Raw genomic sequence first — 55500 nt, 5'->3', positions numbered from 1 at the left:
GGTGCGTGTCCGCCTCGAAATGGAACTGGGTGCCGTAGGCGGCACGGCCGATGCGGAAGGCCTGATGTCGGGTAACGGCGTTTTCGGCGAGATGGACCGCCCCTTCGGGCAGCGTGAAAGTGTCGCCATGCCACTGGAAGATCGGGAAGCGCTCCCCGACGCTGGAAAGGACCGGGTCCTCGCCACCTTCACCGCGCACCTGCACCTCGCACCAGCCGAACTCCTTGGCCTCGCCCAGCAGGTTCCGCCCCCCATAGGCGCGGGCGAGAAGCTGGCTGCCGAGGCAGATCCCGAGCACGGAACGGCCGCTGTCACCGAAGCGGCGCATCAGCGCGGCAAGCTCAGGCAGATAGGGATAGGCGGCATCGTCGAGCGCGCTCTGCTCGCCGCCGAGCACCACAAGCGCGTCGTAGCCTTCCGGTGTTTCGGGAACGGCCTCGCCAAGATAGGCGCGGCGGATCTCGATCTCGGCCTTTGCCTCGCGAAGCGCCGTGCCGACCTGGCCAAGCTCGGTCTTCGCCATGTTTTCAACCACCAGCACACGCATCATCGCATTCCCTTTGCATCGACCGTGGAGATTGACCACGACCGCGGCCACTGTTCAAGAGGCCACATGGCGATGCGATGATGCCGACGGGTCCATGCGGGCCTTGACTTCGGGAGCGAACTTTCCGACCCTTGGGCCATGATTATGCCGATGATTTCTTCTCATTGCTGCTTCCGGGTGTGCCCGATCGCAGGAACCTGACCCCAGCCCGGACGCTTGCGCTCTCCGGGTCAGGGGAGCCTTTCGCGTCGGCAGAAGAAATTTCCGAGCGCGGCTGAACGAGCGCCAATCTCCAGAAAACCTATTCGATTGCGCCCTGTCGTGCGCTTCGATTGAACGTGTCAGGTCCCATCATGGCGGCAACCCGCAAGAAACTTCCCCCGATCATCATCAATGCCGAAGACCACAAGCGGCTGACGGCGCTCGCCTCCTCCGCGCTCGAACGCGTGCCTGATGTGGCCGAAGCGCTGCTCTCCGAACTCGACCGCGCCCGCGTCGGCGCGCCCGGCGCGCTGCCCGCCGATAGCGTGCAGATGGGCTCCACCGTCGCCTTCGAGGCTGACAACGGCTTTGCCAAGCAGGTGACGCTCGTCTATCCCGGCGAGGCCGATATCGAGGCCGGCCGCATCTCCGTGCTGACGCCTGTCGGCGCGGCGCTGATCGGGCTCTCCGTCGGCCAGTCGATCGACTGGCAGGACCGGTCCGGCAAGGTACACCGGATGACCATTCGCAGCGTCACGGCCAAGGAAAGCGCCTGAGCGATCAGCGACGGCAGAAGCCTCGCTGGCAGCCCGACGAAAACGGGGAGGCCGGTTTTCACCGCCTCCCCGTTTGTCCGACCATCGTTCGTTCGATCAGAACTGCTTGCCGAGCTTGGCGTCGACAGACTGGCTGTTGGCGCCGCGGATGGCGAAGAAGAACAGGATCGCTGCCCAGAGGATCGACTTCTCCGCGCCGAAGAGCCCCTCACCCTGGACGATGCCGTGGAAGTAGACGGTGACGAGCAGAACGATCATGCCGGCAAAGGCGGCCGGGCGCGTCAACAGACCGATCGCGATCAGAATGCCGCCGAAGAATTCGGTCGCGGCGAGAAGCGGCGACCAGAAGACGCCCGGATAGAACCCGAGGCCCTCGACCATGCCGATCGCGCCGAAGGGATTGGTGATCTTGCCAAAACCGTGAACCGCGAGCAGAGCGCCGGCGAGCACACGCAACAGCGTCTCGGCGGATGTGTTGAGCGGCAGATAGATCTTTTCCAGCGCCGGCAGGATGGCGCGCGGGCGGGAACTGGAAACGGTGACGTCGGTCATTAAGAGGCCTCTCCGGCGGTTGGGTGCGACAATTTGTGCAATGCCGCATTGTCTCGCCGCGACGCCCGCGCAAAGCAAGCTATCCGCCGATAAAAACATGACTAAATTGGTTGACAATCATGTGAGCGCAGCGTGAGCACGAGCTCCCGGAACGCAGTTGTTTCCAACTGAGGCGACCGCTATGGTCGCCGCCCGAAGCACATCCGAGACACCCGATGGACCAGAAGCCGCGCATCACCATCCTCTACTGCACCCAGTGCAACTGGCTGCTGCGCGCCGGCTGGATGGCGCAGGAACTGCTGCAGACCTTCGGGCAGTCGCTCGGCGAAGTGGCGCTCATTCCCGGCACCGGCGGCAACTTCGAGATCCGCGTCGATGACGCGCTCATCTGGGAGCGCAAGCGGGACGGCGGTTTCCCGGGGCCCAAGGAACTGAAGCAGCGCATCCGCGACATCATCGAGCCGGAGCGCGATCTCGGCCATACGGACAGGAGCTGATCCTGGATTCCGGAATTCTTGCCGGGGTTTTTTCCGCGGCCTTCCTGTCGGCGACGTTGCTCTTCGGGATGTCGGAAGCTGCGATCGTGGCCGCCGCCCTGCATGGCGAAACGAGCCGCCCTGCCCTCTTCATCGCCGCGACATCAGGCAACGTGCTCGGCGCCGTCGTCAATTTTGCGCTCGGGCGTTTCCTGATCCGCTTCGAGGGGCGCCGGTGGTTTCCGGTTTCGCCGGCCAATCGGCAAAAGGCAGAGGCGCTCTTTGCCCGCTACGGCCAGCCGGTGCTGCTTCTTTCCTGGCTGCCGGTCATCGGCGACCCACTGACGCTGGTCGCCGGATTGCTGCGCATGAAGCTGCCGCTGTTCCTGCTGTTCGTCACCATCGGCAAGGCGGCGCGCTATGCGGTCGTGCTCTACCTGACGCCGTAGCCGCCCAACGCAGCTCAGCTGTGAGCGAAGATATCCGTCTCGTCCCAGCCGAGCAGGTCGAGCTTGGAGCGCGTCGGCAGGAACGCGAAGCAGGCATCGGCATGCTCCATGCGACCATCGCGGATGAGGCGCGCCGTCAGCTTGTCGCGCAGCGCATGCAGGTGCAGCACGTCGGAGGCGGCATATTCGAGCTGCGCCTGCGACAGGGTCTCTGCTGCCCAGTCGGACGACTGCTGCTGCTTGGAAATGTCGACGTCGAGCATTTCCTTGAGGTTGTCCTTGAGGCCGTGGCGATCTGTGTAGGTGCGGGCCAGCCGCGAGGCGATCTTGGTGCAGAAGACCGGCGTCGTCGTCACCCCGAAGGTATGGAAGAGGACGGCAATGTCGAAGCGGCCGAAATGGAAGATCTTCTGGCGGGCCGGATCGGCAAGCATGGCGACGAGGTTCGGCGCCTCCTTCTGGCCGGAGGCGATGCGGATAACGTCGGCCGTTCCGTCGCCCGATGACAGCTGCACCACGCAAAGACGATCACGACGGGGGATGAGGCCGAGCGTTTCCGTGTCGATCGCGATCGCGCCTCGATAGCGGTCGGCGTCGGCTGCGGAGATATCGCCTTCATGGAACCGTATTGCATTCGCCATCGAAAATCCCCAGATCAAACGCAGTGACGTGGCCTATAGCGCAAGTTTGGCGTCGGCGATACCGTTGTCACGTTCCGCCCGCCGGCTGCCCTTCGAAAGTCCTGACGATGACGTCTTTTCAACCCGCCCTCGCTCTTTCCACGCTCGCGCTGGCGATCGGGCTGACGGCCGTGCCGGCGCCGGCGCAGACCTATCGGGACCTGCCGGGCGTGCGACAGATGGACCCGTTGAACGGCGGTGGCGACCAAACCGTCTGCGAGCAGACCTTTGTCGACCGCAACTATCCGTTCGAATCGTCAGCCCGCGGCGGCCCCGTCTACGACACGATCTACAATTGCCGCCGTGGCGACGGGCCGGTGTTCCAGGGCAGCGACCTGCCGCCGTCGCTCTATCGGCAGAAGCGTGGCCTCGGTTACTGAGCAAGAGCCCCGCGAGCAGCCGCTCGACCGCAGACAAAGCATCAGGAGAGCCACGCCGCGTGGCGAGTGCCGGATCTGTTCCTGGCCTGACGGCGAAGGCGCGGGCCACCCTCTGACCGCAGCCCCGCGCGTCCGCGCATAGGTCGCTGTAGCGCTTTGAAGTGCCGCGTGTTTTTATCCTTCGACCAACACGATCAAGGGAAACATGCAGTGGGAAGAACCATGCCTGACAACCGGCCGCTTGCGATCAGTGCACCCGCACCACGCACGCTCGATCTCATCTTCACACCGGAAGCCCTCAAGGACCTGCATCGCCGCTACCGCATCGTCGAAGCGGACCCGGAGGATATCGCAAGCCTTGACGACGAGGCACTCGGCAACGCCCGCTACATCATCGGCCAGCCGCCGCTCGACCACGCCACCCTGCAGCGCATGGGCCAGCTGAAAGCCATCCTCAACGTCGAAAGCAACCTGATCAACAACATGCCCTATGAGGTGCTGTTCGAACGCGGCATCCATGTGGTGACCACCGGCCAGGTCTTTGCCGAGCCGGTGGCAGAGCTGGGCCTCGCCATGGCGCTCAACATCGCGCGTGGCGTCGTCGACGCCGACCTTGCTTTCCGCGAGGGGCGCGAACTTTGGGGCGGTGACGGCAACAGCTCGGCACGCCTTCTCTCCGGCGCCGAGATCGGCATCATCGGCTTCGGCGATCTCGGCAAGGCCTTGAACCGCGTACTCTCCGGTTTCCGGGCGAAGATCCGCGTCTTCGACCCCTGGATGCCGGCTTCGATCCTGCGGGAGAACGGCGTCGAACCGGCATCGCTCGACACCGTGCTTGCCAAGAGCGACTTCGTCTTCGTCGTTGCCTCCGTCACCAGCGAGAATGAAGGCTTCCTTGGCGAGAAGGCGTTTGCTCGCATGCGTCCGGGTGCTGCCTTCATTCTGCTCAGTCGTGCCGGCGTCGTCGATTTCGATGCGCTGATCGCCGCCGTCGCGCGCGGCCATATCGTGGCGGCGAGCGACGTCTTTCCGCAGGAGCCCCTGCCGCTCGACCATCCCGTTCGCCGCCTGCCGGGCTTCCTGCGTTCGGCCCATCGCGCCGGCGCACTCGACAGCGCCTTCAAGAAGATGGGCGACATGGTGCTCGAAGACATGGACCTGATGGATCGCGGCCTGCCGCCGATGCGCTGCAAGCGCGCCGAACGCGAAACCGTCGCGCGCATGCGCTCGAAGCCCGTAACGGTGAACTGAGACATCGATTTTTCGCTGCGGATCTCGGCGGGATCGTGCATCCCGCCGGTTAACGTGTTTTATGGGATTCGCATTTAACTTTTCTTGCACATGCGACCGACCTTGCACGTTAAGGTCGTCGCCGAGGCATCGTTACGGAATCAGAGAAACGCGATGGTAGATACGGCGCCCGGCGCTCGACAAGGCAAGACACGCGATGGCTGGAACAGTTCGCTGCGATCGCTGTTCAGCCTCGTCATGGTCGCCATGCTGATCGTCGTTTCCGCGACGCTTGTCGGGCTCGACTACCATCGCTCGCGCAACGCCGCGATCGCCGACGCCGAGGCCAACATGCGCGGCTTCATGGGCCGGCTGGTCGATCGGCTGGGTGTGCTGTCGGGCGATACCTCAGCCCTCGTCAGCCTCGTCTCCTCGGTCGCCAACTCCTTCCTTGTGCCGCCGCCAGAACGCATGGCCGACAAGGTGGCGGTGCTGCGCGAAGGCATCAGCCGGTCGCCGCATATCGATGGGGTCTATGTCGGCTATCCCAACGGCGCCTTCTTCCACATGGTGGACCTCAAGCAGGTTGCATGGCGCATGGCACTCGAGGCGCCGCGGGGTGCCGCCATCGCGGTGCGCTCGATCGAAGTTGATGAAAGCGGCAAGCCGCTGCAGCGCGTCCTCTTCCTCGACAAGGACGGCATGCAATTCTCCGACCGGATCGTGCCTCCTTCGGGCTTCGACCCGCGCACCCGGCCCTGGTATCGCGCGGCCGTCAACGGGAAGGCCGCGGTATCAACAGGCCCTTACGAAAGTGCCACGACCGAAACGCTGGGCATGACGATCTCCCAGGCGCATCGCGGCAATCCTCAGATCGTCATCGGCGCCGACGTCGTCCTCGATACGATTACCGATTTCCTTGCCCGCGAACGGCTGACGACCGGTTCGGTGTCGTTCATCCTCGATGCCGTCGGCCGGCCGATCATCCACTCCGACAGGGTGATGATGCGGCGTATCATGGCGGCCAAGGACAAGGACGCTCCGATCGTGCAGGCCGACAGCGACCCGCTGATCCAGAGCATCCGCCAACATCCACCAGCGCCCGGGAAGGCCGACTTCGTCCAGGTCGGGGACCGCACCTATCTCGTCATGGTGACACCGCTCGAATCCGCGCTGCTTCTCTCCGGCAACCGCGCCGTGGTGGCCGCACCGCTCGACGAATTGATGGCGGACGCCAACAAGACGCTCGTTCAGGGGCTGGCGATTTCCGGGGCCGTGGTAGCCTTGGCGGTACTCGCCTCGCTGGTGCTGGCGCATCTGATTACCAAGGGGCTCAACCAGCTGACCGCCAGCGCCAACCGGCTGCAGGACCTCGACTTCACCACCCCGATCGATGTTTCCTCGCATGTCAGCGAAATCTCGACCCTCGGCGGCGCCATGAATCGGGCCCGCGACGCGATCTTCACCTTTGCGCTCTATGTGCCGAAAGAGCTGGTGCGCAAGGGCATCGAATCCGGACACTTCAGCGGCCGCGCCGCCTGGCGCCAGGAAGTCACCGCGCTCTTCACCGACATCTACGATTTCACGACGCTCAGCGAACGGCATTCGCCCGAGGAGGTGGTGGCGATGCTGTCGGAATATTTCGACATCTTCAGCGAGACGGTCGGCGAGCACGACGGCACGATCATCCAGTTCCTCGGCGATTCGGTCTTTGCCATGTGGAACGCGCCTGCACCGGACGATAAACACGCGGAGAATGCCTGTCGGTGCGCGCTCGCGGTCCAGCAGCGCCTCAGCGTCTTCAACGAAGCACAGCGCAAGAAGGGACTGCCGGAGTTCCGCACGCGCTTCGGCATCCACACCGGCACCGCCGTCGTCGGCAATGTCGGCGCCAAGGAGCGGCTGCAATATACCGCCATGGGCGACACGGTGAACGTCGCCTCGCGCCTCGAGGGCATGAACAAGAACTACGGCACGACGATCATGGCGAGCGGCGCGGTCGTCGCCCATACGGGTGGCGCGATCCACTTCCGGCCGCTTGGCACAGCACAAGCCAAGGGCCGCGCTTCGGCCCTGGAGATCTACGAAGTACTGGGCGCCGAACCGAAAGAGCCGGAAGCTCTCGATGACGAGTCGACGACACGCGACAGTTCGCCGGCCGGCTCCGAGAGCCGCGGATAGGCGTCAGGAACCGAGGCTGCGGCCCTGCCGCGTGACCCAGCGGATGCCTCCGACCACGGCAAAGGCGAGCAGTGGCCAGACGGCCCAGAAGACGCCGCGCCAGGTCAAGAGATTGATGGTGAGAAGCACCAATCCCGAGAGCACCAGCATGCCGATGCTGCGATCCACCCACGAGTTGGCCTTGATCCAGGCAAGGCCGGCCAGGATGGCGAGGCCAAGCAGCGGCCAGACGGACCAAAAGGTTCCGTTCCAGGTCAAAAGGTTGAGAGCGACCAATCCCGCAGCAACGATGCAGAGGACCGGGAGCGATCCGCTCCTGATCGCCGCAATCACGCCCACGGGTTCCGGCTCAGGGCGCGGTTGGGCCGCTTCCGGAGCGGCGGCTTCAACGCGACGGCCGAAGGTTTCGGCGGCAAGGGCCGGACGGGGATCGTCCGTGCCGATCCGCACGGCATAGCTCGGCACGCCGCCATCGATGTTCTTTACCTCAAGAGGTCCCAGAAAATCGAAACCGACAGCGACCTTGTTGCGTACCTGGTCGTACACGGTGTTGGAGATGACGATGCCGCCAGCCGGCGCGGACGCCTGCAGCCTGGCTGCCACGTTGACGCCATCGCCATAGAGATCGTCGCCCTCGGCGATCACGTCGCCGAGATTGATGCCGATGCGAAACAGCATCTGCTCGTCGGCCGCGCATTTCTCGTTGCAGCCCGCAAGTTCGTTCTGCACGTCGATCGCGGTGCGCAGCGCCTCCACGACGCTCGGAAACTCGGCGATCAGCCCATCGCCCCAGGTGTTGACGACACGGCCCTCGTGCGCCTCGATGAGCCGTCCCATGGCATCGCGGTGGCGCTTCAACGTGGCGAGCGTGCCTTCCTCGTCGGCGCGCATCAGCCGCGTGTAGTCCTGGACGTCCGCGGAGAATATGGTCGTCAGCTTGCGACGTGTCTCAGTCATCGCTTCGTCCTCCTCAAAGCCGCCGCCCCGGCGGACGATAACATGGGCGCCGCCCCCCGCTCGGAAAGCCTGCCCTTTCATTGCCGATAGAATATCAATGCTGCCGACCCAAGCTTCAAGGCGCACCGCGCGAAAATATCCCGAGCATGCAACCATACTGGTCGAAAAGTGCGGACTGGAAGGCAGGAAATCGTCGCGGAATCCGGCCACAGGCCAGAAACGAAAAAACCCCGGCGAACCGGGGTTTTTCAAAACCAAATCAAAGATTTGGTTTGGGAATTTGGTGCCCAGAAGAGGACTCGAACCTCCACACCCTTTCGAGTACCAGCACCTGAAGCTGGCGCGTCTACCAATTCCGCCATCTGGGCGACGAGCGGGTGTGTAAAAGGCTCGAGTCGAAGTGTCAACAGGCTTTTTGAAGTTTTCGTGTCGAAGGACAAAAAACTCAGTTCGAGGCGGTTTTTGCCCAATGTCGGATTGTGGATAGACCGCTCGAAAGCAGCCGCTCGGCCGCCTCCACCGTATCCGCCTCGACATAGCAGCGCATCTCTGGCGCATTTCCGGAGGGGCGGAAGTGAATGATCCGACCGTCGTCGAGCGTCACCCGCAGCCCGTCAATATCGCTGACGCTCGCCGGCTTGCCGATCGGCGCCAGAAATGCGGAGAGGTTTTCGTCACCGCCGCGCAAATAGGCCATCAGTCGGGCGCTGGTTTCGACCGGAAAGTTTTCGAGCCGGTCGCTGACCGCCACGGGAAGGCGATAGGATGCGGCCATCGCCGACAGCGAGAGCTTGGCCTCTGCCGCCGCGGCCAGTGCAGCGACGATCGGCAGGACACAGTCGCGGGTGGGTAGCGGCTGGAGGGTTGCGCCGTTGACGACGAACGGGCTGGCCGTCAGCGTGCCGCCATTGGCCTCAAAGCCGGCGACCTTGGTCGAACCTTCGTCCAGCGCCTGCTGCATTCCAGCGATCACGAAGGGCGACCCGACACGGGTGCGCAGCACAGAGAGCCCTTCCCTGCGCTCCAGGCCGGAATTCGACGTGACCGGCGTAACGGCCCGCGTCGCACCGAGGAAGCCGCAGGCAATCAACCCGAGGAGATCGCCGCGCAACGGCGCGCCGTTCTCGTCCGCGACCAGCGGTCGGTCGCCGTCACCGTCCGCCGATACGATCGCGTCGAGCCGGTGTTCGCGGGCCCACTCCTGAAGCCGTTCGATCGTTTCAGCAGACACAGCTTCGGTGTCGACCGGGATAAAGTGTTCCGAGCGTCCAAGGGCGACGACCTCGGCGCCAAAGAAGGCGATCAGCTCGGCGAGAAGGTCCCGGGCGACGGTGCTGTGCTGGTAGACGCCGACCTTGAGGCCGACAAGCGCTCCGGCGGGCAACAACTGCCGGTTCCGCTCCATGAAAAGCGTGGCTGCGCGGGACTCATGATCCTCACCGATCCCCTGATCCGCGACGGGTGCGACCTGCCCGGCGATTTCATCGGCAATCCGGCTGATGGCGACTTCATCTTCCTTGTCGATCTCGCCGTCCGGCCGATAAAACTTGATGCCGTTGCGATCGGCCGGGATATGGGAGCCGGTGATCATCAGGCCGGCCGCTCCGCATTCGCGGCCGTAGAGCGCAAGCGCCGGCGTCGGCACCGTGCCGCAATCAAAGACGCGCAGCCCTTCGCGCGCAAGCGCCGAGGCGCAGACCGCGGCGATCTCCGGGCTCGAATCGCGAAAATCGCGGGCGATCACGATGGGATCACCCGGCTGGCTGCGTCCGGACGTCAGAAGATAGCGCGCAAACGCGGTCGCGTAGCGAGCCGAAGGCTCACCCTTCAGCTCCTCTGAAAGGCCACGCAGGCCGCTGGTACCAAACTTCAACTGCATCGCATTCTCCGTTGCCCAGCTCCGGAGAAGACAGGGCAAATATTACAGTGACGCGCGGCACGGACCGGCGCATTCTGGACCAGACGATGCACGGACGGAAATCCGGTGGCTCTCCGCTACGCGCTCCTTGCCCGTTGCCATGAATAAACCAAGAAAAGAAAACGTAATACAGACAGGGACACAACCGGAAGGCAGTGCTTTCCGAAAGCGAGGACAAAATGACGGGATTTCGCAATTTCGTTATCGGCTGCAGCTTGGCCGCCGCCTCCCTGATCACCCCCGTCGGACCTGTGCAGGCGATGCCGCTTCAGGCGCCCGACCTTCAGATCAAGGCACAAGGCGACGTCCAGAATGTGCAGTATTACCACCGCCGTTACGGCGGATATGGCGGATACGGCTGGCGCGGCGGTTGGGGAGGCCCCTACTACAGACGCGGATGGGGTAGCCCTTATTATGGCGGCTCCGGCCTGACCTTGTATTTCGGCTCCGGCGGCTACTACGGTAGCGGTTACTATGGCGGAGGTTACTATCCCCGCTACGGCTACTATCCCCGTTACGGCTACTATCGCGACTATCCCCGCCGTTACTACGGCGGCAACTCCTACTATCGCGATCGCTATGTCGGTGGCGGCAATGCCCATGTCAGCTGGTGCCTGTCGCGCTACCGTTCCTACAATCCGGCAACCAACCGGTTCTTAAGCTACGGTGGCGCCTACAAGGTCTGCTATTCGCCTTACCGCTAGAGGCGGTGCGTCCAGTGAACGCGCAAGAGACGCTCTAGCGCCCTGATCGAGGCCCGGCCTGGCCGTGCCGCCTGCGCCCCTTTGGCCCCGCGTCAGCGGGAGGTGGAAGCTTTGCGCGCCATTGCCGGCTCTTGCGTGCTCCAACATCTCGGCAGCGCGAGTTAAACCGGCATTAACCGCGAAGGCCTACCGTTTCGAAACGATCCATCGTGCTGCCAGGATGAAACATGCTGCTTCCGACCCAGCAATCTGCCGCCACCGCGACGACCAATCTGGTCGGCTCGATCCTCAGGGACATCGAGAAGCGGCAGGCGGAGGAAGAGGAAAAGGCCAAGGGCACAAAGGACGACCGGCTCTTAAGGGCGCAGGTCGAGCCCGATGGCGCTCAAAAGGCCGCCAACGAGAAGATTAACGGCTACTTCTTCGATCATGCTCGCAACGACGCCAACAACAACCGCGCCGTGCTCATCCGTGAGGTCGGAAAATTTTTCGGCATCGAGCGCGAAACGTTCAAGTCCGATTCCGCCTTTGCAAGGGAAATCGAGAACCAGCTGAAGCAGCTGGAATCGCCCGCCATTGCGAAAATCGAGGAAGAACTGGGGCTCGACAAGCTCGGACTATCGCTTACGGAGCTGGTCGAGGCGCTCAAGAACCCCCGCGGCCCGGAAAACGACGCACTGAAGGTTGCGCTCGGCGAAACGAGCGACAAGGGGCCTCACAGCGCTGCACAAGCCGCAAATGCCGTCGACCGCCTGAAGAGCGCGACGGAGCCTGCGTCGCCCGAGGAAGCCCAGCTCAACAGCCTGCGCAGCGACCCTACCCGCAGAACCGACAAGCTATCGCTCGACGAAGAGGAACAACAGTTGCGGGCGCTCCAGCTCAAGGACGAGATGGAAGACGTCGCCGACCAGCGCACAGCAGGCGGACCATCCTTGCTGCGCTTCGATGACAACGGCCTCTACAGGCTCGCTGCGCTAGGCCTCTGACGACTTTCGGCGCACGATGCCGAGCCGCGCCATAACCTCCTTGGGTACGCCGTAGCGGCGCACCACATCGCGGCTGTCGCGCAGGCCGCAGATCTCCCGCTGAATGAGAAAGGCCCAGACGGCGTCGGCCGCCTCGTCGAGCACCCGCTCGCGCAGCTCCGCCGCCGCATCTCCCTTTAATGCCGCAAGTGCAGCGAGCGCCTTTTCGACCTTGAGGCCATGCCGGCCGAGCGCATCGGCGCGCTCGGACATCAATTCGTATTCGAGCACGTTGAAGGCGCCAGCCGTCGAGAAGCTCGGGCTTAGGGCTTTTGGGGGACGGACTGTCATCCGAAACTCCTGGCACAGACAGCGTGCGAGCCTGCAGAGCAGGCCCCCTTAAAAGATAGGCTTTGCCGACCCGTCCGCAAGCCGGACCGCGACAGGCGGGGGCGTCGAAACATGGTTAAGAATTCATAAACCTCTTTCTCCTAATCTCAAACCATCATGCCGATTCTCCTACCCGCGGCCGAGCCGCGGCTGTCTGGCCATTCGCCACGACGCGCATGAGGCGCCAACCCGCAAGTGATGAACAGAAAGTCGCGCGCAAGCCGAAAAGTCGGACCGCGCCCAAGCGCGTTTCGTCGCTCGACGACGATTGGTCAAACCGAGGTCATGCGAGATGGAGACCAGAATGCTGATACCCATCCAGGCGGCCCGAACCGCGACCAGCACAGATGAGACGACCGCAAGGACGCTGCAGCCTGCAGCACCGTTGACCGCCAGCCAGCGTGGCGAAGCCATACAGAAAATCCTCGATGCGTTGACACGGCATCTGTCCGGTCGCGAGATCCTTTCGAAGGACGCGCTGGTGCGACTGATGGAGGATCTGGCGCGCATCCTCAAATTCCCGCCACTGCCGCAGGAAGGTGGGCGCGATTTTGTCCGGCGGCTGGTCGCCTTCCTCGAATCCATGCCGACGTCCGACCGGGTGCTTTTGGAGCGGCAGCTCGGCGGGCGCAATCTTTCAATCCGCGTCGGCCTGCTGGCGGAGCTGCCGGCCATCCGCAACGGCACGAACACGCCGGGCGGCACTGCGACACCCATGCCGGCGCAGGCGCGTGACGTCATTCTGCGCAACCCCTCGCTCCAGCCAGCGCTGCCTTTGAGCCAGCCTGCCGCACGCACACCGCTCGGCGGTGAAGTCGCCCTTCTACAGGCGGTGCTGCGCAAGACCTTTGGCGTTGGCAACGATGTGACCGAGCCGCGGGGCGAGGAACTGGAAACGGTCGGAACCGAAGCGTCGTCGAAGGGCCGGAGCGAAAAGCCCGCGGAGCGAGGCGACGCGCGCGCAAACGGCGCGAAGAGCGCTTCGTCGGGCGATACGCCGATCGGGAGCGCTGCCGCCCTGCTTGCCGGCGAAGGCGAGATTGCGGAAGCCGCATCGCTGGCCGGCCCCACGGCCGAGGCCGAGGAAGCCCTGCAATCCGGGGAGACCGGGCATGGAGAGATAGAAGCCCCGGCCGAAGACAGTGCCGCAGCGCCGCTCGACGCGCACGGCGCCGACGGGACGGAGACCGCCGAAACGATCGAAGGCGAGGATCCCGACGGCACCTACGGACCGCTGCCCGATGCCGACGAGGAAGACGGCCACAGGACCACTGCGGCCGGTCGCAACGATCCGGAGGTGCGCCCGGCACGCGTGCTTTCCGAGGCGATCAAGACGCTCATCCGTGACAGCGTGGCCTTGGCTGCCGGCGCGGCCGATGGCGATCCCGGATCGGCGGCGCAGCAACCGATTGAGGAACCGGCCACCCAATCCCAGACGCCCGCCAGGGACGCCGGCACGCGCATCGCCGATGCCGCCGCCCGCCAGCACACCGCAACGGCTGCAGACACGAGCTTGCCGTCGCTCTTGGATGATCGCCCCGAGGAGACGGCCCAGCCGCGCGCAACCACAGACATTCGCCCACAGCGCGCTACGGACGAACAGACGGTGCAGCAGATGATCGCCAGGCTAGTGGAAAACGGCCTGCCGCGTGAGGCCATCCCCTTCGCCATGATCCCCTATCCGACGGACGCGGGCGAGGTGGAAGGCGAAGACCATTCGCGCGGCATGCCTGGAGGCTCCGGCGAAGAGGCAACGGGCGAGGAAGAAACGGCACAAGAGGGCAGCGACGGAAATCCGGAAGACGGAGAGCCGACCGGCGAAGCCATGCCGGAGGACGAGGCACCGGAAACGCCCGACGCCTATGATCTTTACCGCAGGCTCGGGGGTCTCGGTTAGGACACCGGCTCAGACTTGGACTTGGACTTGGACTTGGACTTGGGCTCGGGCTCGGGCCTGGACGCGCCCAAAGCTGCGCGCCGATTTCACACTTCGGGCCTACAAAGAAAAACCCGCGGAGATCGCTCTCCGCGGGTTTTTCAATTCAAACGTCAGGCAACGATTACTCGTTGTTCTGGCGGTTCTTCAGAGCCGCGCCGAGGATGTCGCCGAGCGAAGCGCCCGAGTCGGACGAACCGAACTGAGCAACGGCTTCCTTCTCTTCAGCGATTTCCAGAGCCTTGATCGACAGCTGGATCTTGCGGTCCTTCTTGGAGAAGTTGGTGACGCGAGCGTCGACAACCTGACCAACCGAGAAACGCTCCGGACGCTGTTCGTCACGATCACGCGACAGGTCAGCGCGGCGGATGAACGAGGTGATGTCTTCGTGGTTGACGAGCTTCACTTCGATGCCGCCATCGTTGATCGCGATGATTTCGGCCGAAACAACGGCGTTCTTGCGCAGTTCGCCCGAAGCAGCGGCGTCGCCGACTGCATCCTTGCCGAGCTGCTTGATGCCGAGCGAGATGCGTTCCTTCTCGACGTCGACGTCGAGAACAACAGCGCGAACGACGTCGCCCTTGTTGAACTCTTCGATGACCTGCTCGCCCGGACGGTTCCAGTCGAGGTCGGAAAGGTGAACCATGCCGTCAACGTCGCCGTCGAGGCCGATGAACAGGCCGAATTCGGTCTTGTTCTTGACTTCGCCTTCGACTTCGGTGCCAGCCGGATGGCTATGCGCGAATGCCTGCCACGGGTTCTCGAGCGTCTGCTTGAGGCCGAGCGAGATACGACGCTTGGTCGGATCGACTTCGAGAACGACAACGTCGACTTCCTGGCTCGTGGACAGGATCTTGCCGGGGTGTACGTTCTTCTTGGTCCAGGACATTTCGGAGATGTGGATCAGGCCTTCGATGCCCGGCTCCAGCTCGACGAACGCACCGTAGTCGGTGATGTTCGTGACGGTACCGGAGATCTTCTTGCCGACCGGGTACTTCGCACCGATGCCATCCCACGGATCCGACTCGAGCTGCTTCATGCCGAGCGAGATGCGGTGGGTTTCCTGGTTGATGCGGATGATCTGAACCTTGACCTGCTGGCCGATGTTCAGGATCTCCGACGGATGGTTCACGCGACGCCATGCCATGTCGGTGACATGGAGCAGACCGTCGATGCCGCCGAGGTCGACGAACGCACCGTAATCGGTGATGTTCTTGACGACGCCTTCGACAACCTGGCCTTCTTCAAGGTTCTGAACGATTTCAGAACGCTGTTCGGCACGGGATTCTTCGAGAACGGTACGACGCGATACGACGATGTTGCCGCGGCGCTTGTCCATCTTGAGGATTTCGAAGGGCTGCGGGTTGTGCATCAGCGGGGTCACGTCGCGGATCGGACGGATGTCGACCTGCGAGCGCGGAAGGAAGGCAACGGCGCCGTCGAGATCGACGGTGAAGCCACCCTTGACCTGGTTGAAGATGATGCCTTCGACGCGTTCGCCGGCTTCGAACTTCACTTCCAGGCGCATCCAGCTTTCTTCGCGGCGAGCCTTTTCGCGCGACAGAACAGCTTCGCCGAGCGCGTTTTCGATGCGCTCAACGTAGACTTCGACTTCGTCGCCGACCTTGAGCGAGCCGTCCTTCGCCTTCGCGCCGAATTCCTTCAGAGCGATGCGGCCTTCGACCTTCAGACCGACGTCGACAACGGCGACGTCCTTTTCGATGGCCGTAACGATGCCCTTGGCGACATAGCCTTCGGCGAGATCGGTCTTCGCGAAGGATTCTTCGAGAAGCGCTGCGAAATCGTCACGGGTAGGGTTGGTAGCAGACATGGAATCTCCTGCATGCATCTCATTCGAGACGCACATGCGCCGGGGGCTGGTGTTGAACAGGCCTGAACCCAGTCCGCTCCATTTGAAGGAGCAATCCGGCGCGTGGACGGAATTTCAGGCTTATGCAAGAAGGGCGATCCTGACAGTGTCTGGGATGGGCTCTTCTTCAGATCTTCTTGATCAGGGCCGCCTCGATCAAAGTCTTCGCGGCCTGAAACGCCGCCTCTATACTCATTTCGGACGTATCAAGCAAGTGCGCATCCTCGGCCGGACGCAAAGGACTGTCGGCACGCCCCATGTCGCGCTCGTCGCGCTTCTTCACATCCTCGAAAATCGCCTGGTAGTCGGCCGGTTGGCCATTGCCGATGATCTCGTCGTAGCGACGCCTGGCCCGCACTTCCGGCGAGGCGGTGACATAGAGTTTTACCGGCGCATCCGGGCAGACGACCGTGCCGATGTCGCGGCCGTCGAGTACCGTGCCGGGCTCGCGCAGCGAAAAAGCCTGCTGCGCCTCGACCAGCGCCCGGCGCACGGCCGGCATGACCGCGATCTTCGAGGCCGCCTCGCCGATCGCGTGGGCGGAAAGCACCGAGCGATCGAGGCCTGCCAGTTCGACCTCGCGCGCCACCTTCTCGGCGACCGCCTCGTCGTCGAGCGGCAGGCCGGCATCGAGCAGTGCTTTGGCGGTGGCGCGATAGGTCAGCCCCGTATCGAGATGATGGAAGCCGTATTCCTCGGCGATGCGGCGCGAGAGCGTGCCCTTGCCGGCTGCGGCCGGTCCGTCGATGGCGATGGTGAACGTCATTTTCCAACCTGCATATGTATATGGTCGTCGTGCCTGGCGGCCCGGCAACCCTGAAACCGAATGGACTCCGCTTCGACGCCAACTCGCTGCGCCAGATGCGGCTCCACGAAAATCTTCTCGATGCCGAAACCGCTCCCCTCGCCCGAGAGCCAGCGGAGCGCCTCTGCGGTTCGGCCTTCCTCCAGCGGCAAGGGCTGCCACAGCGACTGCAAGAAGTCCAAGTCCCAGCGCAAGGTCAAGAGGTCTTCGCGATCCCGGCACGGGAGAATGCTCTCCGCTCTCGGCTGCTCGAAGGCGAAATAGCCGATCGGCGAGCGGGTCGCCCTATCCTTATAGCTGCCCTTGGCGTCCTGATAGAAGAATGCGACATCGAGCTTCCGTCCGTCCGAATGGGAGAGATGCGGGAAAAGCGGAAAACCGTCAAAGAACGGAAAGTTGGCGTCGAGCGCCAAGGTGGTCGTTCCGGGGAACGCCTGATCCATGTGGCGCGACAGAGCAGCGGCCGCTTCCTTCAGTTCCGGAACGACATATTGGCGGTTCAGGACGCAGAAGAGCGGCGACTGCATCTTCAGCCGCAACGTGCCGTCGTCGAAACAGGGCAGAGGAACGCGGCCGAAGATCGGCGCAACGGCATAGCTAAGCGCGGTCCCTGCCGCATAGAGGCCGAGAAAGAGCGCGAGGAACACGGCAACGCCCGCCCTCCTTCGGCACAAGAGCACACGCGTGACGAGCCAGACGGCGCCGCCGATCTGCGTCAGCAGGGTCAGAAGCACAACGGCCGCAAGCGTCAGCAGCCACCTTATTGTCACTGCCAGCGTCGTGGACCTCACGCGATGCTCGCGCCGAGACCGGCCATCAGGTCCATGAAGCCAGGAAAGCTTGTCGCGATCATCGACACGTCATCGACGGTGACCGGATGTTCGGATGCAAGTCCAAGAACCAGGAAGCTCATGGCGATGCGGTGATCGAGATGGGTCTTGACCGATGCACCAGCTGCGTTTCCGAGCCCCTTGCCGTCGCGACGGCCGCGCACCATCAGCGAAGAAGCCCCCTCCTCGCATTCGACGCCATTGAGCGTCAGGCCTGCAGTGATGGCGGCGAGACGATCGGACTCCTTTACCCGCAGTTCGTCGAGGCCGGTCATGACGGTCTTACCCTCGGCAAAGGCGGCGGCGATGGCGAGAGCCGGGTACTCGTCGATCATCGAGGCGGCGCGCTCTTCAGGAACCGTGACGCCGCTCAGTTCGGAATGCCGTACGCGCAGATCCGCCACGTCTTCCCCGCCAACCTGGCTGCTGTCGATCACCTCGATATCCCCGCCCATCTCCTGAAGCGTCAGGATCAGGCCCGTGCGCGTCGGGTTCATCAGCACGCTGGTGATCGTGATGTCGGAGCCCGGAACGATCAGGGCTGCGACCAGTGGGAAAGCCGCCGACGAAGGATCGCCGGGCACGTCGATCTCCTGGCCGATAAGCTTGCCTCGACCTTCGAGGCGGATCGTACGGACGCCGCTGATCTCGGTCTCGACAGAGAGTGCAGCGCCAAAAGCCTGCAGCATCCGTTCCGTGTGATCGCGCGTCATGACCGGTTCGACGACGGTGGTGATGCCGGGCGCGTTGAGACCGGCGAGCAGCACCGCCGACTTCGCCTGGGCGGAGGCGACCGGCACCCGGTAGGCGATCGGCGTCGGCGTCTTCGGTCCGCGAAGGGTCACCGGCAGGCGATCGCCTGCGGCCGCCCTCACCTGCACGCCCATTTCGCGCAAGGGGTCGAGAACCCGCGCCATCGGCCGGCGGCTGAGCGAGGCATCGCCAACGAATGTCGTATCGAAGTCATAGACGCCCGCCAGCCCCATCACCAGACGGCAGCCCGTGCCGGCATTGCCGAAATCGAGCGGCGCCTCCGGCGCGAGCAGCGCGCCGTTGCCGACGCCATCGACGACAAAGGTGTTGCCCTCCTTGCGGATGCGGGCCCCCATGGCCTGCATCGCGCGGCCGGTGGCCAGCACGTCCGCGCCTTCTAAAAGGCCCGTAATGCGCGTTTCGCCGCCAGCAAGCCCACCCAGCATCAGCGCCCGGTGCGAGATCGACTTGTCGCCGGGAATGCGGATCGACCCGCGCAGGTCGGCGGACTTTCGGGCGGTGGCGGGTCTCGGGCCCGATCCATGAGACATGCGGCATCCTCTGGCCCGAAAAAGGGCGCTCTTGGCGAAAGGCGCAACCGCGCCCGTTCCGCAGCACTCCTATCACAACCCCTGCTGCGTGTTCCATAAATCGCGGCCGCAGGGAGATCGCCACAGGAGGCGGCAAGGGCCGGAAAGCCGGCAACGCCGGGGCTTTGGCGATTTGTCTTTGACAGATGCGGTCAAGACGATTATGGGGACCGGCTAATCATCATAAGCTTGATACCCTTTCCACCCGCCGGCTTTCCGGCAAGCGCCGGCTCGGCCGGCCATTCAAGAGGCTTTGACTGTGGCAAAACCGGAACTTGGAACAAAGCGCATCGACCCGGAAACGGGGCGCAAATTCTACGATCTGAACAGTGATCCGATCGTTTCGCCCTACACCGGCAAGTCCTATCCGCTGTCCTTCTTCGAAGAAACCTCGGTCGCCAAGGTGCTCGAGAAGGAAGAAGAAGAAGACGTAACGGAAGTCGATGCAGAGAACACCGAAGTCGAACTCGTTTCGCTCGAGGATGCCGATGATGAGGCAGCCGGCGGCGACGACCTGCCGGATCTCGGCGACGACGACGTCGAAATCGACGGCGACGACGATGACGACACCTTCCTGCAGACCGACGACGAAGACGACGACGACGACATGAGCGACCTCATCGGCGTGTCGGACGACGAAGAAGACGTCTAAGCGCTTCAAATGACAAAGAAATGCTCCCGTCCTCGGCCAAAGTGGCCCGGACGGGAGAAAAATGGCCCGGACAAAAAATAAATCCACAGGCCACGCATTTTTCGGCTTGCCATCCTCAAAAAGGGGAAGTAATAAGCCGCCACTCGCCGAGCACAACAGCCCGACGAGCTTCCCGGACCGGCCTAGCCGGAACCCGATATGGGGCTATAGCTCAGCTGGGAGAGCGCTTGCATGGCATGCAAGAGGTCAGCGGTTCGATCCCGCTTAGCTCCACCAAATCCTTCCTCCGATTGATCAGTACCGGTCCTCACGGACCTTCGTCCGCTGCCATTTCGTCCAGCGAATCCAGGATCATCGTCAAGAGGCGGATGATGTCGGCCGACTCAAGCAGGGCGTTGCGGATTTCGCGTTCGGACCGGCTGGGGATGGAACCGGCGATATCCAGAAGGATGTTGGTTACGTCCGGCGCTTCGGTGTTCGGCTCCATGCCTGTCTGCTCGCGCATGCAGCGGATCAGCGCCACTGCGCCTTCAAGCAAGCGCTGTGCCTGCAGCGGGGTGAGGTCATGAACCTCGTTGGCGGCACGAAACAGCTGCGATCGGAAGCCGGCTATCGTGGTCATCTCGGGGATGATACTCCTTTCGGCTTCAAATGAAAGTGGTGGCCGGAGCCGCCCGCGCAACGTTCGGATGAACAGGATGCATGCGCTAGCTTGCGCGAACGCGAACAGCCGTTTCGCGCGCGCCATCTGCCCGCGCCGCCATGCATTCATGATTTGTTAAGCAGCGGAACGCAGAAGCTGGTGCCATGTTTCTGATCTCGAAAATCTTCTGGCTCATCGCGCAGCCGCTGTCGTTCTCGCTGCTTGCCGTCATCGCCGGGCTGCTTGCGACGGCCATCGGCTGGCGCCGCATCGGCGCCGTTCTCGGCAGCCTCGGCGCGCTGGTGCTTTTCCTCAGCCTGTTCACCACCATAGGCCCCTATGCGCTGCAAGCGCTCGAGGATCGATTTGCGCGCCCGACACCGCCGACGGCGCTCTCCTGCATCATCGTGCTCGGCGGCGCCTTCGAAAACGAAGTCATGGCGAGCCGTGGCGGCACGGAACTCAACCAGGCGGCAGACCGCTTCATCGAGACCGCGAGCCTTGCCAAGCGCTATCCCGAAGCGCGGATCCTCGTCTCCGGCGGCGACGGTTCGATCAGCGGCGCCTACGAGGGCGATGCGCTGGCCTCCAAGGCGTTCTTCGACATCTTCGGGATCGCCGCGGATCGGGTGATCCGCGAGGAAGATTCGCGCACCACCTTCGAGAACGCGCGCTACACCAAGGACCTGCTGGCGGCAAACGGACTTTCACAGTGCGCGCTCGTGACCTCGGCCTATCATATGCCGCGCTCCGTCGGGCTCTTCCGCGCCAACGACATCGATGTGCTGCCCTGGCCGACCGACTACCGCACCAGCGGCAAGGTGCGCCTTGGCTTCGATTTCACCCAGCCTTCGCTGAACGCGCAGCTGACGACGACGGCCGCCAAGGAATGGACCGGGCTTGTTGCCTATTACCTGCTCGGCCGCACCCAGGCCGTGCTGCCGCGATAGGAAGCCATGACATGCCCCACTGCTGCAAATGGCAGTTCGCCCCCTGACTTCATCCTGGCGGTGCGCTAATGATCTGCGGGAGCCAATCGGGCTGAAACGGAGCGCCCATGCCGATCCTCGAAATCCTCGACTATGCCGGTGTGGCCGTGTTTGCCGCAACCGGGGCGCTGTCGGCCTCGCGCAAGCAACTCGATATCATCGGCTATCTGTTCCTCGCCTCGGTCACCGGCATTGGCGGCGGCACGATGCGCGACGTCGTGCTCGGCGCAACGCCCGTCTTCTGGGTCACCAACCCGACCTATCTGCTGGTCTGCGCCACCGTCGCCGTTCTCCTGTTCTTCACCGCCCATCTCTTCGATTCCCGCTACCGGGTGCTCGTCTGGCTCGATGCGATCGGGCTGTCGGCCTATTGCGTGATGGGTGCGGCGAAAGGCTATGCAGCGACGGGGTCGCCGAGCGTCGCGCTCGTTACCGGCATGCTGACGGCGACGTTCGGCGGCGTGCTTCGCGATCTGCTGGCCGGAGAACCCTCGGTGCTGCTGCGGCCGGAAGTCTACGTGACGGCAGCGCTGATTGGTGCCAGCGCCTACGTGCTGGCGACGATGGTGGGACTGCCGCTTGTGGCCGCCTCAACGCTCGGCGTGGCCTCGGCCTTTGCCGTGCGTGCCGGTGCGCTCAAGTTCGGCTGGACGCTGCCGACCGGCAAGGCGCTGCCGGGCCGCGATCCGGACGACGTGATGTGAGCCTTTCGCACGTGCGCCTATGACAGGCGGCGGACAGCCCCGGTATCGTAGTTGATGCGGTGTCGGCCGCCACCCGGGCGGCTCCAGCGAAAGGGATACCGCATGCGTTTCTTCAGCAACAAGTTTGCCGCACTCGCCCTTCTTTGCATGGCCTCGCCGGCATTTGCCGCCACGACCGTCAAGGTCGTCGAAGGTGGTGAAGCGGGCGGCCCGATGACACTGACACTCGACCAGTCGACGATAAAGGCCGGAGAGACGGTCTTCCTGGTGCACAACGACGCCATGACCGAAGAGCACGAGATGGTGCTGGTGAAGCTGAAATCAGCCAACCAGAAAATCAATCTCATCGCGGCCAAGCATCGCGTCGACGAAAAGCAGCTCAAGAGCCTCGGCGAGGTTTCCGAACTGAAGCCCGGAGCCGACGGCCAGCTGAAAGCCAAGCTCGCGCCGGGCAGCTATGTGCTCCTTTGCAATATCAAAGGGCACTACGAGGCTGGCATGCGCGCCAATCTGACGGTGACGGAATAGCGGCGATCGATCGCCATCGCGGCCACCGTCACGGTGGCCGCCGTATCAGCGGCCGTTCTTGCGGCGCAGACGGATGACCACGTCGACATGGGCGATTTCCATGCCCTCGGGCGGCTCCGGCAGATTGTCGATGTGGATGTTGCTGACCGGAATATCGAGAACCTCGTTCTGGCCCTCGACGAAGAAGTGGTGATGGTCCGACACGTTGGTGTCGAAATAGGTCTTGGCGCTTTCCACCGCCAGCACGCGGATCATGCCGGCCTCGGTAAACTGGTGCAGCGTGTTGTAGACCGTCGCCAGCGACACCGGCACGCCGGCCATGACGGCCTCTTCGTGCAATTCTTCGACGGTCAGGTGGCGATCACCCTTGGCAAAGATCAGATCGGCGAGGGCAACGCGTTGACGGGTCGGACGCAGGCCTGAGTGGCGAAGCCTTTCTTCCGAACTCACTTCTGTTGCTTTCGTCATCAAGGGTCGTTCCATGTATCCCGGCGAAATTCACAATACTTCCTCCGCGATATAACTTTTACGTCCTCGCCTTTCAATAGATTCCAGCCCTGACAGGCGTTGCAAAGCCCGAAAAACCGGTCAAACTCGGGGAATGCTGGCAATTAACTCTGGTCGCGCCCACATTGATCCTGTAAGCGACGGCGGAGTGAAATCGTCATCTGGAGCGATGGAGACCGGACGGAAAACCGCAAGATCCGGGTCGCCACGCTTCATTTCAAGCCAAACTTGCTCTAAAGCAGGTCGGACAACACAATTTGTTACGCGGGGAAACATCTATTCATGACGACCAGACAATCCAGCTTCAACTATGAGGAAATCCTGGCCTGCGGCCGTGGAGAATTGTTTGGCCCCGGCAATGCCCAGCTGCCGCTGCCGCCGATGCTGATGGTCCACCGCATCACCGATATCTCCGAAACCGGCGGCGCCTTCGACAAGGGCTACCTGCGCGCCGAATACGACGTGCGGCCGGACGACTGGTATTTTCCCTGCCACTTCCAGGGCAACCCGATCATGCCTGGCTGCCTCGGCCTCGACGGTATGTGGCAGCTGACCGGCTTCTACCTCGGTTGGCTCGGCGAGCCCGGCCGCGGCATGGCGCTTTCCACCGGCGAAGTGAAGTTCAAGGGCATGGTGCGTCCCCACACCAAGCTTCTCGAGTACGGCATCGACTTCAAGCGCGTCATGCGCGGACGGCTCGTGCTCGGCACGGCCGACGGCTGGCTGAAAGCCGATGGCGAGACTATCTATCAGGCGACCGACCTCCGCGTCGGCCTGTCGAAGGATAAGGCCGAGTAAGATCCAGGCCTTTCCGCAGCCAACGAAATAAAGAAAAGGTCAGTACCATGAGACGGGTTGTTGTCACGGGCCTCGGCATCGTTTCCTCGATCGGGAACAATGCAGACGAAGTCACGGCGTCGTTGCGCGATGCCAAGTCGGGCATCACGTTTTCTCCCGATTTCGCCGAGAACGGCTTCAAGTGCCAGGTCTGGGGCGCGCCGTCGCTCGATCCGACCGAACTCGTCGATCGCCGTGCCATGCGCTTCCTGTCGCAGGGCGGCGCCTGGAACCACGTGGCGATGAAGCAGGCAATCGCCGACTCCGGTCTGGAAGAAGCCGTCATCGCCCGCAACGAGCGCACCGGCATCATCATGGGCTCGGGCGGACCGTCCACCCGCACGATCGTCGAAGCGGCCGACATCACCCGCAAGAACGTCAGCCCGAAGCGTATCGGCCCGTTCGCCGTTCCGAAGGCGATGTCGTCCACCGCATCGGCGACGCTTGCCACCTGGTTCCAGATCCACGGCGTCAATTATTCGATCTCGTCGGCCTGCTCGACCTCGGCCCATTGCATCGGCAATGCTGCCGAGATGATCCAGTGGGGCAAGCAGGACGTGATGTTTGCCGGGGGTCACGAAGACCTCGACTGGACCATGTCGAACCTGTTCGACGCCATGGGCGCCATGTCGTCGAAGTACAACGAAACGCCGTCGACGGCGTCGCGCGCCTATGACGCCAACCGCGACGGCTTCGTCATTGCCGGCGGCGCAGGCGTTCTCGTTCTCGAAGAGCTGGAGCACGCCAAGGCCCGCGGCGCGAAGATCTACGCCGAAATCGTCGGCTACGGCGCGACCTCCGACGGCTACGACATGGTGGCTCCGTCGGGCGAAGGCGCGATCCGCTGCATGCGTCAGGCGCTCTCGACCGTGAAGGGCGATGTCGATTACATCAACACCCACGGCACCTCGACACCGGTTGGCGACAGCAAGGAAATCGGCGCGATCCGCGAAGTGTTCGGCAGCAAGATTCCGCACATCCAGTCGACCAAGTCGCTCACGGGTCACTCGCTCGGTGCGGCCGGCGTACAGGAATCGATCTACGGCCTGCTGATGATGCAGGCCGGCTTCATCGGCGAAAGCGCGCATATCAGCGAACTCGACCCGGAATTCGATGGCGTTCCGATCGTTCGCAAGCGCATCGACAATGCCAAGATCGATACGGTTCTTTCGAACTCCTTCGGCTTCGGCGGCACCAACGCAACGCTCGTCTTCCAGCGCTACAACGGATAACACCATGACGGGACTGATGACTGGAAAGCGTGGCCTCATCATGGGTGTGGCCAACAACCATTCTATTGCCTGGGGCATCGCCAAGTCGCTTGCAGCGCAAGGCGCGGAACTGGCCTTCACCTATCAGGGCGAGGCGCTCGGCAAGCGCGTCAAGCCGCTGGCGGCCGAACTCGGTTCCGACTTCCTGCTTCCCTGCGATGTCGAAGACATTGCGTCGGTCGATGCGGTCATCGATGCGATCAAGGAACGCTGGGGCAAGCTTGACTTCATTGTCCATGCCATCGGCTTCTCGGACAAGAACGAGCTGAAGGGCCTCTACGCCGACACCTCGCGTGACAATTTCAGCCGCACGATGGTGATTTCCTGCTTCTCCTTCACCGAGATCGCCAAGCGGGCGGCCGAGCTGATGGATGAGGGCGGCTCGATGCTGACACTCACCTATGGCGGCTCCATGCGTGTCATGCCGAACTACAACGTCATGGGTGTCGCCAAGGCGGCGCTCGAAGCGTCCGTGCGCTACCTCGCCGCCGACTACGGCGTTCGCGGCATCCGCGTCAACGCGATCTCGGCAGGCCCGATCCGCACGCTTGCCGGCGCCGGCATTTCCGACGCCCGGGCGATGCTTTCCTGGCAGCAGAAGAATTCGCCGCTGCGCCGTACCGTCACGATCGACGATGTCGGCAGCTCGGCCCTCTATCTTCTTTCGGACCTTTCGCGCGGCGTGACCGGCGAAATCCACTATGTCGATTCCGGCTACAACATTACGTCGATGCCGGCACTCGATGCGCTCAGGACCGCCGACGCCGAGTAACGGCAGCGGCGAACGACGCTGACGAACGACGCAGCTTCTACAGAAAACCCCGGCGAGACATCTCGCCGGGGTTTCTTGTTTGAGGCCCAGAAGGCCGGATGGCTCGAGAAGACATCAATCCGGAAGGCCGGCCTTGTGGAAGCCGTCGACGAAGTGCGCAAGCGTCGCTGCGTCGCGAAACGGCTCGGTCGTCGCCCAGAAACCGGTCGTAAAATGCGGGTTGGCTACGAGGAACAGGTCGACCTCGGCGCGCGCCTCGTCGAACCGCCCCAATTGCGCGAGGCTCGCCGCCAGGAAGCGACGGGAGCTGGTGCGGTAGGTCTCATCCTTGCGCAAAGTCTCGACCGCGGCTTCGTAGTCTCCGGCCGCATACTGCGCCTGGCCGAGCGTCAGATAGTACCAGCTTGCCGGATAGGGGTTCAGCCGGAACGCCTTGCGAATGTGCTCCAGCCCTTCCTCGACCCGGCCCGCCAGCACCGTGATGTCGGACAATGTCGCCCAGGTGTCGGCTTCGTTCGGATCAAGCTCGATGGCCCTGGCAAACTCGGCGTCGGCCTCGGCGAAGTTGCGCTCGTAGGCAAGCAGGTTGGCCAGCACCCAGCGGCAGCCGGCGTCGCTGGGATCGATCGCAACGGCTTTGCGCGCCAATTCCAGAGCGATGCCGCGGGTCGGTTCGATCGGCGCGCCCCAGTGCACCCACCCCATCCAGTGGTTCATGGCGAGCCAGCGATAGGCCTCGGCATAATCGGGGTCGAGCGAAACGGCGCGGGTGAGCATCAGATGCGCTTCCCGGGCGGTCTGCGGCGAATCGTCGATCAACTTGCGCGCCCTAACGCAGAGATCGTAGGCCTCGAGGCTCCTGGGGCGATTGCGTGACGGCGGCGTGCGCAGCCGGCCAAGCAGAGCCTCGACGATCTTCGCCGTCACCTCGTCCTGAACGGCAAAGATGTCTTCCAGATTGCGATCGAAGCGCTCGGCCCACAGGTGCTCTCCACTCAGCGCATCGACCAGCTGGGCATTGATGCGCACGCGTCCGGAGGCCCGCCGTGCGCTTCCTTCCAAGAGGTAACGCACGCCAAGATCCTCCGCGATCGCGCGCACGTCCATCGCCCTTCCCTTGTAGGCAAAGGTGGAGTTGCGGGCGATGACGAACAGGCCACCGCTCCGGGAGAGATCGGTGATCAGGTCTTCCGTCAGCCCGTCCGCAAAGGAATCCTGATCGGGATCGTTGCTGAGATTGACGAAGGGCAACACAGCGATCGACGGTCGGCCCGGTAGCGGCAACGGCTTTCGCCCGCCTGCCAGCCGCTCGATATTGCCCATGAAACGGTATCCGACGCGCGGAACCGTTGAAATCCACTCGCCGCCGTCGGCAGCCCGGCCGAGCAGCTTCCTGAGCTGTGCGATCTGTACGGTAAGATTGCCCTCCTCGACGGCCGTGCCCGGCCAGGCGGCGTCCATCAGCTCGGTCTTGGCAAGAATTTCGCCTGGCCGTTCCACGAACGCCGCAAGCAGCTTCACGCCACGATACCCGACCGCAACCGGATCATCGTTCCGCAGGAGCGTTCCCGCCCCCGGATCAAGCACGAATGGACCAAAGGCAAAACGCGTATCCTGCATGCGGCGATCTATAGCCCGTTTGGAAGATTTTGAGAACTTTTTGGAAGGGCTTAAGTACGGCGTCGATCCGATTTCGCAGAATCCAACCTCCTTCAGATCGAGGATCTCCGGATCCCTCAAAGCCGATAGCGAGGTTGTCATGAACAACGCCCCCTTTTCTCCCATTGTTTCGCCTCAGGCAGCGGCGCCAAAGACGCGGGGGAGCCCGACGCGTTCGCTTTACCCCGTCGAGACGCTGAGACGGGTGGTCGCCGCCTGGCGTGAACGGAACCAGTTTCACGTCGAGCTCGAGCGAAAGCTCAAGGGCGATCCGCATCTGATCGACGATATCGGCCTGACGCGACGCCAGGTCGAGGAGGAGCTCGCCAGACCCTTCTGGCAAGTGCTTTGAGGTGACCCGCGCAATGACATCGGACCAGCAGCCACCACCGGCGCCGCTCCTTGGCGAGGCGATCACAACGCTCCGGGAAGATCGGACCCCATGGGCGGCGATGGCGGGCATCATCGCGACGGTCACCGTCTTTGCGGTGGCGCAGGGGCTCACCTATCCGCTGCTCAGCTTCATCCTGGAGCGGCAGCGGACGGAACCTGCCCTCATCGGCCTGTCGGCGGCCATGACGCCGCTTGGGTTCATCCTGTCGGCGCCTCTGATCCCGATGCTTTCACGGCGGCTGGGCGGTGCCCGGCTCGCGGTCCTGTGTTCGGTGCTGGCCGCCACCACGCTTGCCGCCATTGCCTGGACCGCCGACGTCTGGGCCTGGATGCCACTGCGCTTTCTGCTGGGCGTCTTCGCCAATCCGCTATCCGTGATCAGCGAGACCTGGCTGGTGGCGATTACGCCCGCGTCCCGCCGGGGCCGCATCATGGGTCTCTATTCCTCCGTCGTCTCGGCCGGCTTCGCCATCGGGCCGCTGTCATTGGGGATGGTCGGAACGGCCGGCTGGTCGCCATTCCTGATCGGCATCGTGGCTTTCCTCGCCTGCGGCCTGATCCTGCTTGCCCTGGTGTCGCGCCTGCCGGAGATGCCGCAGCATGGGGAGGCGACTTCGGTCGCCGGCTTTTTCGCGCTGGCGCCGTTGCTGCTGTTTGCGGTCGCGACGGCTGCGGCCTTCGAGCAGACCCTGCTTTCGCTGCTTGCGGTCTATGGCGCAGCGCTTGGCAGCGACGAGGCGCGCGTCGCACCGCTCATCACCTGCTTCATTGCCGGCAATGCGTCGCTGCAGGTCCTGCTCGGACGGCTCTCCGAACGCAGGGGATCGAGGCGGACCATGCTGTTCTGCGTGCTTTCATCCCTGGCCGGGTGCCCGCTGCTGCCATGGCTGTTCGACAGCTGGCTCATCTGGCCGCTCGTTTTTGTCTGGGGCGGGGTGACGTTCGGGATCTATACCCTGTCGCTGATCCAGCTCGGCGAGCGCTTCAGCGGCCAGGCCTTGATCGCCGGCAATGCCGCCTTTGCCTTCGCCTGGGGCCTTGGCGGGATGGTCGGCTCGCCGGCAACGGGACTTGCCATGCAAGTGACCGGACACCACGGCCTGCCGCTGTCTCTCGGCCTGCTGTGCGCCGTCCTCGCTGGGCTGTTGATCGTCAAGGAACGCCGCCGCTGACGGACCCGGTCCGCCTGCCTTCTGCCGGCTGCCTCAAACCAGGATGAAGAGCACGAGCAAGGCCACGATGACCGCCGCTACGACGAAACCCGTATGGGTTCGGCGTGCGGGGTCAAGCGGCGAACGGTAGAGGCTCTGCAGGAACGACATGGGCACCTCGGAGGTCGCGCCATGTCCCTCGCCCTGCTTGATGTCCTTGGCAATAGCTTCGGCCGCATCCTCACTCAAGGGCGGCCTGTTCACTCCCGACGTCATGGATCTCATCCTCCGGCAGCAAAACCGGGCACATGGTGAGCCGGATCTGCGGCGAAGGCAACGGGCAAAGTCTGGCGTGCGGCCAGATGTAAAAAAGCCGGGTCATTCGCCCGGCTTTTCCATTCTCAGTTCGTGCAAAATGGACCCTGCTGGGCCTAGCGCTTGGCCCAGAGCACCTTGAAACGGGCGTTGCGGCAGGTCTCGCCATATTCCTTGGAATTTTCGGCCAGAACCTGCTCGTAGGGCAGGCCGCGATTGGCGACCATCATCAGCTTGCCACCCTGCTTCAGCGCCTTCAGCGCCGTCTTGATGATCGCGACGCCGAGCGCCGGCTCAGCCGCGTGGCCCTCATGGAAGGGCGGGTTCATGACGATGAGGTCGTACTTGTCGCGCGGCTCTTCGCTCGTCAGGTCGAACCAGTAGAAACGGGCCGGCATACGCGGCGCGTTCGCCATCATGTTGACGCGGGCCGCCTCGAGCGCCTCGTGATCGGCCTCGAAGAGGTCGACCCCCTTGGTGCCCGGCGACGCTTCTGCGAGCTTGGCTGCGAGATAGCCCCAGCCGGCGCCGAAATCGGCGGCATGACCGTGGAAATCGATCGGCAGACGCGAGGCCAGCAGTTCGGAGCCGGCATCGATACGGTCATGCGAGAACATGCCGGGCGATGCCTCGAACAGGCCATCGACGCGCACCGGCACCTTGGCGAGCTTTTGTACGGCGTCGGTGACATCTTCTGGACGGGTGAACCAGAAGGCGACGCCGTGGTATTTCGGCAGATGGTCGCCGTCCCATTCGAACTTGGCGATGCGCTTCTTCAGCGACTGGATGCCATCTTCCTTACCGCCGGCAACGACGATCAGGCCGCCTTCGCGCGTGCGCTTCAGCGCCTCGGCGATCCGGTCTTCGTTCTCGCCCTTGTGCTTGCCGCACAGGATCAGCGTGACGTCGTAGTCCTCGCCGGTGATTTCAGGCGCCACGTCGGCACGGGCGGCCTCCAGGGCGCGATAGAGCGGCCGCAGCGGCTGCACGGCAGAGATCGACGCCTCGAAGCCTTGGGGCAGCCTGTAGCCCGCTTCCGCGCCAAGGAACAGCACGCGCTCGCCCGCGCCCGGCGGGTCGATCACGCCGCTGTCGAACGGGTAAAACAGGGTCTTCAACGAATCTCGGCTCATCGGTCTATCCGTCATCTTCTTACAAGAAAGGGGCGCGGAGCGAACCGCCCCGCGCCCCGAATGCATTCGGGTGAAGCGCGCTTATTCAGCGGCTTCGCCGTCGCCCTTCTTCTCGGACTTCTCGGCAGCAATTTCCTTGCCGGTGGCCTGGTCGACGACCTTCATCGACAGGCGAACCTTGCCGCGCTCGTCGAAGCCCATGAGCTTGACCCAGACCTTGTCGCCTTCCTTGACGACATCGGTCGTCTTGGCGACGCGCTCGGAAGCGAGCTGCGAGATGTGGACGAGGCCGTCACGGGCGCCGAAGAAGTTGACGAAAGCGCCGAAGTCGGCGGTCTTCACAACGGTGCCTTCGTAGATCTGGCCGACTTCCGGCTCGGCGACGATCGAGTGGATCCACTTGCGGGCCGCTTCGATTTCCTTGCCGGACGAGGAGGCGATCTTCACGGTGCCGTCGTCTTCGATGTTGATCTTGGCGCCGGTCTTTTCGACGATTTCGCGGATGACCTTGCCGCCCGAACCGATGACTTCGCGGATCTTGTCGACCGGGATGTTCATGACTTCGATGCGCGGGGCGAATTCGCCGAGCTGGCCACGGCTTTCGGAGATGGCCTTGGCCATTTCGCCGAGGATGTGGAGACGGCCGCCCTTGGCCTGGTTGAGCGCGATGCCCATGATCTCTTCGGTGATGCCCTCGATCTTGATGTCCATCTGGAGCGAGGTGATACCGGCGTCGGTACCAGCGACCTTGAAGTCCATGTCGCCGAGGTGGTCTTCGTCGCCGAGGATGTCGGAGAGAACGGCGAAGCGCTCATCTTCCTTGATCAGGCCCATGGCGATACCGGCAACCGGCTTTGCAAGCGGAACGCCAGCGTCCATGAGGGCGAGCGAGGTGCCGCAGACGGTAGCCATCGAGGACGAGCCGTTCGACTCGGTGATCTCGGAAACGACGCGCAGCGTGTAGGGGAATTGCTCGGCTTCCGGCAGCATCGGGCGGATAGCGCGCCAGGCGAGCTTGCCGTGACCGATTTCGCGACGGCCCGGGGAGCCCATGCGACCGGTTTCGCCGACCGAGTAGGGCGGGAAGTTGTAGTGCAGCATGAAGCGTTCTTTGTACATGCCGGTCAGGCTGTCGACGTACTGTTCGTCTTCGCCGGTGCCGAGCGTGGCAACGACGATCGCCTGCGTCTCACCGCGGGTGAACAGGGCCGAACCGTGGGTACGCGGCAGAAGGCCGACTTCCGAAACGATCGCCCGAACGGTTTCGAGATCGCGGCCGTCGATGCGGCTCTTGGTGTCGAGGATGTTCCAGCGAACGATCTTGGCCTGCAGGTGCTTGAAGACGGCGCCGATGACTTCGGCAGTGTGCTTCGGCTCGGCGCCTTCCGGGAAGAAGTGTGCCTTCACCTTTGCCTTGACGGCGTCGACGGCAGCGTAGCGGGCAGCCTTCTCGGTGATCTTGTAGGCGTCGCGCAGTTCGGCTTCGGCCATGCCGAGCATTTCGGCTTCGAGCGCGGAATGATCTTCCGGCTGGAAGTCGCGCGGCTCCTTGGCGGCAACTTCAGCGAGCTTGATGATCGCGTCGATGACCGGCTGGAAACCCTTCTGGCCGAATACGACGGCGCCGAGCATGACGTCTTCCGCCAGTTCCTTGGCTTCCGATTCAACCATCAGCACGGCTTCCTGCGTACCGGCGACGACGAGGTCGAGGGTCGATTCGTCCATCTCGTCGAGATGCGGGTTCAGCACGTACTGGCCGTTGATGTAGCCGACGCGCGCGCCGCCGATCGGACCCATGAACGGGACACCCGACAGCGTCAGCGCAGCAGAAGCGGCAACCATCGACAGGACGTCGGGGTTGTTTTCGAGGTCATGCTGCATGACCGTGACGACGACCTGGGTGTCGTTCTTGTAGCCCTCGGGGAACAGCGGGCGGATCGGGCGGTCGATCAGGCGCGAAACAAGCGTTTCGTTTTCGCTCGGACGGCCTTCGCGCTTGAAGTAGCCACCCGGGATCTTGCCGGCGGCGTAGGTCTTTTCCTGGTAGTTGACGGTCAGCGGGAAGAAGTCCTGGCCCGGCTTCGGCGCCTTGGCCGAAACGACGGTGGCGAGAACGACGGTTTCGCCGTAGGTGGCGAGAACGGCGCCGTCAGCCTGACGGGCGACCTTGCCGGTTTCGAGCTTGAGCGGACGCCCAGCCCATTCGATTTCAACCTTGTGGGTATCGAACATGTTCTGTCCTTCGTGTGCGGCGGACCTCTCCGCGGCTGTTGCAGCGCGGGCGGTCGAAGGGCCGCATGAAATGGCGCATCACGGGCAAGACAACGGGAGGCTTCACGCTTTAATCGGCTGGTTTCCGCTTTGCCCGTCCACCCGCTTTGAAGCGGCGTTTCCGGCAAGCAGGGGCCGAAGCATCCTGCAATCCTGCCCCATGACGGGCCATCGGTTGATCCGCGATACCGGCCCATCCGGCTCGCTGGACGCTCTCGTTTAGCCACGTTTCCTATGCGGCTGGAGAGTTTAATCGTCGAGCGTTCAACGCTCCATAAAAAAGCCGGCGGGCCGCAAAGACCCGCCGGATAAGTCGCTTAGCGACGGATGCCCAGGGCACCGATCAGCTTGGTGTAGCGCGCTTCGTCTTTCTTCTTCAGATAGTCGAGGAGCGAACGACGGCTGGAAACCATCGCGAGCAGACCACGGCGGGAATGGTTATCCTTCTTGTGGCCCTTGAAGTGTTCGGTCAGGTTGTTGATCCGTTCCGTCAGGATAGCAACCTGGACTTCCGGAGAACCGGTGTCGCCTTCAACGGTTGCAAATTCCTTGATGAGCTGAGCCTTACGCTCTGCAGCAATCGACATCGGATGATCCTTTCGATTTCGAGGATTTAGGGACGCCGTCAGCCGGGATGTCGTCCAGCTGCGGCCGTGAATGCAACGGGCATTTAGCCTTTTGCTGGCGTGCCTATAAACGAATTGGATGAAAAAGGAAAGGGTCATGGACCGGCGCTCGCGAAGGCCGGCGGATGGCCTCAATAACCGGTCGGGCACCGCTCCATCGGAGGCGATTTTATCCGGCCGCGATCGGCAGCTGTGCGGCTCGGATCGGCGGAGAAAACCCGCCGGCGGCCGGTCATGGCGCGTCGTCTTCGCCGGCCTGTCGCGGCACGGTGATCCGCCACTCGATACCGTCGGCATGCATCGTCCGCTCCAGTACCGCATTCAGGGCCATGCCGAGCATGCGTTCGAGCACGAGCGTTCCAAAACCCTTGCGGATCGGGTCTGAGGGCTTGCCCGCGAGATCGGCCCCCTCCTCCCGCCAGCGAATGGCGATGCCCGCATCCTCCAGCGACCAGCTCAGCTTGACGACGCCAGTGGTATTGGCGAGCGCGCCGTATTTGGTGGCATTGGTCGCGAGCTCGTGCAGCGCCATGCCGAGCGTCTGGGCGATCTGGGTTTCGAGCCGCAAAGGCGGACCGGACAGGATCACCCGCCTCGGATCGTCAGGCGTGAACGGTTGCAGCTGGTTCTGGGCCAGTTCCCGGAAATCCACCCCTTGGGCGGCATTGGCGATCATCAGGTCGGTGGAGCGGGCGAGCCCGGCGATGCGCTTGCGGAAACTGTCGGCGAAATCGGCGGCGCTCTCGGCCGAATAGACCGACTGGTTCAACATCGACTGGATCACCGTCAGCTGGTTCTTCGAGCGGTGCGCCACCTCGCGCATCAGGAACCGGATTTCGCTCTCCGCCTTGGTGCGTGCGGCTGCCGCCCGCGCCAGTGCCGCTGAGACCTGCTCGACCTCGGCGATCATGTGCGGGCGCGGCTCGATCCGCTCGCCGGCGCCAAGGCGGCGCGCATCCTGCGCCACGAGCTTCACACCCTGCGACAGGAGCCGCGCGATGGCCAGCGAACCGGCGATAGCGATGCCAGCAAAGATGATGCCGCCGAGCGAAAGCCACAGGAACGACCAGACGGCGGGCGCATCGACGATCGAGCGCGGCGCCCAGGCGATGATCCGCCAGCCGGTGATGACAGAGAATTCGGTCGCCACCCGATATTCCGTGCCGTTCTCCTTGATGTTGCGAACGCCGATGCTGATCGCCGGAACCTTGTCGAGAAAGAACGGCTTGCCGGCCTTGACCGCCGCATCCGAGGAGATGATGACCTTTCCCGAGCCGTCGACGAGGGCCGCGTTCCAGCCGGGCGACAGCGTATCGCGGTTGACGGCCTTGGCCATGTTCTCGGCGTTTTGCGTCAAGGCCAGCAGGTAGTCCTCACCGGTCGAGAGTTTGGCCGGCAGATAGACGTTGAACACCCATTTTCCGGCGGTCTTGCCGAAGAAGACATTGGAGACGAGCGGCGCGCCGTTGTTGGTGAAGGCGCGCTCGATGGAGTCCGGGTCGGACCCCTTGCCGAGCTGCGTGCCGAAGGGAACGCGGGTGTTGAGCCGCTGCTCGTGCTTGCGATCGATGACGATCAGGTAGGAATCGGTCTGGGCCAGCGCTGTCGAGGCTCTCTCGTAAAAGGCCTGCAAATTGGCGTCCTCGATAGCCCGCGAGGTCGACAGCACCTTCAGCGTCGTCAGCATGCCCTCGATGTCGCGCTCCACGATGCGCGTCACCGATCCGGTCGAGGCCTGCAGCAGCGAGGTGATAACCTGCTCCTGCGCGTCGACGCTGCGCTTCAGCACGACCAGCGAAAAGATGAAGGCCGGAACGATGGCGACCAGCAGCAGCGACGTCAGATAGAAACTGAACGGGCGGGTCAGCCCATGGCGGGCGCGATCGACCATCGCCGCCAGGCCATTGCTTGCCCTGCGTTTTCCTTCCTCCGTCACACCGGTCACCTGCAACGTCCCTTTCCGTTCCCTGCCGGCGGCATCAACGCCTTGGGCGCACGTCGCCGCAAATGGCGCAACCGCCAAACGGCAACGAAACGCGATACGGAAACGGAACCACCTCGGATGGACTGGGAACCCATGCCGGGATCATGCGTCAAGGATCAAGCAAAGGCAAATGGTTCCGGGCGCTTAGCTTCCGGCGAAGACACGCTTGGGGCGGAATTCGCCCTCGGCGATCTCACCGATCGCGACCAGCTTGCCGCGCGCCGTGGCATAGGCCTCGGGCGTCGCCAGCGGTGCGTCGCGGCCGCGCAGGATGATGGGATTGCCCATTCTGAGACGGTGCGCCTGGTCGTCGTTGACAGGCACGTGCGGCAGGCTGGAAAGCGCTTCGCCGGTCTCGATCAGATAGGCGTCGAGTGCCGCCAGACGTTCCTGCTCGTCCTCGATCTTTTCCAAAGCCACCAGGTCGGCAAGCGGCACCATGTCCTCTTCCCCGAACGGGGCGACGAAGGTACGGCGCAGCGACGCGATGTGGCCGAAACACCCGAGATCGCGGCCCATGTCGCGGGCGAGCGAGCGCACATAGGTGCCCTTGCCGCATTCGATTTCGAAATGGGCGAGATTGGGTGCAGCCCCCAGCAGCGTCAGCCGGTGGACCTCGACCTCGCGGGCCGGGATCTCGACCGTCTCGCCGTCGCGGGCGAGATCATAGGCGCGCTCGCCATCGATCTTGATCGCCGAGAACTGCGGCGGGACCTGGCTGATGACGCCGGTATATTTCGGCAGCAGCGCGCGGATCGCCTCTTCGTTCGGCCGCTCGGCCGAGGAATGGGTGACCTCGCCTTCGAGGTCGTCCGTGGAGCGCTCCTCGCCCCAGGCGACGGTGAACTCGTAGATCTTGCGCCCATCCATCACGTAAGGGACGGTCTTCGTCGCATCGCCGAGCGCAATCGGCAGCATGCCGGAGGCGAGCGGATCGAGGGTGCCGGCGTGGCCGGCCTTCTGGGCCTTGAACAGCCACTTGATCTTCGAGACGGCTTCAGTGGAGCCGAAGTCGAGCGGCTTGTCGAGGATCAGCCAGCCCGAGATCGGGCGGCCCTTGGGCTTACGCGGTTTGGACATGAAATCTACTATTCTTCGTCTTCGGTCTGGTCGAGATCGCGGCTGACTTCCGGCGAACGCAGGAGTTCATCGATCTTCTTGTAGTTGTCGAAGCTCGTATCGTCGCGGAAACGAACGTCGGGCATGTATTTCATCTGCCGAAGCTGCGGGCCGAGACGGCCGCGAATGTACTTGGCGTTGCGGTTCAGCGCGTCGATGACTTCGTCATGGTTGGGTACGCCGAGCGGGGTCACGTAGGCGGTGGCGATCTTCAGATCCGGCGACATGCGCACTTCCGAGATCGCGATGACGGTCTTTTCGATCACGGGATCGCGAACTTCGCCGCGCTGCAGAACCTGCGTGATCGCAGCACGCACCTGTTCACCGACACGCAGCATGCGCTGGGAAGGGGCAGAGGATGTGGCTTTGGTCATGGTCGTTGGCTTTCCAAGGTATTGCGCCCGCCCGGGGCGGCAATCCGTTTTATTCTTAAGCGTAATATAGCGTCCCTGCCTCAGGCACGGGTAGCCCTGATTGCCTGCGCCCGCTTTCTTTGACGCAGCCCCAGAAAGACGCCCGTAGCGGTCAACACGAGCGCGGACAGCAGATGGATCAGTTCGAACTGCGGATGAGCGCAACCCTCATTGATAGCCGACTGCCATACCTGGTGCTCGGCATCTCCCCAGGATGTGATGGCGATCATCAGGAGGAGGCCGCCGAGAAGACTCCCGACCCAAAGCAGCGCCCGAAGGCGCAAAACCACTGAACCGATAAACAGACAGAAAAGCGCCGCCAGGCCGACCCAATTGGTCAGGAAAGCGGCCACCTCGTTGAAAACCGAGAAATTCTGCCCATCCCATCCGGGATAGATCTTGTCGCAGACTTCCGCGAAAGCCGGCGTCCGCCAAAACGACACAACAGCGGCCAAGGCCGCCGTTGTGCAGATTTGCCGGGCTTTCAGCCCCATTAGAGCGTCCGGGTGATATGCTCGACGCGGAAGCACTCGATCGTATCGCCGGCGCGGATGTCTTCGTAGTTCTCGAAGGCCATGCCGCATTCCTGACCGACGTTGACTTCAGAGACTTCGTCCTTGAAGCGCTTGAGGGTCTTGAGCTTGCCTTCGTGGATAACGACGTTGTCGCGAACCAGACGGACGCCGACGCCACGCTCGACCTTGCCTTCGGTGACGCGGCAACCCGCGACCTTGCCGACCTTGGTGATGTTGAACACCTCCAGGATCTCGGCGTTGCCGAGGAAGGTTTCGCGACGCTCCGGCGAGAGCAGACCCGACATCGCCGCCTTCACGTCATCCACCAGATCGTAGATGATGTTGTAGTAGCGGATCTCGATGCCGGCACGCTCGGCGGCCGAACGGGCCTGCGAGTTGGCGCGGACGTTGAAGCCGATAATCGCGGCGTTCGATGCCTCGGCGAGCGAGATATCGGACTCGGTGATACCACCGGCACCCGAATGCACGATGCGTGCACGCACTTCGTCGGTTCCGAGCTTGTCGAGAGCACCGGCGATCGCTTCGATCGAGCCCTGCACGTCGCCCTTGATGACCAGCGGGAACTCCTTGAGACCGGAGGTCTGGAGTTGGGTCATCATCTGCTCGAGCGAACCGCGCGAGCCGGACTGACGGGCAACCTGCTTCTCGCGGGCGAGACGCTGGCGGTATTCGGAGATCTCGCGAGCGCGGCTTTCGTTTTCGACGACGGCGAACTTGTCACCAGCAGCCGGCGTACCCGACAGGCCGAGAACCTCGACCGGCATCGACGGGCCAGCTTCCTTGACGTGTTCGCCCTTGTCGTTGACGAGCGCGCGCACACGGCCCCACTGATCACCGGCGACGATGATCTGGCCCGGACGCAGCGTGCCCTTCTGAACGAGTACGGTCGCAACCGCACCACGGCCACGGTCAAGCTCGGCTTCGACCACCGTACCTTCGGCCGTCCGGTTCGGATTGGCGCGCAGGTCGAGGATTTCCGCCTGGAGTAGGATCGCTTCCAGCAGCTTGTCGAGGTTGGTGCCGTTCTTCGCGGAGACTTCCACGTCGAGAACTTCACCGCCCATGGATTCGACGAAGACTTCGTGCTGCAGCAGTTCGGTGCGAACCTTCTGCGGGTTTGCCGTCGGCTTGTCGACCTTGTTGATCGCCACGATGATCGGAACACCCGCCGCCTTGGCGTGGTTGATCGATTCGATCGTCTGCGGCATCACGCTGTCGTCAGCCGCAACCACCAGGATTGCGATGTCGGTCGCCTGGGCACCACGGGCACGCATGGCGGTGAACGCCGCGTGGCCGGGGGTGTCGATGAAGGTGATCTTGTTGCCGTTCTGCTCGACCTGGTAGGCGCCGATATGCTGGGTGATGCCACCGGCTTCGCCGGCAACCACGTTGGCATGACGGATGGCGTCGAGCAGCGAGGTCTTGCCGTGGTCGACGTGACCCATGATCGTAACGATGGGCGGACGCGGCTCCATTTCTTCGTCCGAGTCCGAAACGTTGAAGATGCCTTCCTCGACGTCGGATTCCGAAACGCGCTTGACCGTGTGGCCGAATTCGCCAGCGATGAGTTCGGCCAGATCGGCGTCGATCAGATCGCCGGGCTTCATCATCTGACCTTCCTTCATCAGGTACTTGATGACATCGACGGCGCGTTCAGACATGCGCTGCGACAGTTCCTGAATGGTGATGGTTTCGGGCAGGATGACTTCGCGAGAAATCTTCTCGCGGGTTTCCTGCATCTGGCTGCGCTTGAACTTCTCCTGGCGACGACGCATGGCCGACAGCGAGCGAGCGCGCTGGCCGGCATCCTCATCGCCCGCGGTGCTCAGCGTCAGCTTGCCCTGGCGGCGACCATCGTCACCCTTCGGGCGGGCCGGAACCTTTGCCGGCTCCGGACGCACGACCTTGCCGCGAACCGGACCTGCGCCAGGACGCGGACCACGATCCTCATCCTTTTCGTTGTCGACCTTGCGGCCGCGCAGCGCGCCGGCCGGAGCCGGGGTCGGAAGTCCAGTTGCAGCTTCGGCAGGCCGTGCAGCCTGCGGGCGGCCGTCGGCGCGACGCTCGGTGGAAGCGGGTGCGCGAGCTGCCGCGGGGCGCTCTTCGACAACCTCTTCGACCTTTGCTTCGGGCTCGACTGCCGGACGGGCGGCTTCTTCAGCGGCGCGGCGTGCAGCTTCTTCCTTCTCCTGAAGGAGACGGGCTTCTTCCTCGCGCTTGCGACGTGCTTCGTTCTCGGCGCGGATGACCGCTTCTTCGGCGTCGCGGATCTGCGCTTCGGCCAGAGCACGGCGGCGTGCATCGATCTCACCGGCTGAAAGCTGGTTCAGAACGACACCCACACGCGGCCGGTTGGCCTGGTTGGCTTCCTGGCGCGTCGAGTGCTGCTGCGGCTGCGGGGCCGGGCGGCCGGAAGGCTGCGGCTGAGCCGGACGCTGCTCGACCGGGCGTGCGGCGGGAGCCGCGGCAACCGGCGTGATCGGGCGCTCGTCCTTAGGGCGATGGAAGGGGCGTTTCTTGGTTTCGACCACGACCGCCTTGGTGCGGCCACGGCCCATGTCCTGACGCACGGTCCCCTGCGAAACCCCGTGGGGCTTCAGGGTCAGCGTCTTCTTGCCTGCTGCGCTGCCTGTCTTGTCGTCGTTGTTGTCGGTCATTCCGTTCCGTTCCTAGCGATCAGGGCCGGATGCGTATCACCTGACCCTGTCTTCCAAATTGTCTCAAACAATGTACGCGATGCCAGACTGTGCCGGTGACTCGGGTCATTGCTGTGGCTTGCCAGCGCCGCCTTCGGCCCGGACCGGGACGGATCCTCGGTACTTTTCGAGCATGATTGCGCGCTTCACTACACCCTCACCCGCCTGCCCTGCAAGCGCTGCGGCATGGATAAAAGCATTACTTCCTAAAAGGCCCTCCATTTCCGCCCCGGTGAAGGGACGGAACGAAGGTATTTCCGTTTCGTCGTCGGCCACGAAGCTCATCGCCTTGCGGGCCTGGTCTATCTTGCGCACGCCGTCGGCGGCAGCATCGGCCGCGTGGAACACGGCAAGCGCTGCCAGACCGCGCACGGCCTGCTCCGTCTTCGTCGCGCCGGAGATGAACTGGGCCGCCTTGCGCGCCAAGTTCATCATTCCGGCCAGCTGCTCACCGAGCAGCCGGTCGACATCGTCGGCGAGCGTCGCGTCAGCCTTGACGTCCGCCTTGAGTGCGCGGGCGAAGAACTTCTTCGCCACCGCCTTCTCGATCAGCGCCCGCTCGGCCTTCACCCAGCAGCCGCGGCCCGGAAGCTGACGCTTCAGATCCGGAACGACGCGACCGTCGGGCCCGGCCACGAAGCGGATCAGCTCATCGGGCGATCCGCTTTCGCGGGTGACGATGCAGGTCCGCGTGCTGCCGCTGCGATCCTTCGGACCCCCATCTACAGGCAGGGTGTCCGAAGGCAGGCTGTCGGCCTCATCAGAGACGGTCATCGCCCTTAAGCGTCCTGCTCGGCGCCTTCGGCAACGTCGATCGGCTCTTCACCTTCGACCTCGTCGCTTGCCAGGTCCTCTTCCGTGATCCAGCCAGCTGCAAGGCGGGCCTGAACGATCATGGCTTCGGCTTCGGCGCGCGAGACTTCGAACTTCGAGAAGGTGCCCTCGAAACGCTTGGTCTCGCCGTCCTTGCGTTCGCTCCAGCCGACGAGATCGTCCGCGGCGCAACCAGCAAAGTCTTCGACCGTTTTGATGCCTTCTTCGCCGAGCGCAACGAGCATCTGGCTCGTCAGGCCGTCGATCGAGCGCAGTTCGTCGGCGACGCCGAGTTCCTTGCGCTTGGCATCCAGTTCGGCTTCCAGCTTTTCCAGGAACTCGCGGGCGCGGGTCTGGATTTCGGTCGCGGTCTCGTCGTCGAAGCCGTCGATCGAGGCGATTTCGTCGAGATCGACATAGGCAAGCTCCTCGACGGCGGCAAAGCCTTCGGAAGCCAGAACCTGGCCGACCATTTCATCGACGTCGAGCGCGTCCATGAACAGGTTGGTGCGCTCGGTGAATTCCTTCTGGCGGCGCTCGCTCTCTTCCTGCTCGGTGAGGATGTCGATATCCCAGCCGGTCAGTTGCGAGGCGAGGCGAACGTTCTGGCCGCGACGGCCGATGGCGAGCGACAGCTGCTCGTCCGGAACGACCACTTCGATGCGCTCTGCATCCTCGTCGAGAACGACCTTGGCGACTTCCGCCGGCTGCAGCGCGTTGACGATGAACGATGCCGGGTCCTGCGACCACGGAATGATGTCGATCTTTTCGCCCTGCAGTTCGCCGACGACGGCCTGAACGCGCGAACCGCGCATACCGACGCAGGCGCCGACCGGATCGATCGAGCTATCGTTGGAGACAACGGCGATCTTGGCGCGCGAACCCGGATCACGGGCAACCGACTTGATCTGGATGATGCCGTCGTAGATCTCAGGCACTTCCATGGTGAAGAGCTTCACCATGAACTGCGGATGGGTACGCGACAGGAAGATCTGCGGGCCGCGCTGTTCGCGGCGAACGTCGTAGACGAAGGCGCGGACGCGGTCGCCGTAGCGCATGTTTTCACGCGGGATCATCTCGTCGCGGCGGATGATGCCTTCGCCACGACCGAGGTCGACGATGACGTTGCCGTATTCGACGCGCTTGACCGTGCCGTTGACGATTTCGCCGACGCGATCCTTGAACTCGTCGAACTGGCGATCGCGTTCGGCTTCACGAACCTTCTGCACGATGACCTGCTTGGCCGACTGGGCGGCGATGCGGCCAAAATCCATCGGCGGCAGCGGATCGGCGATGAAGTCGCCGAGCTTGGCATCCGGGTTGCGATCGCGAGCAAGCTCGAGCGGGATCTGCGTGGAGTAATCGTCAGCCTTCTCGACCACTTCCAGAAGACGCTGCAGGCGGATTTCGCCGGTCTTGGAGTTGATGTCGGCGCGGATGTTCGATTCCGACCCATAGCGCGAGCGGGCGGCCTTCTGGATCGCGTCGGCCATCGCGGCCAGAACGATCTCACGGTCGATCACCTTTTCACGCGCGACAGCATCCGCGATCTGCAGAAGCTCGAGCCGGTTAGCACTGACTGCCATGTCTTGTCTCCGTTGGGTTGCAGGGGGGCTTCACGCTCCGCCCGACTTATTCCTCAATAGGTGAATCTTCGTCTTCGAAATTTTCATTCGCAGCGCGTGCCGCCTTCGCCTTCTTGTCGGCGGTCAGCGCATCACGGATCAAATCGTCGGTCAGGATCAGCCGCGCCTCGGAAAGCGTGGTGAACGGGATCACGACGACGGGCTCCTCGCCATAGGCAACCTGGTCGCGCTCGAGCCGGAAACCGTCGTCATCGACGGAAACGATCTTGCCGCGGAACCGCTTGCGGCCGTCGACCAGAACCGACGTCTCGCATTTCAGCAGGTGACCCTGCCAGCGGAAGAAGTCGGACTTGCGCACCATCGGGCGGTCGATGCCCGGCGACGACACTTCGAGATGATACGCCTTGTCGATCGGATCTTCCACATCGAGCACCGGCGAAATGGCCTTGGAGATCTCTTCGCAGTCCTCGACGGTCATGGTGCCGTCGGTGCGCTCGGCCATGATCTGCAGCGTCAGGCCGTTCTGGCCGGACATGCGCACGCGCACGAGCTGGTAACCCATCGGCACGATGACCGGCTCGATGATGTCGGCGACGCGCTGGTCGAGACCGGTTTCGGTGATCAGGCGGGGTTCATGTGCATTTTCAGCCGTTGTCGTATCGGACAAACGATCATCTCCTCATCGGACCGGCTAATAAAAAAGAGCGGGTCCTGACGGGCCCACTCTTCATCTACCGATCAAGAATTTGAGGCTCATATACGCCCCATCGCCGCAAATTGCAAGGCATTGGGCCGCCCGCCGCAAATGGCCGGACTGTCCGCCGGCGAGCATCTTCGCCAACAAGGTCAGTTTCAGCGGGTGGCACTTCGCGTTGTCCGGCCTATAACAGGTAACGAACCGCTTCGAGACGACAATCAAGAAACGAAGAGAGAAGACGAGGTGCCCACCCGTATTTCGCCGCTTGCCCCCTTCAAGCACGACATCTTCCGCACGATCTGGATCGCGAGCCTCGCCTCCAATTTCGGCGGCCTCATTCAATCGGTCGGCGCCGCCTGGCTGATGACCTCCATTTCCTCATCGGCGAACATGGTGGCGCTGGTGCAGGCTTCCACCTCACTGCCGATCATGCTCTTTTCGCTCGTCTCCGGCGCGCTTGCCGACAATTTCGACCGGCGGCGGATCATGCTGGTGGCGCAGTGTTTCATGCTCTTCGTCTCGGCGCTCTTGACGATCTTTGCCTATGTGGGGCTGATCACACCCTGGCTGCTCCTGCTCTTCACCTTCCTCATCGGCTGCGGCACGGCGCTCAACAACCCGTCCTGGCAGGCCTCGGTCGGCGACATGGTCCCGCGCGAAGACCTGCCAGCGGCAGTCGCGCTCAACAGCATGGGCTTCAACATCACCCGCAGCGTCGGCCCGGCGATCGGCGGTGCCATCGTTGCGGCACTCGGCGCGGCGGCAGCCTTCTTCGCCAACACGCTCAGCTATTTCGCCATCCTCTTTGCGCTGGTGCGCTGGCGTCGCGAGGTGCCGACGAACACGCTGCCGCGCGAGACGCTGGGTCGCGCCATTTCGGCTGGCCTGCGCTATGTCGCGATGTCGCCCAACATCGGCAAGGTGCTCTTGCGCGGCTTCCTCTTCGGCCTTTCGGCGAGCGCCATCCTCGCGCTTCTGCCGCTCGTCGCCCGCGACCTCGTCCAGGGCGGGCCGCTCACCTACGGCCTGATGCTCGGCGCCTTCGGCCTCGGCGCGATCGGCGGGGCGCTGCTCTCTGCCCGGCTACGCGAGAAGCTTTCGAGCGAGGCGATCGTGCGCATCGCCTTTACCGGCTTTGCCGCCAGCGCCGCGATCACGGCCTGGAGCACCTATGCCTGGCTGAGCTGTCTCGTGCTGCTTATCTCCGGCGCCTGTTGGGTGCTGGCGCTGTCGCTGTTCAACACCACCGTGCAGCTTTCGACGCCGCGCTGGGTGGTCGGCCGGGCGCTGTCGCTCTACCAGACCATGACCTTCGGGGGCATTGCCGGCGGCAGCTGGCTCTGGGGTACGGCCGCCGAACAATATGGCGCGGCCAACGCGTTGATGGGCTCCTGTCTTCTGATGTTCGCCGGGGTCGTGGTCGGCTTCCGCCTGCCCTTGCCGGAGTTCACCTCGCTCAACCTCGATCCGCTCAACCGCTTCAACGAGCCGCCGCTCGAACTGGACCTGAAGCCGCGCAGCGGCCCGATCGTCATCATGATCGACTACGAGATCGCCGACGACGATATCCCGGAGTTCCTGACGACGATGGCGGAACGCCGGCGCATCCGCATCCGCGACGGCGCCGGACACTGGGCGCTGATGCGCGATCTCGAAAACCCGACCACCTGGACCGAGACCTATCACGTGCCGACCTGGGTCGAATATGTGCGCCACAACCAGCGCCGCACCCAGGCCGACGCCGCCGTCGGCGACCGGCTGACGGCTTTGCATAGCGGCAAGACGCCACCGCGGGTGCACCGGATGATCGAGCGCCAGACGATCGTCCCGACGCATTACGAGCGCTACAAGCGACAGGTGAATGTGGACATGCACTAGCTTGTTCCGGCCCTCACGCCGATCTCGACCATGCAACGAAAAAGGCCCCGTCACGGGGCCTTTTTCGTTGCGGCAGTCGGCACACCAGCGCGTCCGGCTGCAAATGGCACTACCGCAGCTTCGCCTTCAGCGAAGCATCGGGGAAGCAGGTGGCGGCAAGGCCGCTCTTTGCCTGCCAGTCGCCAAGCGAACGGCGCGTCTTGTAGCCGGGAAGACCATCGACCTTGCCGACGTCGTAACCCTTGGCAACCAGCGCCTTCTGCATCTTGAGAACGTCCGAGCGCAGCATGTTGCCGACATCGCCCCACGTGCCGCGGAACGCGCCGCCGCCGGTGGCGATGCGGTCGGCAAGGTTGCCGATGAAAAGCGCGTAGAGGTCGGAGTTGTTGTATTCCTTGAGCACGTAGAAGTTCGGCGTGACGATGAACTCCGGCCCGTGCCGGCCTGCCGGAACCAGCATCATCGAAGATGCCGACAGTTCGTGCGACGGGAAGGCCTTGCCGGAAATCCGGGTTATGCCCTTGTTCGCCCAACTTGACAGGGGTTGGGCGAGATCCGGGCCTTCCTGCGCACAGGAGACCGCTTCCGGGATCGACACCTCAAAGCCCCAGTCGCGGTCGCGCTGCCAGCCCTTCTTGACGAGATAGTTGGCGATCGATGCCAGGCTGTCGGGCACCGAATTCCAGATGTCGCGGCGGCCGTCGCCATCGAAATCGACGGCGTATTGCAGAAAGCTCGACGGCATGAACTGCGGCTGGCCCATCGCGCCGGCCCAGGACCCGCGCATCGCGGCCTCATCAACATCGCCGCTGTCGAGAATGTGCAGGGCCGCGATCAGCTCGCGGCGAAAGAGGTCCGGCCGCGTCGACATGAAGGCTTTGGTCGCCAGCACATCGACCACCGGATAAGGGATCTTGGCACGACCGAAGCCGGATTCCCTGCCCCAGATCGCCACGATCACCGAGGCCGGTACACCATAGGTGCGCTCGATCTTCTTGAGCGTCGAGGCATGGGTGGACGCCAGGCTGCGGCCGGTGCCGGCGAGCCCCTGCAGGCGCTTTTCCGAGAAGTAGTTTCCGGGCGAGGAAAACTCCGCCTGGCTCTGCTTCTGCTCCTTCGGCTTCGGGAAGCCGGGGGGCGCCAGATCCGGCAGATCCCAGTTGAGCTTCACGTCGGAAAACGCCGCCTTGAAGGATCCGGCGGAAATGCCCGCCTTCTTCGCTTCCGGCCAGAGGTCATTCTGCAGCCAGGTGCGGAATTGCGCCTCCACATCTGCCTTGGTGGCGGCGTGGGCGGGGAGGCTGAGAGCGAGGAACGCTGCGACGGCGGCGAGGAGGTGTGCACGGGGCTTGCCTCCCTCTGCACGACCGGAAAACAGCGAACGAACCAGAGACTTCAAACGCATCGGCATCCCTTCAGATCGACGTGCGGGCGCGAAGGGCCGCTGCCAGCGTGCCCTCGTCGAGATAGTCGAGCTCGCCACCGACGGGCACGCCATGGGCAAGCCGGGTGATCTTCACCTCCATGCCTTCGAGCTGGTCGGTGATGTAGTGCGCCGTGGTCTGGCCCTCGACGGTGGCGTTGACGGCGATGATCAGTTCGCGGACACCGCCATTGGCGACGCGTTGCACCAGGCCCTTGATGTTGAGGTCGTCGGGACCGACGCCGTCGAGCGGCGAGAGCGTGCCGCCAAGCACGTGATAGGCGGCGTTCATCGCGCCGGCGCGCTCCAGCGCCCAGAGGTCGGAGACGTCCTCGACAACGATGAGCACGGAGTGGTCGCGACGCTCGTCGGAACAGACGGTGCAGGGATCGATCGTATCGACATTGCCGCAGCAGGAGCAGATGCGGACCTTGCGGTGCGCTTCGCCCATGGCGTCGGCGAGCGGACCGAGCAACTGGTCCTTCTTCTTGACGAGATGGAGGGCGGCACGCCGTGCGGAGCGTGGCCCAAGCCCCGGGACTTTCGCCAGGAGCTGGATAAGTTTTTCGATTTCGGGGCCGGTGACTCGTTTTGCCATGCGGCGCTTTTAGCCCATATCGGCCCGAAACGGAATCGCCTTCGAAACGCCGTCAACGCGGCATCCGGCGGCCTTCACTGCCAGCATGCGAAGGAAGCGGCCGACGAGACCGCCCGCTTCCCGAACCTAACGCCTGGAAGCGATCAGAACGGCAGCTTCATGCCGGGCGGGATCGGCAGGCCGGCGGTCAGCTCGCGGGTCTTTTCCGCCTGCACGGCCTCGGCCTTGTCCTTGGCGTCCTTGTGGGCGGCGACGATCAAGTCTTCGAGGATCTCGACGTCGTCCTCCTTGAACAGCGAGGGATCGATCTTCAGGCTCTTGAGGGTGCCCTTGCCGTCGAGGCGAACCGTGACGAGGCCACCGCCGGAGGTGCCGTCGACTTCGAGCGCGGCGATTTCCGCCTGCATCTTCTCCATCTTGGCCTGCATTTCCTTGACCTTGCCCATCATCCCCATGATGTCGCGCATCGTCGTCTCCTGTTCTTCTGTTTCTGCTCGCAGACGGGAACTATTCGATGTCGTCGCCAGGGACGATATCGCCGTCGGCGGATTCGGCTGTGGCCGGAGCCTGGCTCTCGACCTCTTCTTCAACGGCGCGAATGCGCACGTCGGTGATCTTGGCACCCGGGAACCGGGCGAGAATGGCGGCGACATCGGGATCCTGGCGTGCGTCGTTAACACGCTGCTCCTGCGCCCGCTGTTCCGCCTCGATCAGTGTCGGCTCGCCGGCCTCGCGGCTGTAGCTGACGATCCAGTGGATACCGGTCCATTCCTTGAGCTTGACCGCAACTTCGCCAAGCAGCGTCTTCGGCGCGTCGTCCGAGACGTTGACGTCGAGGCGACCGGGCTCGATCCGCACGAGCCGCAGGAAACCGCGCACGAGCGTCTTCAGCTTGATGTCGCGGTTCTTGGCGCAGAGATCGGCGATGTCGGCGATCGAATTGACCGGCACCGACGGCTGCGGCTTGGCCGCAGGCGCCGGCATCGGGCGTTCTTCGATGCGGCCGACCGCAACCGCCTGGGGTGCTACGTCCGGAACGGCGCGCAGCATGGTCGCACCATTGCTCGTCGGGCGTTGCACCGGCATCGGCTGCGATGCCTGGGCCGACACGGACACGGAAGCCTGGGCCTGAGCGCCGCCGCCGTTTCCACCCGAAGGGCCAGGACGCGCGCCGCCGCCTTCATTGCCGGAAAGCTCCAGCAAGCGCCGCGCAGCCTCTTCCGGCGCCGGCAGATGTGCCGCATGCGCCAGGCGGATCAGCACCATTTCGGCAGCCCCCGCCGGGCGCGACGAGCTTTCGGCTTCCGGAATACCCTTGAGCAGCATCTGCCAGATGCGCGACAGTGCGGTGACCGCGACGCTTTCGGCGAAAGCAGCACCGCGGGTGCGCTCGATCTCGCTCAAGGACTGGTCGTTGACCGCCTCGGGCACGTATTTCATGCGGGTGACGAGATGGGTGAAATCGGCAAGATCGGTCAAGACGACCGTCGGGTTGGCGCCGGCCTCATACTGAGCGGTGAATTCCTCGAGGGCCGCGGCGACATCGCCTTTGACGACGTGTTCGAAGAGATCGACGATGCGGGCGCGGTCGGCAAGGCCGAGCATCGAGCGCACGGTCTCCACCTCGACGGCGCCGCCGCCGTGGGCGATCGCCTGGTCGAGCAGCGACAGGCCGTCACGGGCAGAACCTTCGGCGGCGCGGGCGACCATGGCGAGCGCCTCCGGATCGAAGGAGACGCCTTCCTTGCCGAGGATCGTCGAAAACAGGCCGACGAGATCCGATGCGCTGATGCGGCGCAGGTCGAAGCGCTGGCAGCGCGACAGAACCGTGATCGGCACTTTGCGGATTTCGGTGGTGGCGAAGATGAACTTCACGTGCTCCGGCGGCTCTTCGAGCGTCTTCAGCAGGCCGTTGAAAGCCTGGGTCGAGAGCATGTGCACTTCGTCGATGATGTAGACTTTATAGCGGGCCGAAACCGGGCGGTAGCGGACCTGCTCGATGATCTCGCGGATATCGTCGATGCCGGTGTGCGAAGCGGCGTCCATTTCGATGACGTCGACATGACGTCCATCCATGATCGCCTGGCAATGTTCGCCCGGGACCCTGAGATCGATGGTCGGCCGGTCGATATCCGGCGTCTTGTAATTGAGCGCGCGAGCGAGGATGCGGGCGGTGGTGGTCTTGCCGACCCCGCGCACGCCGGTCAGCATATAGGCCTGGGCGATGCGACCGGTTTCGAACGCGTTGGTGAGCGTGCGCACCATCGGTTCCTGTCCGACCATCAGGTCGGAGAAATCCTTGGGGCGATATTTGCGCGCCAGAACACGGTAGGCGGCTGGTTTCTCAACGGATGAAATGGACGTATCGTCGCTCATCGACCCTGCCGCTGTTCGAACTCTTGTCCCGACAGGACGGAAAAGGTGGGAGGCTGGCACGATGACCCGTGCCGGAGCTCGTTGGGGCTGCTTCCTTCCGGACCTGACCCGGTTGGCGAGTGGCTCGTCCACCACCAACCTCCCGGCTTCCATATCGGCAATATCGAAAGCAAATGCAAGCCAAGCCATCAAAAAACTGATATCGATATGCAAAACAAGGCGAATCCGCCATTCTCAATAGCCGAGGAGAACCCGTTGACGACCTTCACCCTCGACGAGCGGCTCGAACGCGACGGCATTCCGATCGCCTCGATCGGGCTTTGCCAGATGCGGCTGATGAACGACCGCCGTTGGCCCTGGCTCGTGCTCATTCCCCAGCGTGAAGGCATTTCGGAGATCTTCGACCTCACCCCGCTCGACCAGACGATGCTGACCTTCGAAACGACCATGGCGGCGACGGCGCTGAAGAAAGTCACAGGCGCCGAGAAGATCAATATCGGCGCGTTGGGCAACATCGTCCGGCAGCTTCATGTGCATATCATCGCCCGCAGCGACGGCGACCCGAACTGGCCGGGGCCGGTCTGGGGCTTCGGCAAGGCGGAGCCGTGGGACGAGAAAGAACATCAGGCCTTCGCAGCCCGCATTCTGGAAAACCTCTGAACATGACGAAATCGATCTTTGACCTTCGCAGCCCGCATCCAGAGCCAAGCACCCTCGTCGCCTTCTCGGAGAATCATCTGGATCGACAGTCGGAGCACCGGGCCGACGATTGCGTCGAGGTGGCGCTGAAGCACCCGGGCGCGCACTTCCTCGCCTTCTCCGGACCGAAGCTCATCGTCAAGCATGACGAGAAGATCATCGACCCCCTGTTTGCGCCTTATGAGCTCGAAGGCCTCGAACCCGTTCTCGACGAGACGATCCTGCTCGGCTACCTCGCAAACGGCGAGCCCCGGCTGGCGGTGCCGACGGGTCTCACCGAAGAGACGATCACCGAGCCCTTCAAGATCGCCGATGGCCGCACCCTCTATCGCCAGCAGATGCTGCCGGAGGAACTGCTTGGCCAGTTCGCGCAAGGCTCGAGCCTGATTACCTGGAATGCCAACAACCGCTTCTGCGGCCGCTGCGCCGGCCCGATGGAAGGCAAGGCCGGCGGCTACCGCCGAATCTGCACCGCCTGCGGCCACATGGTCTTCCCGCGGACCGACCCTGTCGTCATCATGATGACGATCGACCTTGAGCGCGAACTCTGCCTGCTCGGCCGCAGCCCGCACTTCGCGCCGGGGATGTATTCCTGCCTTGCCGGCTTCGTCGAGCCGGGCGAGACGATCGAAAACGCCGTGCGCCGCGAAACGCTCGAGGAGTCCGGCATCCATATCGGCCGGGTGCGCTACCATGCTTCGCAGCCCTGGCCGATGCCGCACACGCTGATGATCGGCTGCTATGCCGAGGCGAAATCGACCGTCATCAAGCGCGACGAACAGGAGCTGGAGGACGTGCGCTGGTTCACGCGCGAGGAAACGACCGCGATGCTCGAACGCTCGACCGGGGTCGCAGACACCGGTGACGCGCATATTCCGCCACCCAAGGGCGCAATCGCACACCAGCTGATGCGCGACTGGCTCGCCTGGGGCGAGCGGGCGTAGGCGCGCTCTAGAGGAGACCGGCCTTGTCCCGCTCCGAACGGCTGCTCGACCTCCTCCAAGTGCTCCGGCGCTACCGCCAGCCCGTGAGCGGTCAGCGGCTGGCGGAAGAAACCGGCGTCAGCCTCCGAACGCTCTACCGCGACATCGCCAGCCTCCAGGCGCAAGGAGCCGATATCGAGGGCGAACCTGGGCTCGGCTATGTGCTCAAGCCAGGTTTCATGCTGCCGCCGATGATGTTTTCCGCCGAGGAGATCGAGGCGCTGGTGCTCGGCTCGCGCTGGGTCTCCAAGCGCACCGACGACGATCTCGCCGGTGCTGCCGCCAATGCGCTCGCCAAGATCGCCGCCGTGCTGCCTGCCGAGCTTCGCGAGGAACTTGACAGTTCGACCCTGCTCGTTGGCCCGAGCCCGCCGGCCACCAACGGCATCGACATCGCGGCGCTCCGGCGCGCGATCCGCAACGAACGCAAGGTGGAACTCGACTACGTCGACAATGACGGCAGCGCGACGCAGCGTACCATCTGGCCCTTTGCACTTGGCTTCTTCGAGAACGTGCGCATGGTCATGGCCTGGTGCGAGCTGCGCCTGGACTTCCGGCACTTTCGCGCCGACCGCATGCAGCGGATGGCGGTGACCGAGGCGCGCTATCCTCGCCGCCGGCAGGTGCTGATGAAGGATTGGCGCGCAAGCCAGAACATGGCGGCATCAAAACGCCAGACGGTCGGCTCCTGACGGGCGCTCATGCGCTGATGCTGACAGAAACTGGCAGCGGCCAGTCCTAGCCTTGGCACTCCCGCAACAAGGAGGAAAACCATGGCCAAGGCAAATCTCATCGTTCTCTACGTCAAGGATCCGCTCGCAAGCGTGACGTTCTACCGGGCGGTTCTCGCGCAGGAACCGCAGGTCGCCTACCAGACCTTCTCGTCCTTCGAGCTGCCCGGCGGTTTCACCCTCGGGCTCTGGGCCGAACATACGGTCGCGCCGGAGCCGGCGGCATCGGGCAGCCGATCGGAACTGGCGTTCATGGTGGAGGACGAGAGCGCGGTGCGCGCACATTACGAGGATTGGAAGGGGAAAGGCCTGCCGGTTGCGCAGGAATTGACCGAGATGGATTTCGGTCCGACTTTCGTCGCGCTCGATCCGGATGGTCACCGGCTGCGCGTCTGCCTCTACGATTCTTAAGCGAGAGGGTATGCAGCGCGCATCCCGCCCGCCTGAAGCGGCGGGATGCGCGAATGGTGCGGATTAGCGGCCGTAAACGGCGGCCTGGATCTGCGAACGGGACAGACCGATGTCGCTCAGTGCGTGATCGTCGAGAGCGTTCAGCTCGCGGATCGCACGGCGGGTCTTCGCATATTCCATGATCTTCTGACGGATCTTCATCTTTAAAACTCCTTACTTGACGAGCGTCAAATAGGCATTTGCCTAAAATTTGTGTAGCGCCACGATTGCAAACTAGGCATGCGCCAGACGCGTAGCCGGTTAACGAACTTTTGCCACTTTCGCCCCCGTAGGGCGTGGCGAAACCAACGATTCTCTCGGAGAATCATCGCGGACGGAACGCGCAGGAATTAAGCGTGATGCTGTAAAAGTCTTAGCCAGATGGCAGATCCGCGAATATACGGCGCAAGAAGACCGCAACCATAGGCTTTATTTTGATTAGAAATCAGGCGCACTCGGGACCTGCAGCCTCCAGCTGAGGGCAAAGCTGCGGGCAAGCGAAAGCGACCGCCCCACGGCTTAGCCGGAGGCGGTCGGAGCCTGCCTCCGCAGGCTTTTCTCTCAGAAGTCTGGCGCCGGAGCGGATCTGTTCAGAGAACGCCGCGCATTGGGTGCGCGTTATAGGTTCCGAGGATGCGGACCTTTTCGGAGAAGAAACGCAGCTCGTCCATGGCGTGGCGCACGCCGACATCGTCCGGGTGCCCTTCAATATCCGCATAGAACTGCGTCGCCACGAACCGGCCGCCGAGCTGGTAGCTTTCGAGCTTGGTCATGTTGATGCCGTTGGTGGCGAAACCGCCCATGGCCTTGTAGAGCGCTGCCGGGATGTTGCGGACATTGAAAACGAAGGTGGTGATGATCAGCTCTTCGTCGCTGGTCCGGGATATGCGCTGCTCTTCGCGGGACAAGACGACGAAGCGGGTGACGTTGCTCTCGGTATCCTCGACATTTTCAGCGATGATTTCGAGGCCATAGAGATCGGCGGCCAGCCGCGGCGCGAGCGCTGCCATCGAGCGGTCGCCCTTTTCTGAAACGAGCTTTGCCGCGCCGGCGGTATCGCCGGCGACGACTGGCTTCCAGCCGTTGGAACGCACGATCTTGCGGCATTGACCAAGCGCATGGATATGGCTGTGCACGGTGCGGATCTCATCACGGGTGACACCCGGAAGCACCATCAGCTGGAAGCGGATCGGCATGAAGTATTCGCCGACGATGTGCAGCCGCGATTCCGGCAGGAGGTGATGGATGTCGGCGACGCGGCCGGCGATCGTGTTCTCGATCGGGATCATCGCCAGATCTGCGTCGCCGTTCTCGACCGCGACGAAGGCATCCTCGAAGGTCTGACAGGGCAACGGCTCCATCGACGGGAACATGTCGCGGCAGGCCATGTCGGAATTGGCGCCATAGTCGCCCTGGAAGGAAATCCTGTTGGTCTTGGCGGTCACGGTAGCGTCCTTCTCAGGTTCTGATATCAGCGGTTACGGGCGGACAGGATGCGGCGGGCCTTTTCCAGCTCCACCGGGGTGTCCACACCAAGCGGGACCGAATCGACGATCTCGACATCGATGCGCATGCCGGCTTCGAGCGCACGCAGCTGCTCCAGCGATTCGCGGCGCTCGAGCACGGAGGGCCGAAGCGAGACGAAACGCTCCAGCGCCTGGCGGCGATAGGCATAGAGCCCGATGTGGTGATAGAGCGGGCCTTCGCCATAGGGCGCGGTCGCGCGGGTAAAATAGAGCGCGCGCAGGCGCGTGTCCGAAAGCGGCGAGCCGACGACCTTGACGATGTTCGGGTTGGTCTTCTCGCTCTCTTCGGTGATCGCCACCGTCAGTGTCGCTATATCGGTGGCGGCATTTTCGAGCGGGTTCAGCGCCGCGCGGATCGATGCTGGCTCGACCGTCGGCAGGTCGCCCTGGACGTTGATGACGATCTCGGCCCCGCCGTTCGGATCGGCCTTCTGCAGCGCTTCGTAGATCCGATCGGAACCGGACTGGTGGTCGATGCGGGTCATGATCGCTTCGAAGCCGGCCTCGCGCACCACGTCGAAAACCTGCTGGTCGTCGACGGCAACGACGACGCGGCCGACGTCCGCTTCCTGCGCTCGGGTCGCTACCTGGACGATCATCGGCAGGCCGCAAATGTCGGCGAGCGGCTTTCCGGGTAGGCGTGTCGAAGCCATGCGCGCCGGAATGAGCACGATGACTTTACCTGAATTTTCGCGATTCATGATCTGGCCTTCAAAAACCCCGCCGAAAGTGTCAATAAGTCTCAGTTAGGGGCCGATAATCACTGTTGCAACGCAGAGCCAAAAGACATAGGTTCCGCGCGATTTCAAGATAGGCCGGGTTTTTGTTTGCGCCGGTGGCAAAGGGAGCGTTTGCAGATGAATTCATATGTGAACATGGGCGTGGGCGCCTTTCTGGGAACGGTCTTCGTTCTGATGTCCGTGTCCATTGCATCGGAAGGCATTTTCCATTCCGAAGCTCCCGAAAAGGAAGGCTTTACGATCGTCGCCGAAGAAGGCACGTCTGAAGCCGGTGCCGGCGGTGCCGCAGAAGTCGAAGTCGACATCAAGCCGCTGCTGCTCAAGGCCGATGCTTCCGCTGGTGAAGCCGTGTTCAAGAAATGCGCAAGCTGTCACACCGCCGACAAGGGCGGCGCAAACAAAGTCGGTCCGAACCTCTGGGGCCTCGTCAACCGCCCGATCGCTTCGCATGAGGGCTTCAGCTACTCGGCCGGCATGAAGACGTTTGCCGAAGGCGGCAAGGTCGTCTGGGACTACGACCACCTCAGCTACTTCATCGAAGCACCGAAGAAGCACGTTCCGGGCACCGCCATGGGCTTTGCCGGCGTCAAGAAGCCCGACGAGCGCGCCAACCTGATTGCCTGGCTGCGCGAGCAGGCCGACGCTCCGGCCGCACTGCCGGACGCATCCGCCGGTTCTGCCGAAGCAGCTCCGGCTGCCGGCGAAGCAGCTCCGGCTGCTGGCGCCGAAGGTGCAAAGCCGGCCGAAGCCCCGGCAACCGAGACCAAGCCGGCCGAAGGCCAGCCGGCACCGGCGCAATAAGTTCAGCGGTCGGAAACGACCCTTTTGCT

56 protein-coding genes, 2 tRNA genes and 1 other RNA gene (1 of these 59 cut by a window edge) are annotated in these 55500 nt (G+C 63.4%); 25 read left to right on the top strand and 34 right to left on the bottom strand.

The features are described 5' to 3' along the window. Positions 1 to 547, bottom strand: partial view of a type 1 glutamine amidotransferase gene (locus tag M2267_RS00855; protein WP_429113013.1) — the 5' portion only. Its footprint begins 209 nt before the window's first position; the window shows 547 of its 756 coding nt (coding positions 1-547); it begins with the start codon at positions 545 to 547; the stop codon falls past the left edge of the window. A 353-nt stretch (positions 548 to 900) separates the two neighbouring features. Between M2267_RS00855 and rnk the strand changes: the two genes are divergently transcribed. Further along, complete coding sequence (gene rnk, locus M2267_RS00850) at positions 901 to 1305, top strand: nucleoside diphosphate kinase regulator (RefSeq protein WP_043617194.1); 405 nt, start codon at positions 901 to 903, stop codon at positions 1303 to 1305. A gap of 96 nt (positions 1306 to 1401) precedes the next feature. Here the strand turns inward: rnk and M2267_RS00845 are convergent, their stop codons facing one another. Then, entirely contained in the window at positions 1402 to 1857 is a 456-nt protein-coding gene (locus M2267_RS00845; RefSeq protein ID WP_029742404.1) for a DoxX family protein, read from the bottom strand. Between the two features lie 215 nt (positions 1858 to 2072). On the opposite strand from M2267_RS00845, the gene M2267_RS00840 reads away from it, so the two are divergent. Continuing rightward, entirely contained in the window at positions 2073 to 2354 is a 282-nt protein-coding gene (locus M2267_RS00840; protein ID WP_029742402.1) for a SelT/SelW/SelH family protein, read from the top strand. 83 nt (positions 2355 to 2437) lie between these two features. After that, positions 2438 to 2782 (top strand): YqaA family protein, encoded by a 345-nt coding sequence (locus M2267_RS00835; protein WP_043617238.1) that lies wholly within the window; start codon positions 2438 to 2440, stop codon positions 2780 to 2782. Between the two features lie 14 nt (positions 2783 to 2796). Here M2267_RS00835 and M2267_RS00830 read toward each other — a convergent pair whose 3' ends face one another. Then, positions 2797 to 3423 (bottom strand): ribonuclease D, encoded by a 627-nt coding sequence (locus M2267_RS00830; RefSeq protein ID WP_192448157.1) that lies wholly within the window; start codon positions 3421 to 3423, stop codon positions 2797 to 2799. A gap of 107 nt (positions 3424 to 3530) precedes the next feature. Between M2267_RS00830 and M2267_RS00825 the strand changes: the two genes are divergently transcribed. The 3 genes from M2267_RS00825 to M2267_RS00815 all read left to right on the top strand — a co-directional run bounded on the left by M2267_RS00825 (position 3531) and on the right by M2267_RS00815 (position 7253). Beyond that, a complete protein-coding gene (locus M2267_RS00825; protein ID WP_192448158.1) occupies positions 3531 to 3842 on the top strand; it encodes a hypothetical protein in 312 nt (103 codons plus the stop codon). A gap of 222 nt (positions 3843 to 4064) precedes the next feature. Further along, the gene (locus M2267_RS00820) at positions 4065 to 5093 is read left to right on the top strand and encodes a hydroxyacid dehydrogenase (RefSeq protein ID WP_429111926.1); all 1029 of its coding nucleotides are present in this window, start codon (positions 4065 to 4067) and stop codon (positions 5091 to 5093) included. Positions 5094 to 5246: 153 nt separating this feature from the next. Continuing rightward, on the top strand, positions 5247 to 7253 hold the full coding sequence (locus M2267_RS00815) for an adenylate/guanylate cyclase domain-containing protein (protein ID WP_429111924.1): 2007 nt from the start codon (positions 5247 to 5249) through the stop codon (positions 7251 to 7253). Positions 7254 to 7256: 3 nt separating this feature from the next. Here the strand turns inward: M2267_RS00815 and M2267_RS00810 are convergent, their stop codons facing one another. The 3 genes from M2267_RS00810 to M2267_RS00800 all read right to left on the bottom strand — a co-directional run bounded on the left by M2267_RS00810 (position 7257) and on the right by M2267_RS00800 (position 10083). Beyond that, positions 7257 to 8210 carry an adenylate/guanylate cyclase domain-containing protein gene (locus M2267_RS00810; protein WP_429111922.1) on the bottom strand — a complete coding sequence of 318 codons (954 nt, stop codon included), beginning with the start codon at positions 8208 to 8210 and terminating at the stop codon, positions 7257 to 7259. A 281-nt stretch (positions 8211 to 8491) separates the two neighbouring features. Further along, positions 8492 to 8578, bottom strand: a tRNA-Leu gene (locus tag M2267_RS00805). Positions 8579 to 8655: 77 nt separating this feature from the next. Then, complete coding sequence (locus M2267_RS00800) at positions 8656 to 10083, bottom strand: phosphomannomutase (RefSeq protein WP_429113011.1); 1428 nt, start codon at positions 10081 to 10083, stop codon at positions 8656 to 8658. A 224-nt stretch (positions 10084 to 10307) separates the two neighbouring features. Here M2267_RS00800 and M2267_RS00795 point away from each other — a divergent pair, with 224 nt between their 5' ends. Both M2267_RS00795 and M2267_RS00790 read left to right on the top strand, forming a co-directional pair. Beyond that, complete coding sequence (locus M2267_RS00795; RefSeq protein WP_429111920.1) at positions 10308 to 10832, top strand: BA14K family protein; 525 nt, start codon at positions 10308 to 10310, stop codon at positions 10830 to 10832. Between the two features lie 227 nt (positions 10833 to 11059). Continuing rightward, positions 11060 to 11818: a hypothetical protein gene (locus tag M2267_RS00790; RefSeq protein WP_429111919.1), complete on the top strand. Its 759-nt coding sequence runs from the start codon at positions 11060 to 11062 to the stop codon at positions 11816 to 11818. On the opposite strand, the gene M2267_RS00785 is transcribed toward M2267_RS00790, so the two are convergent. After that, complete coding sequence (locus M2267_RS00785) at positions 11807 to 12148, bottom strand: DUF6665 family protein (RefSeq protein ID WP_429111918.1); 342 nt, start codon at positions 12146 to 12148, stop codon at positions 11807 to 11809. The two genes, M2267_RS00790 and M2267_RS00785, sit on opposite strands and share 12 nt — an antisense overlap. 343 nt (positions 12149 to 12491) lie before the next feature. Between M2267_RS00785 and M2267_RS00780 the strand changes: the two genes are divergently transcribed. Next, positions 12492 to 14084 carry a hypothetical protein gene (locus M2267_RS00780; protein ID WP_429111917.1) on the top strand — a complete coding sequence of 531 codons (1593 nt, stop codon included), beginning with the start codon at positions 12492 to 12494 and terminating at the stop codon, positions 14082 to 14084. Between the two features lie 163 nt (positions 14085 to 14247). Here the strand turns inward: M2267_RS00780 and rpsA are convergent, their stop codons facing one another. The 4 genes from rpsA to aroA form a co-directional block, all read right to left on the bottom strand. Continuing rightward, complete coding sequence (gene rpsA, locus M2267_RS00775) at positions 14248 to 15972, bottom strand: 30S ribosomal protein S1 (protein ID WP_082005877.1); 1725 nt, start codon at positions 15970 to 15972, stop codon at positions 14248 to 14250. A gap of 148 nt (positions 15973 to 16120) precedes the next feature. Continuing rightward, positions 16121 to 16759: a (d)CMP kinase gene (gene cmk, locus M2267_RS00770; protein ID WP_402323627.1), complete on the bottom strand. Its 639-nt coding sequence runs from the start codon at positions 16757 to 16759 to the stop codon at positions 16121 to 16123. Continuing rightward, the gene (locus M2267_RS00765) at positions 16756 to 17568 is read right to left on the bottom strand and encodes a hypothetical protein (RefSeq protein WP_429111916.1); all 813 of its coding nucleotides are present in this window, start codon (positions 17566 to 17568) and stop codon (positions 16756 to 16758) included. The genes cmk and M2267_RS00765 overlap by 4 nt, the downstream gene beginning before the upstream one ends. A gap of 17 nt (positions 17569 to 17585) precedes the next feature. Further along, positions 17586 to 18932 (bottom strand): 3-phosphoshikimate 1-carboxyvinyltransferase, encoded by a 1347-nt coding sequence (gene aroA / locus M2267_RS00760; protein WP_429111914.1) that lies wholly within the window; start codon positions 18930 to 18932, stop codon positions 17586 to 17588. A 298-nt stretch (positions 18933 to 19230) separates the two neighbouring features. Here aroA and M2267_RS00755 point away from each other — a divergent pair, with 298 nt between their 5' ends. Beyond that, complete coding sequence (locus tag M2267_RS00755) at positions 19231 to 19623, top strand: TIGR02300 family protein (protein ID WP_043611865.1); 393 nt, start codon at positions 19231 to 19233, stop codon at positions 19621 to 19623. A gap of 200 nt (positions 19624 to 19823) precedes the next feature. Continuing rightward, positions 19824 to 19899 (top strand) — tRNA-Ala (locus tag M2267_RS00750). Between the two features lie 31 nt (positions 19900 to 19930). Here M2267_RS00750 and M2267_RS00745 read toward each other — a convergent pair. Further along, positions 19931 to 20371 carry a hypothetical protein gene (locus tag M2267_RS00745; RefSeq protein WP_156133953.1) on the bottom strand — a complete coding sequence of 147 codons (441 nt, stop codon included), beginning with the start codon at positions 20369 to 20371 and terminating at the stop codon, positions 19931 to 19933. Positions 20372 to 20430: 59 nt separating this feature from the next. Between M2267_RS00745 and M2267_RS00740 the strand changes: the two genes are divergently transcribed. The 3 genes from M2267_RS00740 to M2267_RS00730 all read left to right on the top strand — a co-directional run bounded on the left by M2267_RS00740 (position 20431) and on the right by M2267_RS00730 (position 22487). Continuing rightward, entirely contained in the window at positions 20431 to 21216 is a 786-nt protein-coding gene (locus M2267_RS00740; protein ID WP_429111913.1) for a YdcF family protein, read from the top strand. Positions 21217 to 21323: 107 nt separating this feature from the next. After that, positions 21324 to 21959, top strand: a complete 636-nt coding sequence (locus tag M2267_RS00735; protein ID WP_029742382.1) for a trimeric intracellular cation channel family protein — start codon at positions 21324 to 21326, stop codon at positions 21957 to 21959. A 102-nt stretch (positions 21960 to 22061) separates the two neighbouring features. Then, complete coding sequence (locus M2267_RS00730; protein WP_429111911.1) at positions 22062 to 22487, top strand: plastocyanin/azurin family copper-binding protein; 426 nt, start codon at positions 22062 to 22064, stop codon at positions 22485 to 22487. A gap of 45 nt (positions 22488 to 22532) precedes the next feature. On the opposite strand, the gene irrA is transcribed toward M2267_RS00730, so the two are convergent. Next, entirely contained in the window at positions 22533 to 22955 is a 423-nt protein-coding gene (gene irrA, locus M2267_RS00725; RefSeq protein WP_043611882.1) for an iron response transcriptional regulator IrrA, read from the bottom strand. Positions 22956 to 23276: 321 nt separating this feature from the next. On the opposite strand from irrA, the gene fabA reads away from it, so the two are divergent. The 3 genes from fabA to fabI are packed head-to-tail and all read left to right on the top strand — an operon-like array spanning position 23277 to position 25874. Continuing rightward, positions 23277 to 23792 (top strand): 3-hydroxyacyl-[acyl-carrier-protein] dehydratase FabA, encoded by a 516-nt coding sequence (fabA, locus tag M2267_RS00720; protein WP_043611857.1) that lies wholly within the window; start codon positions 23277 to 23279, stop codon positions 23790 to 23792. Positions 23793 to 23839: 47 nt separating this feature from the next. After that, entirely contained in the window at positions 23840 to 25063 is a 1224-nt protein-coding gene (gene fabB / locus M2267_RS00715) for a beta-ketoacyl-ACP synthase I (protein ID WP_043611855.1), read from the top strand. Between the two features lie 4 nt (positions 25064 to 25067). Then, on the top strand, positions 25068 to 25874 hold the full coding sequence (gene fabI / locus M2267_RS00710) for an enoyl-ACP reductase FabI (protein WP_043611851.1): 807 nt from the start codon (positions 25068 to 25070) through the stop codon (positions 25872 to 25874). 114 nt (positions 25875 to 25988) lie between these two features. Here fabI and M2267_RS00705 read toward each other — a convergent pair whose 3' ends face one another. Then, positions 25989 to 27494 (bottom strand): winged helix-turn-helix domain-containing tetratricopeptide repeat protein, encoded by a 1506-nt coding sequence (locus M2267_RS00705; RefSeq protein WP_429111907.1) that lies wholly within the window; start codon positions 27492 to 27494, stop codon positions 25989 to 25991. Between the two features lie 139 nt (positions 27495 to 27633). Between M2267_RS00705 and M2267_RS00700 the strand changes: the two genes are divergently transcribed. Together M2267_RS00700 and M2267_RS00695 are read left to right on the top strand one after the other, a co-directional pair. Beyond that, a complete protein-coding gene (locus M2267_RS00700) occupies positions 27634 to 27885 on the top strand; it encodes a DUF1127 domain-containing protein (RefSeq protein ID WP_429111905.1) in 252 nt (83 codons plus the stop codon). A gap of 100 nt (positions 27886 to 27985) precedes the next feature. Beyond that, complete coding sequence (locus tag M2267_RS00695; RefSeq protein ID WP_429113009.1) at positions 27986 to 29098, top strand: MFS transporter; 1113 nt, start codon at positions 27986 to 27988, stop codon at positions 29096 to 29098. A 33-nt stretch (positions 29099 to 29131) separates the two neighbouring features. Here the strand turns inward: M2267_RS00695 and M2267_RS00690 are convergent, their stop codons facing one another. From M2267_RS00690 to rimP, 12 genes are all read right to left on the bottom strand, one after another. Further along, positions 29132 to 29353, bottom strand: a complete 222-nt coding sequence (locus M2267_RS00690; RefSeq protein WP_043611846.1) for a hypothetical protein — start codon at positions 29351 to 29353, stop codon at positions 29132 to 29134. A 155-nt stretch (positions 29354 to 29508) separates the two neighbouring features. Continuing rightward, complete coding sequence (locus M2267_RS00685; RefSeq protein WP_043611843.1) at positions 29509 to 30525, bottom strand: class I SAM-dependent methyltransferase; 1017 nt, start codon at positions 30523 to 30525, stop codon at positions 29509 to 29511. Positions 30526 to 30606: 81 nt separating this feature from the next. Continuing rightward, entirely contained in the window at positions 30607 to 32757 is a 2151-nt protein-coding gene (gene pnp / locus M2267_RS00680) for a polyribonucleotide nucleotidyltransferase (protein WP_043611841.1), read from the bottom strand. A 356-nt stretch (positions 32758 to 33113) separates the two neighbouring features. Beyond that, positions 33114 to 33383 carry a 30S ribosomal protein S15 gene (rpsO, locus tag M2267_RS00675; protein WP_029742369.1) on the bottom strand — a complete coding sequence of 90 codons (270 nt, stop codon included), beginning with the start codon at positions 33381 to 33383 and terminating at the stop codon, positions 33114 to 33116. A 271-nt stretch (positions 33384 to 33654) separates the two neighbouring features. Further along, the gene (locus M2267_RS00670) at positions 33655 to 35367 is read right to left on the bottom strand and encodes a sensor histidine kinase (RefSeq protein WP_429111902.1); all 1713 of its coding nucleotides are present in this window, start codon (positions 35365 to 35367) and stop codon (positions 33655 to 33657) included. Positions 35368 to 35550: 183 nt separating this feature from the next. After that, positions 35551 to 36486 carry a tRNA pseudouridine(55) synthase TruB gene (truB, locus tag M2267_RS00665; RefSeq protein WP_429111900.1) on the bottom strand — a complete coding sequence of 312 codons (936 nt, stop codon included), beginning with the start codon at positions 36484 to 36486 and terminating at the stop codon, positions 35551 to 35553. An 8-nt stretch (positions 36487 to 36494) separates the two neighbouring features. Next, positions 36495 to 36899: a 30S ribosome-binding factor RbfA gene (gene rbfA, locus M2267_RS00660; protein ID WP_043611838.1), complete on the bottom strand. Its 405-nt coding sequence runs from the start codon at positions 36897 to 36899 to the stop codon at positions 36495 to 36497. 80 nt (positions 36900 to 36979) lie between these two features. Next, positions 36980 to 37432: a hypothetical protein gene (locus tag M2267_RS00655; protein WP_429111898.1), complete on the bottom strand. Its 453-nt coding sequence runs from the start codon at positions 37430 to 37432 to the stop codon at positions 36980 to 36982. Next, entirely contained in the window at positions 37432 to 40131 is a 2700-nt protein-coding gene (gene infB, locus M2267_RS00650) for a translation initiation factor IF-2 (protein WP_429111896.1), read from the bottom strand. Before infB ends, M2267_RS00655 begins: the two co-directional genes overlap by 1 nt. Before the next feature lie 105 nt (positions 40132 to 40236). Next, entirely contained in the window at positions 40237 to 40944 is a 708-nt protein-coding gene (locus tag M2267_RS00645; RefSeq protein ID WP_043611830.1) for an RNA-binding protein, read from the bottom strand. 5 nt (positions 40945 to 40949) lie between these two features. Continuing rightward, positions 40950 to 42569, bottom strand: coding sequence for a transcription termination factor NusA (gene nusA / locus M2267_RS00640; RefSeq protein WP_192448181.1), 1620 nt, complete (start codon positions 42567 to 42569; stop codon positions 40950 to 40952). Positions 42570 to 42615: 46 nt separating this feature from the next. Beyond that, a complete protein-coding gene (gene rimP, locus M2267_RS00635; protein ID WP_043611825.1) occupies positions 42616 to 43236 on the bottom strand; it encodes a ribosome maturation factor RimP in 621 nt (206 codons plus the stop codon). 273 nt (positions 43237 to 43509) lie between these two features. On the opposite strand from rimP, the gene M2267_RS00630 reads away from it, so the two are divergent. Beyond that, positions 43510 to 45144 carry an MFS transporter gene (locus M2267_RS00630; protein ID WP_192448182.1) on the top strand — a complete coding sequence of 545 codons (1635 nt, stop codon included), beginning with the start codon at positions 43510 to 43512 and terminating at the stop codon, positions 45142 to 45144. 109 nt (positions 45145 to 45253) lie between these two features. Here the strand turns inward: M2267_RS00630 and M2267_RS00625 are convergent, their stop codons facing one another. From M2267_RS00625 to ffs, 5 genes are all read right to left on the bottom strand, one after another. Then, complete coding sequence (locus M2267_RS00625) at positions 45254 to 46549, bottom strand: lytic murein transglycosylase (protein ID WP_429111893.1); 1296 nt, start codon at positions 46547 to 46549, stop codon at positions 45254 to 45256. Positions 46550 to 46559: 10 nt separating this feature from the next. After that, the gene (gene recR, locus M2267_RS00620) at positions 46560 to 47165 is read right to left on the bottom strand and encodes a recombination mediator RecR (protein ID WP_029742358.1); all 606 of its coding nucleotides are present in this window, start codon (positions 47163 to 47165) and stop codon (positions 46560 to 46562) included. Positions 47166 to 47308: 143 nt separating this feature from the next. Next, on the bottom strand, positions 47309 to 47632 hold the full coding sequence (locus tag M2267_RS00615; RefSeq protein WP_029742357.1) for a YbaB/EbfC family nucleoid-associated protein: 324 nt from the start codon (positions 47630 to 47632) through the stop codon (positions 47309 to 47311). 40 nt (positions 47633 to 47672) lie between these two features. Beyond that, the gene (locus M2267_RS00610; protein ID WP_429111891.1) at positions 47673 to 49541 is read right to left on the bottom strand and encodes a DNA polymerase III subunit gamma/tau; all 1869 of its coding nucleotides are present in this window, start codon (positions 49539 to 49541) and stop codon (positions 47673 to 47675) included. A 45-nt stretch (positions 49542 to 49586) separates the two neighbouring features. Next, positions 49587 to 49684: signal recognition particle sRNA small type (gene ffs, locus M2267_RS00605), an RNA gene on the bottom strand. Between the two features lie 64 nt (positions 49685 to 49748). On the opposite strand from ffs, the gene M2267_RS00600 reads away from it, so the two are divergent. The 4 genes from M2267_RS00600 (at position 49749) to M2267_RS00585 (ending at position 52365) form a co-directional block, all read left to right on the top strand. After that, the gene (locus M2267_RS00600) at positions 49749 to 50201 is read left to right on the top strand and encodes an HIT domain-containing protein (RefSeq protein ID WP_052201563.1); all 453 of its coding nucleotides are present in this window, start codon (positions 49749 to 49751) and stop codon (positions 50199 to 50201) included. Positions 50202 to 50203: 2 nt separating this feature from the next. After that, the gene (gene nudC, locus M2267_RS00595; protein WP_429111889.1) at positions 50204 to 51184 is read left to right on the top strand and encodes an NAD(+) diphosphatase; all 981 of its coding nucleotides are present in this window, start codon (positions 50204 to 50206) and stop codon (positions 51182 to 51184) included. 23 nt (positions 51185 to 51207) lie between these two features. Beyond that, a complete protein-coding gene (locus M2267_RS00590; protein ID WP_043611807.1) occupies positions 51208 to 51915 on the top strand; it encodes a helix-turn-helix transcriptional regulator in 708 nt (235 codons plus the stop codon). Between the two features lie 81 nt (positions 51916 to 51996). Next, positions 51997 to 52365: a VOC family protein gene (locus M2267_RS00585; protein ID WP_429111887.1), complete on the top strand. Its 369-nt coding sequence runs from the start codon at positions 51997 to 51999 to the stop codon at positions 52363 to 52365. Between the two features lie 63 nt (positions 52366 to 52428). On the opposite strand, the gene M2267_RS00580 is transcribed toward M2267_RS00585, so the two are convergent. The 3 genes from M2267_RS00580 to M2267_RS00570 form a co-directional block, all read right to left on the bottom strand. After that, positions 52429 to 52566, bottom strand: a complete 138-nt coding sequence (locus M2267_RS00580) for a DUF1127 domain-containing protein (RefSeq protein ID WP_064817013.1) — start codon at positions 52564 to 52566, stop codon at positions 52429 to 52431. A gap of 428 nt (positions 52567 to 52994) precedes the next feature. Next, complete coding sequence (locus M2267_RS00575) at positions 52995 to 53849, bottom strand: prephenate dehydratase (RefSeq protein ID WP_043611803.1); 855 nt, start codon at positions 53847 to 53849, stop codon at positions 52995 to 52997. A 26-nt stretch (positions 53850 to 53875) separates the two neighbouring features. After that, positions 53876 to 54631 carry a 3-deoxy-manno-octulosonate cytidylyltransferase gene (locus M2267_RS00570; RefSeq protein WP_429111885.1) on the bottom strand — a complete coding sequence of 252 codons (756 nt, stop codon included), beginning with the start codon at positions 54629 to 54631 and terminating at the stop codon, positions 53876 to 53878. A 156-nt stretch (positions 54632 to 54787) separates the two neighbouring features. Between M2267_RS00570 and M2267_RS00565 the strand changes: the two genes are divergently transcribed. Further along, entirely contained in the window at positions 54788 to 55471 is a 684-nt protein-coding gene (locus M2267_RS00565) for a c-type cytochrome (protein ID WP_192448190.1), read from the top strand. The last annotated feature ends 29 nt before the right edge of the window (positions 55472 to 55500 follow it).

The sequence above is a fragment of the Ensifer sp. KUDG1 genome (assembly GCF_050434285.1).
In the GTDB taxonomy this organism is placed as follows: domain Bacteria; phylum Pseudomonadota; class Alphaproteobacteria; order Rhizobiales; family Rhizobiaceae; genus Ensifer.
This window is presented reverse-complemented; position numbering and strand designations above follow the sequence as displayed.

Bases quoted from the DNA above. Each gene is read 5' to 3' on its own strand.
- rnk (WP_043617194.1), top strand. From the start codon at position 901: ATGGCGGCAACCCGCAAGAAACTTCCCCCGATCATCATCAATGCCGAA.
- M2267_RS00685 (WP_043611843.1), bottom strand. From the start codon at position 30,525: ATGAGCCGAGATTCGTTGAAGACCCTGTTTTACCCGTTCGACAGCGGC.
- M2267_RS00825 (WP_192448158.1), top strand. From the start codon at position 3,531: ATGACGTCTTTTCAACCCGCCCTCGCTCTTTCCACGCTCGCGCTGGCG.
- M2267_RS00785 (WP_429111918.1), bottom strand. From the start codon at position 12,148: ATGACAGTCCGTCCCCCAAAAGCCCTAAGCCCGAGCTTCTCGACGGCT.
- pnp (WP_043611841.1), bottom strand. From the start codon at position 32,757: ATGTTCGATACCCACAAGGTTGAAATCGAATGGGCTGGGCGTCCGCTC.
- infB (WP_429111896.1), bottom strand. From the start codon at position 40,131: ATGACCGACAACAACGACGACAAGACAGGCAGCGCAGCAGGCAAGAAG.
- M2267_RS00645 (WP_043611830.1), bottom strand. From the start codon at position 40,944: ATGACCGTCTCTGATGAGGCCGACAGCCTGCCTTCGGACACCCTGCCT.
- irrA (WP_043611882.1), bottom strand. From the start codon at position 22,955: ATGACGAAAGCAACAGAAGTGAGTTCGGAAGAAAGGCTTCGCCACTCA.
- M2267_RS00780 (WP_429111917.1), top strand. From the start codon at position 12,492: ATGCTGATACCCATCCAGGCGGCCCGAACCGCGACCAGCACAGATGAG.
- truB (WP_429111900.1), bottom strand. From the start codon at position 36,486: ATGTCCAAACCGCGTAAGCCCAAGGGCCGCCCGATCTCGGGCTGGCTG.
- recR (WP_029742358.1), bottom strand. From the start codon at position 47,165: ATGGCAAAACGAGTCACCGGCCCCGAAATCGAAAAACTTATCCAGCTC.
- M2267_RS00740 (WP_429111913.1), top strand. From the start codon at position 20,431: ATGTTTCTGATCTCGAAAATCTTCTGGCTCATCGCGCAGCCGCTGTCG.
- M2267_RS00695 (WP_429113009.1), top strand. From the start codon at position 27,986: ATGGCGGGCATCATCGCGACGGTCACCGTCTTTGCGGTGGCGCAGGGG.
- rbfA (WP_043611838.1), bottom strand. From the start codon at position 36,899: ATGACCAAAGCCACATCCTCTGCCCCTTCCCAGCGCATGCTGCGTGTC.
- M2267_RS00610 (WP_429111891.1), bottom strand. From the start codon at position 49,541: ATGAGCGACGATACGTCCATTTCATCCGTTGAGAAACCAGCCGCCTAC.
- M2267_RS00790 (WP_429111919.1), top strand. From the start codon at position 11,060: ATGCTGCTTCCGACCCAGCAATCTGCCGCCACCGCGACGACCAATCTG.
- M2267_RS00700 (WP_429111905.1), top strand. From the start codon at position 27,634: ATGAACAACGCCCCCTTTTCTCCCATTGTTTCGCCTCAGGCAGCGGCG.
- cmk (WP_402323627.1), bottom strand. From the start codon at position 16,759: ATGACGTTCACCATCGCCATCGACGGACCGGCCGCAGCCGGCAAGGGC.
- M2267_RS00840 (WP_029742402.1), top strand. From the start codon at position 2,073: ATGGACCAGAAGCCGCGCATCACCATCCTCTACTGCACCCAGTGCAAC.
- M2267_RS00655 (WP_429111898.1), bottom strand. From the start codon at position 37,432: ATGGGGCTGAAAGCCCGGCAAATCTGCACAACGGCGGCCTTGGCCGCT.
- M2267_RS00845 (WP_029742404.1), bottom strand. From the start codon at position 1,857: ATGACCGACGTCACCGTTTCCAGTTCCCGCCCGCGCGCCATCCTGCCG.
- M2267_RS00690 (WP_043611846.1), bottom strand. From the start codon at position 29,353: ATGACGTCGGGAGTGAACAGGCCGCCCTTGAGTGAGGATGCGGCCGAA.
- M2267_RS00735 (WP_029742382.1), top strand. From the start codon at position 21,324: ATGCCGATCCTCGAAATCCTCGACTATGCCGGTGTGGCCGTGTTTGCC.
- M2267_RS00705 (WP_429111907.1), bottom strand. From the start codon at position 27,494: ATGCAGGATACGCGTTTTGCCTTTGGTCCATTCGTGCTTGATCCGGGG.
- M2267_RS00585 (WP_429111887.1), top strand. From the start codon at position 51,997: ATGGCCAAGGCAAATCTCATCGTTCTCTACGTCAAGGATCCGCTCGCA.
- nudC (WP_429111889.1), top strand. From the start codon at position 50,204: ATGACGAAATCGATCTTTGACCTTCGCAGCCCGCATCCAGAGCCAAGC.
- fabI (WP_043611851.1), top strand. From the start codon at position 25,068: ATGACGGGACTGATGACTGGAAAGCGTGGCCTCATCATGGGTGTGGCC.
- M2267_RS00580 (WP_064817013.1), bottom strand. From the start codon at position 52,566: ATGAAGATCCGTCAGAAGATCATGGAATATGCGAAGACCCGCCGTGCG.
- fabB (WP_043611855.1), top strand. From the start codon at position 23,840: ATGAGACGGGTTGTTGTCACGGGCCTCGGCATCGTTTCCTCGATCGGG.
- M2267_RS00745 (WP_156133953.1), bottom strand. From the start codon at position 20,371: ATGGCGCGCGCGAAACGGCTGTTCGCGTTCGCGCAAGCTAGCGCATGC.
- M2267_RS00615 (WP_029742357.1), bottom strand. From the start codon at position 47,632: ATGCGCGACATCATGGGGATGATGGGCAAGGTCAAGGAAATGCAGGCC.
- M2267_RS00570 (WP_429111885.1), bottom strand. From the start codon at position 54,631: ATGAATCGCGAAAATTCAGGTAAAGTCATCGTGCTCATTCCGGCGCGC.
- fabA (WP_043611857.1), top strand. From the start codon at position 23,277: ATGACGACCAGACAATCCAGCTTCAACTATGAGGAAATCCTGGCCTGC.
- M2267_RS00600 (WP_052201563.1), top strand. From the start codon at position 49,749: ATGCAAAACAAGGCGAATCCGCCATTCTCAATAGCCGAGGAGAACCCG.
- M2267_RS00565 (WP_192448190.1), top strand. From the start codon at position 54,788: ATGAATTCATATGTGAACATGGGCGTGGGCGCCTTTCTGGGAACGGTC.
- M2267_RS00830 (WP_192448157.1), bottom strand. From the start codon at position 3,423: ATGGCGAATGCAATACGGTTCCATGAAGGCGATATCTCCGCAGCCGAC.
- M2267_RS00810 (WP_429111922.1), bottom strand. From the start codon at position 8,210: ATGACTGAGACACGTCGCAAGCTGACGACCATATTCTCCGCGGACGTC.
- aroA (WP_429111914.1), bottom strand. From the start codon at position 18,932: ATGTCTCATGGATCGGGCCCGAGACCCGCCACCGCCCGAAAGTCCGCC.
- M2267_RS00820 (WP_429111926.1), top strand. From the start codon at position 4,065: ATGCCTGACAACCGGCCGCTTGCGATCAGTGCACCCGCACCACGCACG.
- M2267_RS00815 (WP_429111924.1), top strand. From the start codon at position 5,247: ATGGTAGATACGGCGCCCGGCGCTCGACAAGGCAAGACACGCGATGGC.
- M2267_RS00730 (WP_429111911.1), top strand. From the start codon at position 22,062: ATGCGTTTCTTCAGCAACAAGTTTGCCGCACTCGCCCTTCTTTGCATG.
- nusA (WP_192448181.1), bottom strand. From the start codon at position 42,569: ATGGCAGTCAGTGCTAACCGGCTCGAGCTTCTGCAGATCGCGGATGCT.
- rpsO (WP_029742369.1), bottom strand. From the start codon at position 33,383: ATGTCGATTGCTGCAGAGCGTAAGGCTCAGCTCATCAAGGAATTTGCA.
- M2267_RS00795 (WP_429111920.1), top strand. From the start codon at position 10,308: ATGACGGGATTTCGCAATTTCGTTATCGGCTGCAGCTTGGCCGCCGCC.
- M2267_RS00625 (WP_429111893.1), bottom strand. From the start codon at position 46,549: ATGCGTTTGAAGTCTCTGGTTCGTTCGCTGTTTTCCGGTCGTGCAGAG.
- rpsA (WP_082005877.1), bottom strand. From the start codon at position 15,972: ATGCATGCAGGAGATTCCATGTCTGCTACCAACCCTACCCGTGACGAT.